54 protein-coding genes and 4 tRNA genes (1 of these 58 cut by a window edge) are annotated in these 55870 nt (G+C 64.7%); 40 read left to right on the top strand and 18 right to left on the bottom strand.

Annotated elements, in window-relative coordinates:
• The 3 genes in view from FG95_RS03105 to FG95_RS03095 are tightly spaced (at most 31 nt apart) and all read left to right on the top strand, a layout consistent with a single transcriptional unit that may run on beyond the window.
• Nucleotides 1-344: the end of a cytochrome b gene (locus FG95_RS03105; RefSeq protein WP_037553911.1), read on the top strand. It extends 943 nt beyond the left edge of the window; 344 of the gene's 1287 nt are visible here — the last part of the coding sequence; the start codon falls outside the window, past its left edge; it ends in the stop codon at nucleotides 342-344.
• 31 nt (nucleotides 345-375) lie between these two features.
• Complete coding sequence (locus FG95_RS03100; protein ID WP_037553910.1) at nucleotides 376-1188, top strand: cytochrome c1; 813 nt, start codon at nucleotides 376-378, stop codon at nucleotides 1186-1188.
• Nucleotides 1189-1216: 28 nt separating this feature from the next.
• Nucleotides 1217-1771 carry an adenine phosphoribosyltransferase gene (locus tag FG95_RS03095; RefSeq protein WP_037553909.1) on the top strand — a complete coding sequence of 185 codons (555 nt, stop codon included), beginning with the start codon at nucleotides 1217-1219 and terminating at the stop codon, nucleotides 1769-1771.
• Nucleotides 1772-1826: 55 nt separating this feature from the next.
• On the opposite strand, the gene FG95_RS03090 is transcribed toward FG95_RS03095, so the two are convergent.
• Nucleotides 1827-2954, bottom strand: coding sequence for a GGDEF domain-containing protein (locus FG95_RS03090; RefSeq protein WP_235211438.1), 1128 nt, complete (start codon nucleotides 2952-2954; stop codon nucleotides 1827-1829).
• Nucleotides 2955-3182: 228 nt separating this feature from the next.
• The gene (locus FG95_RS03085; protein WP_037553961.1) at nucleotides 3183-3962 is read right to left on the bottom strand and encodes a DUF1134 domain-containing protein; all 780 of its coding nucleotides are present in this window, start codon (nucleotides 3960-3962) and stop codon (nucleotides 3183-3185) included.
• A gap of 243 nt (nucleotides 3963-4205) precedes the next feature.
• Between FG95_RS03085 and FG95_RS03080 the strand changes: the two genes are divergently transcribed.
• A tRNA-Ser gene (locus FG95_RS03080) sits at nucleotides 4206-4298 on the top strand.
• Between the two features lie 70 nt (nucleotides 4299-4368).
• On the opposite strand, the gene FG95_RS03075 is transcribed toward FG95_RS03080, so the two are convergent.
• Nucleotides 4369-5058, bottom strand: coding sequence for an energy transducer TonB (locus FG95_RS03075; protein ID WP_235211441.1), 690 nt, complete (start codon nucleotides 5056-5058; stop codon nucleotides 4369-4371).
• 82 nt (nucleotides 5059-5140) lie between these two features.
• On the bottom strand, nucleotides 5141-6010 hold the full coding sequence (locus FG95_RS03070; protein WP_037553907.1) for an alpha/beta hydrolase: 870 nt from the start codon (nucleotides 6008-6010) through the stop codon (nucleotides 5141-5143).
• A gap of 106 nt (nucleotides 6011-6116) precedes the next feature.
• Here FG95_RS03070 and FG95_RS03065 point away from each other — a divergent pair, with 106 nt between their 5' ends.
• A complete protein-coding gene (locus FG95_RS03065) occupies nucleotides 6117-6908 on the top strand; it encodes an SDR family oxidoreductase (RefSeq protein ID WP_037553960.1) in 792 nt (263 codons plus the stop codon).
• A 43-nt stretch (nucleotides 6909-6951) separates the two neighbouring features.
• On the opposite strand, the gene FG95_RS03060 is transcribed toward FG95_RS03065, so the two are convergent.
• Both FG95_RS03060 and cpdR read right to left on the bottom strand, forming a co-directional pair.
• A tRNA-Val gene (locus FG95_RS03060) sits at nucleotides 6952-7026 on the bottom strand.
• Nucleotides 7027-7234: 208 nt separating this feature from the next.
• Nucleotides 7235-7612: a cell cycle two-component system response regulator CpdR gene (gene cpdR / locus FG95_RS03055; protein WP_037553906.1), complete on the bottom strand. Its 378-nt coding sequence runs from the start codon at nucleotides 7610-7612 to the stop codon at nucleotides 7235-7237.
• 192 nt (nucleotides 7613-7804) lie between these two features.
• Here cpdR and FG95_RS03050 point away from each other — a divergent pair, with 192 nt between their 5' ends.
• Nucleotides 7805-8629, top strand: a complete 825-nt coding sequence (locus FG95_RS03050) for an N-formylglutamate amidohydrolase (RefSeq protein ID WP_235211437.1) — start codon at nucleotides 7805-7807, stop codon at nucleotides 8627-8629.
• A 185-nt stretch (nucleotides 8630-8814) separates the two neighbouring features.
• Here the strand turns inward: FG95_RS03050 and FG95_RS03045 are convergent.
• Both FG95_RS03045 and FG95_RS03040 read right to left on the bottom strand, forming a co-directional pair.
• A tRNA-Pro gene (locus FG95_RS03045) sits at nucleotides 8815-8891 on the bottom strand.
• Between the two features lie 107 nt (nucleotides 8892-8998).
• Nucleotides 8999-9427 (bottom strand): JAB domain-containing protein, encoded by a 429-nt coding sequence (locus FG95_RS03040; protein WP_037553958.1) that lies wholly within the window; start codon nucleotides 9425-9427, stop codon nucleotides 8999-9001.
• 154 nt (nucleotides 9428-9581) lie between these two features.
• On the opposite strand from FG95_RS03040, the gene thyA reads away from it, so the two are divergent.
• The 4 genes from thyA to FG95_RS03020 all read left to right on the top strand — a co-directional run bounded on the left by thyA (nucleotide 9582) and on the right by FG95_RS03020 (nucleotide 14249).
• A complete protein-coding gene (gene thyA / locus FG95_RS03035) occupies nucleotides 9582-10517 on the top strand; it encodes a thymidylate synthase (RefSeq protein ID WP_037553904.1) in 936 nt (311 codons plus the stop codon).
• Between the two features lie 93 nt (nucleotides 10518-10610).
• A complete protein-coding gene (locus FG95_RS03030) occupies nucleotides 10611-11921 on the top strand; it encodes a 3-methyl-2-oxobutanoate dehydrogenase (2-methylpropanoyl-transferring) subunit alpha (RefSeq protein WP_037553903.1) in 1311 nt (436 codons plus the stop codon).
• A 17-nt stretch (nucleotides 11922-11938) separates the two neighbouring features.
• A complete protein-coding gene (locus tag FG95_RS03025) occupies nucleotides 11939-12943 on the top strand; it encodes an alpha-ketoacid dehydrogenase subunit beta (RefSeq protein WP_037553956.1) in 1005 nt (334 codons plus the stop codon).
• 4 nt (nucleotides 12944-12947) lie between these two features.
• Nucleotides 12948-14249 carry a dihydrolipoamide acetyltransferase family protein gene (locus FG95_RS03020; protein WP_037553902.1) on the top strand — a complete coding sequence of 434 codons (1302 nt, stop codon included), beginning with the start codon at nucleotides 12948-12950 and terminating at the stop codon, nucleotides 14247-14249.
• Between the two features lie 143 nt (nucleotides 14250-14392).
• Here FG95_RS03020 and FG95_RS03015 read toward each other — a convergent pair whose 3' ends face one another.
• From FG95_RS03015 to FG95_RS03000, 4 genes are all read right to left on the bottom strand, one after another.
• On the bottom strand, nucleotides 14393-19498 hold the full coding sequence (locus FG95_RS03015) for a DUF11 domain-containing protein (RefSeq protein WP_037553901.1): 5106 nt from the start codon (nucleotides 19496-19498) through the stop codon (nucleotides 14393-14395).
• 67 nt (nucleotides 19499-19565) lie between these two features.
• Nucleotides 19566-20633, bottom strand: coding sequence for a DUF11 domain-containing protein (locus tag FG95_RS03010; protein ID WP_052182028.1), 1068 nt, complete (start codon nucleotides 20631-20633; stop codon nucleotides 19566-19568).
• Nucleotides 20634-20706: 73 nt separating this feature from the next.
• Nucleotides 20707-21171, bottom strand: coding sequence for a DUF11 domain-containing protein (locus tag FG95_RS03005; protein WP_081932978.1), 465 nt, complete (start codon nucleotides 21169-21171; stop codon nucleotides 20707-20709).
• Between the two features lie 11 nt (nucleotides 21172-21182).
• Complete coding sequence (locus tag FG95_RS03000; protein ID WP_235211436.1) at nucleotides 21183-22187, bottom strand: DUF11 domain-containing protein; 1005 nt, start codon at nucleotides 22185-22187, stop codon at nucleotides 21183-21185.
• Nucleotides 22188-22380: 193 nt separating this feature from the next.
• On the opposite strand from FG95_RS03000, the gene FG95_RS02995 reads away from it, so the two are divergent.
• Both FG95_RS02995 and FG95_RS02990 read left to right on the top strand, forming a co-directional pair.
• Nucleotides 22381-23580 carry an AI-2E family transporter gene (locus tag FG95_RS02995; RefSeq protein ID WP_235211435.1) on the top strand — a complete coding sequence of 400 codons (1200 nt, stop codon included), beginning with the start codon at nucleotides 22381-22383 and terminating at the stop codon, nucleotides 23578-23580.
• A gap of 43 nt (nucleotides 23581-23623) precedes the next feature.
• Nucleotides 23624-23700 (top strand) — tRNA-Asp (locus FG95_RS02990).
• 77 nt (nucleotides 23701-23777) lie between these two features.
• Here the strand turns inward: FG95_RS02990 and FG95_RS02985 are convergent.
• The 4 genes from FG95_RS02985 to FG95_RS02970 form a co-directional block, all read right to left on the bottom strand.
• Nucleotides 23778-24023: a DUF2842 domain-containing protein gene (locus FG95_RS02985; protein ID WP_268746855.1), complete on the bottom strand. Its 246-nt coding sequence runs from the start codon at nucleotides 24021-24023 to the stop codon at nucleotides 23778-23780.
• A complete protein-coding gene (locus FG95_RS02980) occupies nucleotides 24020-24613 on the bottom strand; it encodes a 5-formyltetrahydrofolate cyclo-ligase (RefSeq protein WP_037553898.1) in 594 nt (197 codons plus the stop codon). The genes FG95_RS02985 and FG95_RS02980 overlap by 4 nt, the downstream gene beginning before the upstream one ends.
• A gap of 219 nt (nucleotides 24614-24832) precedes the next feature.
• A complete protein-coding gene (locus tag FG95_RS02975) occupies nucleotides 24833-25279 on the bottom strand; it encodes a cell division protein ZapA (RefSeq protein WP_037553896.1) in 447 nt (148 codons plus the stop codon).
• A complete protein-coding gene (locus FG95_RS02970; protein ID WP_037553893.1) occupies nucleotides 25272-25478 on the bottom strand; it encodes a hypothetical protein in 207 nt (68 codons plus the stop codon). The genes FG95_RS02975 and FG95_RS02970 overlap by 8 nt, the downstream gene beginning before the upstream one ends.
• A 156-nt stretch (nucleotides 25479-25634) precedes the next feature.
• Here FG95_RS02970 and tkt point away from each other — a divergent pair, with 156 nt between their 5' ends.
• The 5 genes from tkt to FG95_RS02945 all read left to right on the top strand — a co-directional run bounded on the left by tkt (nucleotide 25635) and on the right by FG95_RS02945 (nucleotide 31619).
• A complete protein-coding gene (tkt, locus tag FG95_RS02965) occupies nucleotides 25635-27617 on the top strand; it encodes a transketolase (protein ID WP_037553890.1) in 1983 nt (660 codons plus the stop codon).
• A gap of 36 nt (nucleotides 27618-27653) precedes the next feature.
• On the top strand, nucleotides 27654-28661 hold the full coding sequence (gene gap / locus FG95_RS02960) for a type I glyceraldehyde-3-phosphate dehydrogenase (RefSeq protein WP_037553889.1): 1008 nt from the start codon (nucleotides 27654-27656) through the stop codon (nucleotides 28659-28661).
• A gap of 131 nt (nucleotides 28662-28792) precedes the next feature.
• Nucleotides 28793-29989 carry a phosphoglycerate kinase gene (locus tag FG95_RS02955; protein ID WP_037553887.1) on the top strand — a complete coding sequence of 399 codons (1197 nt, stop codon included), beginning with the start codon at nucleotides 28793-28795 and terminating at the stop codon, nucleotides 29987-29989.
• Nucleotides 29990-30089: 100 nt separating this feature from the next.
• Nucleotides 30090-30959, top strand: a complete 870-nt coding sequence (locus FG95_RS02950) for a fructose bisphosphate aldolase (RefSeq protein WP_200880138.1) — start codon at nucleotides 30090-30092, stop codon at nucleotides 30957-30959.
• 3 nt (nucleotides 30960-30962) lie between these two features.
• Complete coding sequence (locus FG95_RS02945) at nucleotides 30963-31619, top strand: O-methyltransferase (RefSeq protein ID WP_037553883.1); 657 nt, start codon at nucleotides 30963-30965, stop codon at nucleotides 31617-31619.
• A gap of 103 nt (nucleotides 31620-31722) precedes the next feature.
• Here FG95_RS02945 and FG95_RS02940 read toward each other — a convergent pair whose 3' ends face one another.
• Nucleotides 31723-32121: a hypothetical protein gene (locus tag FG95_RS02940; RefSeq protein ID WP_037553881.1), complete on the bottom strand. Its 399-nt coding sequence runs from the start codon at nucleotides 32119-32121 to the stop codon at nucleotides 31723-31725.
• 35 nt (nucleotides 32122-32156) lie between these two features.
• Between FG95_RS02940 and thiE the strand changes: the two genes are divergently transcribed.
• The 4 genes from thiE to FG95_RS02920 all read left to right on the top strand — a co-directional run bounded on the left by thiE (nucleotide 32157) and on the right by FG95_RS02920 (nucleotide 36651).
• Nucleotides 32157-32795 carry a thiamine phosphate synthase gene (thiE, locus tag FG95_RS02935; RefSeq protein WP_037553880.1) on the top strand — a complete coding sequence of 213 codons (639 nt, stop codon included), beginning with the start codon at nucleotides 32157-32159 and terminating at the stop codon, nucleotides 32793-32795.
• 283 nt (nucleotides 32796-33078) lie between these two features.
• Complete coding sequence (locus tag FG95_RS02930; protein ID WP_037553879.1) at nucleotides 33079-35040, top strand: OPT family oligopeptide transporter; 1962 nt, start codon at nucleotides 33079-33081, stop codon at nucleotides 35038-35040.
• Nucleotides 35041-35147: 107 nt separating this feature from the next.
• Nucleotides 35148-35711, top strand: a complete 564-nt coding sequence (gene efp, locus FG95_RS02925) for an elongation factor P (RefSeq protein ID WP_037553878.1) — start codon at nucleotides 35148-35150, stop codon at nucleotides 35709-35711.
• 121 nt (nucleotides 35712-35832) lie between these two features.
• Nucleotides 35833-36651, top strand: coding sequence for an inositol monophosphatase family protein (locus tag FG95_RS02920; protein ID WP_037553877.1), 819 nt, complete (start codon nucleotides 35833-35835; stop codon nucleotides 36649-36651).
• A 120-nt stretch (nucleotides 36652-36771) separates the two neighbouring features.
• On the opposite strand, the gene FG95_RS02915 is transcribed toward FG95_RS02920, so the two are convergent.
• A complete protein-coding gene (locus tag FG95_RS02915) occupies nucleotides 36772-37254 on the bottom strand; it encodes a YbjN domain-containing protein (RefSeq protein ID WP_037553876.1) in 483 nt (160 codons plus the stop codon).
• A 222-nt stretch (nucleotides 37255-37476) separates the two neighbouring features.
• On the opposite strand from FG95_RS02915, the gene FG95_RS02910 reads away from it, so the two are divergent.
• The 19 genes from FG95_RS02910 to FG95_RS02825 all read left to right on the top strand — a co-directional run bounded on the left by FG95_RS02910 (nucleotide 37477) and on the right by FG95_RS02825 (nucleotide 55681).
• Nucleotides 37477-37851, top strand: coding sequence for an NADH-quinone oxidoreductase subunit A (locus tag FG95_RS02910; RefSeq protein WP_037553875.1), 375 nt, complete (start codon nucleotides 37477-37479; stop codon nucleotides 37849-37851).
• Nucleotides 37848-38402 carry a NuoB/complex I 20 kDa subunit family protein gene (locus FG95_RS02905; RefSeq protein ID WP_037553873.1) on the top strand — a complete coding sequence of 185 codons (555 nt, stop codon included), beginning with the start codon at nucleotides 37848-37850 and terminating at the stop codon, nucleotides 38400-38402. Before FG95_RS02910 ends, FG95_RS02905 begins: the two co-directional genes overlap by 4 nt.
• Entirely contained in the window at nucleotides 38402-39301 is a 900-nt protein-coding gene (locus tag FG95_RS02900; protein WP_037553871.1) for an NADH-quinone oxidoreductase subunit C, read from the top strand. Before FG95_RS02905 ends, FG95_RS02900 begins: the two co-directional genes overlap by 1 nt.
• Before the next feature lie 50 nt (nucleotides 39302-39351).
• The gene (locus FG95_RS02895) at nucleotides 39352-40569 is read left to right on the top strand and encodes an NADH-quinone oxidoreductase subunit D (protein ID WP_052182032.1); all 1218 of its coding nucleotides are present in this window, start codon (nucleotides 39352-39354) and stop codon (nucleotides 40567-40569) included.
• Nucleotides 40569-41237 carry a complex I 24 kDa subunit family protein gene (locus FG95_RS02890; RefSeq protein ID WP_037553869.1) on the top strand — a complete coding sequence of 223 codons (669 nt, stop codon included), beginning with the start codon at nucleotides 40569-40571 and terminating at the stop codon, nucleotides 41235-41237. Before FG95_RS02895 ends, FG95_RS02890 begins: the two co-directional genes overlap by 1 nt.
• 103 nt (nucleotides 41238-41340) lie before the next feature.
• Nucleotides 41341-42630: an NADH-quinone oxidoreductase subunit NuoF gene (gene nuoF, locus FG95_RS02885; protein WP_037553867.1), complete on the top strand. Its 1290-nt coding sequence runs from the start codon at nucleotides 41341-41343 to the stop codon at nucleotides 42628-42630.
• The gene (gene nuoG / locus FG95_RS02880) at nucleotides 42630-44642 is read left to right on the top strand and encodes an NADH-quinone oxidoreductase subunit NuoG (protein ID WP_037553866.1); all 2013 of its coding nucleotides are present in this window, start codon (nucleotides 42630-42632) and stop codon (nucleotides 44640-44642) included. Before nuoF ends, nuoG begins: the two co-directional genes overlap by 1 nt.
• Nucleotides 44639-44779, top strand: a complete 141-nt coding sequence (locus FG95_RS20710) for a hypothetical protein (RefSeq protein ID WP_161786525.1) — start codon at nucleotides 44639-44641, stop codon at nucleotides 44777-44779. Before nuoG ends, FG95_RS20710 begins: the two co-directional genes overlap by 4 nt.
• Nucleotides 44776-45819, top strand: coding sequence for an NADH-quinone oxidoreductase subunit NuoH (nuoH, locus tag FG95_RS02875; protein WP_037553864.1), 1044 nt, complete (start codon nucleotides 44776-44778; stop codon nucleotides 45817-45819). Before FG95_RS20710 ends, nuoH begins: the two co-directional genes overlap by 4 nt.
• Entirely contained in the window at nucleotides 45816-46304 is a 489-nt protein-coding gene (gene nuoI, locus FG95_RS02870) for an NADH-quinone oxidoreductase subunit NuoI (protein WP_037553863.1), read from the top strand. Before nuoH ends, nuoI begins: the two co-directional genes overlap by 4 nt.
• A gap of 12 nt (nucleotides 46305-46316) precedes the next feature.
• Nucleotides 46317-46928, top strand: a complete 612-nt coding sequence (locus FG95_RS02865) for an NADH-quinone oxidoreductase subunit J (RefSeq protein ID WP_037553862.1) — start codon at nucleotides 46317-46319, stop codon at nucleotides 46926-46928.
• Nucleotides 46925-47230: an NADH-quinone oxidoreductase subunit NuoK gene (gene nuoK / locus FG95_RS02860; protein WP_003051614.1), complete on the top strand. Its 306-nt coding sequence runs from the start codon at nucleotides 46925-46927 to the stop codon at nucleotides 47228-47230. Before FG95_RS02865 ends, nuoK begins: the two co-directional genes overlap by 4 nt.
• A 4-nt stretch (nucleotides 47231-47234) precedes the next feature.
• On the top strand, nucleotides 47235-49286 hold the full coding sequence (gene nuoL, locus FG95_RS02855; RefSeq protein ID WP_037553861.1) for an NADH-quinone oxidoreductase subunit L: 2052 nt from the start codon (nucleotides 47235-47237) through the stop codon (nucleotides 49284-49286).
• On the top strand, nucleotides 49283-50836 hold the full coding sequence (locus tag FG95_RS02850; RefSeq protein WP_037553860.1) for an NADH-quinone oxidoreductase subunit M: 1554 nt from the start codon (nucleotides 49283-49285) through the stop codon (nucleotides 50834-50836). Before nuoL ends, FG95_RS02850 begins: the two co-directional genes overlap by 4 nt.
• Nucleotides 50833-52266, top strand: coding sequence for an NADH-quinone oxidoreductase subunit NuoN (gene nuoN, locus FG95_RS02845; RefSeq protein WP_037553859.1), 1434 nt, complete (start codon nucleotides 50833-50835; stop codon nucleotides 52264-52266). The genes FG95_RS02850 and nuoN overlap by 4 nt, the downstream gene beginning before the upstream one ends.
• Entirely contained in the window at nucleotides 52188-52991 is an 804-nt protein-coding gene (locus FG95_RS02840) for a biotin--[acetyl-CoA-carboxylase] ligase (RefSeq protein ID WP_081932975.1), read from the top strand. The genes nuoN and FG95_RS02840 overlap by 79 nt, the downstream gene beginning before the upstream one ends.
• On the top strand, nucleotides 52992-53777 hold the full coding sequence (locus FG95_RS02835) for a type III pantothenate kinase (RefSeq protein WP_037553856.1): 786 nt from the start codon (nucleotides 52992-52994) through the stop codon (nucleotides 53775-53777).
• Nucleotides 53774-55408 (top strand): ribonuclease J, encoded by a 1635-nt coding sequence (locus FG95_RS02830; protein ID WP_037553854.1) that lies wholly within the window; start codon nucleotides 53774-53776, stop codon nucleotides 55406-55408. Before FG95_RS02835 ends, FG95_RS02830 begins: the two co-directional genes overlap by 4 nt.
• A gap of 12 nt (nucleotides 55409-55420) precedes the next feature.
• Nucleotides 55421-55681, top strand: a complete 261-nt coding sequence (locus FG95_RS02825) for a DUF1467 family protein (protein WP_037553853.1) — start codon at nucleotides 55421-55423, stop codon at nucleotides 55679-55681.
• Nucleotides 55682-55870: the final 189 nt, after the last annotated feature.

Genomic DNA, 55870 nt, shown 5'->3' with positions numbered 1-55870 from the left:
TATGGGGCGTCATCGCGATGTTCGCATCGATCGCGCTGCTGTTCTTCCTGCCCTGGCTCGACAGCTCGCCGATCAAATCGTCGAACTATCGTCCGCTGTACCGCATCTTCTTCTGGATCCTCGTCGCCGACGTGCTGCTCCTCGGCTGGTGCGGCATGCAGCCCGCCGAACAGCCGTGGGTGATCCTCAGCCAGCTGGGTGCGATCTATTATTTCGCTCACTTCCTGGTGATCCTGCCGATCGTGTCGCGGATCGAACGCCCGCTGCCGATGCCGAATTCGATCACCGAAGCGGTCCTCGCCAAACACGCCACCGACGCGACGTCGGCTTCGGCAACGGCCTGAGCGCCGGACTTTAATAGGAGCTGATACAGCCATGGTTCGTCCGCTCGGTTTTCTCGTCGGTCTCGGTTTCATTACCGCGCTGGTGCTCGCGATCCTCACGACGCCGCTCAAGAATGAGCCCAATGTCGCGCACGAGTTTCACAAGCATCCCAAGCATCTGAAGCTCGCCAGCGACGGCATCCTGCTGCCGCATTGGGACAAGGCCCAGCTGCAACGCGGGATGCAGGTTTACAAGGAAGTCTGCTCGGCCTGCCACAGCCTGCACCTCGTCGCCTTCCGCGACATTGCGGACCTCGGATACACCGAAGGGCAGATCAAGACTTTCGCCAAGGGCTTCCAGGTCCCGTCGATCAACCCCGACACGGGTGAGCCGGCGACCCGCGACGGCCTGCCGTCGGATTATTTTCCGTCGCCCTATGCGAATGAAGTCGCCGCGCGCGCCGCGAACAACAATGCGCTGCCGCCCGATCTTTCGCTGATCACCAAGGCGCGCGAAGGTGGCAAGGACTATGTCTATTCGCTGCTGACCGGCTTCCAGAACCCACCGGCGAACCTGCCGGCAGAGCTGAAGCCGGGCACGGGGCTGCACTACAACCCCTATTTCGCGAACCTCAACCTCGCGATGGCGCCGCCGCTGACCGAAGGCCAGGTCACCTATGCCGACGGCACCAAGGCGACGGTCGACCAGATGTCGAAGGACGTGACCGCGTTCCTGGTCTGGACTGCCGAACCGAAGCTGATCAAGCGCATCCAGGTCGGTTATGCCGTCTTCTTCTTCCTGCTCATCTTCACGGTGCTGACCTACCTGTCGTACCGGAACATCTGGGCCGACAAGAAGCATTGAGGGAAAAGGGAAGGGCGATTGTGACCACATGATCGCCCTTCCGCCCCAGCCGGATCTCGACCTCACGTCGCTGGTCCGCACCATCCCGGACTTTCCAAAGCCGGGCATCCAGTTTCGCGACATCACGACGCTGATCGGCGACGCCGCCGGTTTCAGTGAGAGCGTGCGCCGGCTGAGCGCACGCGCGGCGGCCTATCGCCCCGATTTCGTCGTCGCGGTCGAAGCGCGCGGCTTCCTGTTCGGCGCCGCGATGGCGACCGCGATGGGCCTCGGCGTCGTCCCCGTGCGCAAGGCGGGCAAGCTGCCCGGCGTGACGATCGGCGTCGATTACGAACTCGAATATGGCGTCGACCGCCTCGAACTGCACGAAGGCGCCGTGCTGCCCGGGCACCGCGTTATCCTCGTCGACGATCTGCTCGCGACCGGCGGCACGATCCTCGCCGCCGCGGCGCTGATGCGGAGCGTCGGCGCCGAAGTCGCCGCGGCGCTGTTCGTCATCGACCTGCCCGACCTCGGAGGATCGCAGCGGCTGACGGCGGCGGGGCTGGCGTGCGAAACGCTGATCGCCTTCGACGGCGACTGACAGCGGCGAAGGAAACGATGAGCCGCCTTTCGGACAATTGTGCGGACGGGAGGCGTCAGGCCGCCATGTCGGCCATCGCAGCGTCGGCTTCGATACAGAAGAGCGCGCGCGCCTTTCCATCCGCCTTCGCGCGATAGAGAGCGGCATCGGCACACGCCAAAAGGCGTTCCAGCTCGACTCCCAGCTTGGGCGCGGTGGCGATGCCGACGCTGACCGACACCGACATCGATATGCCATCGACGACATAGGGCTTGCTGATCTCGCGGATGATCCGGCGCGCGAGCAACTCGGCTTCGGAATCATCGCGCAAGCCGATCTGAAGCACGACGAATTCGTCTCCGCCCAGCCGCGACACGACGTCGTCGGCGCGAACCATCCCCTCAAGGCGCCGCGCGACCTGTTCGAGCAACGCGTCGCCCGCCGGATGGCCGTAGCGATCGTTGATCGCCTTGAAGCCGTCGAGGTCGAGAAAATGCAGTGCGACCATGTTTTTGGCGCGGATCGCCGTCTCGGTATGAAGCTGGAACAGTTCGCGGAGCAGCAGGCGATTCGAGAGACCGGTCAATGCGTCGGTTCTTGCAAGCTTCGCCATGTCGTGCCGTGCCGTATGGTGCTCGACCGCCGAGCGGTAGAGGTGGGCAACGGTCTGGAGGCTGAGCGCCGTGATCATCGCGACAACCAGCGCCTCGACCAGAAACAGTTCGGCATGCAACGGCATGCCATGGCGTTCGAGCGCATGGAGCGTCAGCGCGGCAACAGTCGGCAGCGTTGCGAGAAGCAGGCTGATTACGCAGATATTCGGGCGGATCGAGGTGCGCGAGACGATACCCGCGCCAAAGCTGAATACCAGACTGATCGTGATGAGATGCAGCAGCGGATAATGGGCGGAGATTGCGACCATGTTGAGAAGTGCCAACAGGATCGCGAAGGCATAGTTTCCGATCGCGTAACGCCGTTCCCAGCGTCTGAGGTCGTCGAAACTGCCCACCGGGGCGGCGCGGGAATAGGCACGGATGGTGGCGAGGCGCAGAAGGGTGGTGAGAGCGCCCATTGCGGCCAGAAAGAGCAGGAAGGGGCTTTCGAGCTCGCGGCCGACAAGCAGGCAGATGCCGACGAACACGATTCCGAGCCCGGATATGGGAAGCCACATGCTGTACAGCATCGCCACAAAATCGCGATACACCGGTAACGGCAGGGCCGCCGGGCTGGGAAAAATCCGAAAGCGAAAGCGGCGCGGCTCGATCGGTGTGGAGGAATCCGACCGTCTCATGCTGCCCACTGTGCACCAATCATATTAACGTCCGGTAACGATGGATCGCCCGACGCCAGAAAAGGGCGGATCGAGCCGCCGCGCAAAGAAAAAGCCCGCGCCGAAGCGCGGGCTATCGCCCCCGTGGCAAACGGGTTGTTATCAGAATGGCAGCCAATTCTGTTTCTTGCGGAACTTCATATAGCCGACGTTCGCGCCGAGCCGTGCGCCGACGCCGACGCGGATCGGGATGAGCACGACGTCGCCGCGGCGCAGATAGCTCGCGTTGAAGCCGCCGACCAGATAGGCGGCGCCTTCGCCCGCCGGATAACGCTTGTAGAGGTCCTCGCTGTCGAAGAGGTTATAGACGAGGACGAAGGTGTTGCCGGCATTGGCGCCGGCGTCGAAACCGATCGACGGGCCGGTCCAATAGGCGGGAAGCTCGCCCTCGATCTTGTGGTGGAGCGTCCCCGACCCGTAGCGCAGCCCGACCACCAGCGCGCCGCCCGCCTCGCGCCCGACGATATAGGCATTGGGTTCGCCCTGTTCCTTGAGGATATCCTCGATCAAGCCGGCAAGCCCCTGCGCGCCCTTGCCGAAGATGCCTTCGGCGGCGCCAATCAGATCATCCTTCTTATAGGTCGAACTGGCGTCGGCGGAAACGTCGGTGGCCGTCACGTCGGCGGGAGCGGCGCTAGCCGCCGTGCTGCCGTCGATGGGCACTTCGCTCGTCTGCTGATCGCCGGTCGCAAGGTCGCTGTCGTAAGACGGGTCCGTCGTCGAGCTCGTCACCGGCGGCGGGGCGGGATTATCGAGGTCGGAATCGATTTCCATGTTGCTGGGGTCGATCTCGCGCATCTGCGCCGCCGCGGGCAGCGGCGTCAGCGCGAGGCCGAGCGATGCCATCGCCGCAAAAGCAAGGCTGGTGAACGTCTTCCGCATAGTGGACCCCCAAAAATCGAACCGCGCCTTCACGGCGAAACCTGCGTTAATCATGACTCGCTTTGGCGCCCGGGCAATGAACGGGCGATGACCCGAGTCGAATTTGCGCCGGATCGAATCGTTCGCGCGACGAAATGGCCGCGGCGACGTCAAAAAAGCACAATCTTTGGCGTTGCGGGGCGCGAAGCGCATAGCTATAGCGACCCGCCTAGGCCAGACTGCCGTTAGCGCGGCAGACCATGCGGAGACGTGGGTGAGTGGCTGAAACCAACGGTTTGCTAAACCGTCGTACTGGTAAATCCGGTACCGAGGGTTCGAATCCCTCCGTCTCCGCCACCTCATTTCCCGATCGATCGAAGCGAGCCGACCGTCCTACCGGGTGGTCCCTCCGGCCGCTGTCCGGCCCCTAGCGCCGCCGCTCCAGCCACCATGTCTGCCGCCAGCCATAGGGGCTTGCGATTGCCTCGCCCGCCGCGTTGGTCGCGGGCTTGAAGCGAAACCGCTCCTCGATTAGCCGGCACGTCGTTTCGTCGAGCGAAGCGTCGCCGCTCGACCGGGTGACGCGGCACCCGCTGACCCGGCCGCTGGCCTCGATGGTGAAGCGCACCTCGACCTCGCCCCCGGTTTTCGCCCGGCTCGCTTCGCGCGGATAATCGCGGTCGCGGATCGTCCCGCTCCGCCACGCAGCTTTGGTGCCCCCGCCGGTGCCGCTCCCCGCGCCGCCTGCGCCCGTCCCGTCGCCGCGCCCGCCTGCACCTGATCCCGGTCCGGTTTGGGGGGCGGCGCCCGCCGAGATATCGTTGCCGGCCCCGGGTTTCGGCGCAGCCGCGACGGGCGGGATGACCGGCGGCAGCTTCGGTGGCGGCGCGGCAACCGCCGTGGCCCTTGCCTCCTTGTTGGCGGGCGAGGCCTTGCCGCTGGCCTTTTCGCTTGGTGTCTCCGCAGGCCGAGCCTCCGAGCGGGGCGGGGGAGGGGCCGGGATCGCGATAGCCGTGATGGCTTCACTCGCCTTGCGAACGACGTCGAGGTCGAGGCCGCTCGCAAGACCGAAACCGACCGCGACGACGATCATCAGGGCGCTGCCGCCGGCCAACACACGCTGTCTTGTCGATATGTGCCCCGTATAGGCCATCGCGCCGCCTCTCATCGCGCGCCGCGGCGCGCAATCGACGTCCGGCTTAGAGGAATTCGTCTAGCGTGGACATGAACCGGTCGAACTGATCGTGGTGCAGCCAGTGGCCGGCATTTTCGAACTCGATGACCTTTGCTGTGTTGAAATGCTCGAGCCGGCCGTCCTTCTCGGGATTCGAGGCCCAACTGTTCGCGCCATAGAGGAGCAGGGTGGGGCAGGCGATCGCGCCCCATAGCGACGCGATGTCGTCCTGCCGCATGTCGAAGGCGGGCCAGACGTTCAGATAATTGTCGAACTTCCAGCTCCACGTCCCGTCCTCGTTACGGCTGATGCCGTGGATCGTCAGGTGGCGCGCCTGCGCTTCGGTCAGATAGGCGTTCTCGCCCATCATGCGCGCCAGTGCATCTTCGAGCGTAGCGTAGCGGCGCGGGGTGCGTCCCGCCGCCTGCCTCTTGTCGTCGATCCATTTGCGGAAACGCTCTGCATAGCTGGTCTTCGCGCGCTCGGCGATCACCTTGGGGGAGGGCCCGAGCCCTTCGATCGCGACGAGCTTGCGGACATTGTCCGGATAAAGGCCGGTATAGCGCAGCGCGATATTCCCCCCCATCGAATGCGCGACGATCGACAGCGGTCCGAGGTCGAGCTGATGGATCAGCTGCGCGAGGTCGTAGACGAAGCCGTCCATGTCGTAATTGCCGTCGGGCGACCAGGCGCTGTCGCCATGACCGCGAAGGTCGGGGGCGATGATATGGTAGCGATCGCGGAGCTTTTCGGCGACCCAGTCCCAGTTGCGGCAATGGTCGCGGCCGCCGTGGACGAGGAGAAGCGGCGGCGCGCCGCGATTGCCCCAGTCGACATAATGAAGTTTCAGCCGCTGCGAGATGAAGCTGTTCGAGGTGGGGCCGGCACTTGCCATCGGATCATCCTTGCTGTCTGTTCCAGTTTCAAAAGGCGACTGGTTTCGATCCGTCAACCCCGCATCGTCCAGGTCGTCGCCAACCGTGGAGAAGAGGATGAATGCGATGTCGACATTTCGGGATAACCTGCTGGCAGGAAAGACCGCCTTTGTCGCAGGCGGCACAAGCGGCATCAACCTTGGCATCGCGAAACGCTTTGCCGAACTCGGCGCGAAGGTCGCCGTCGCCGGGCGCGATCCCGATAAGGCGGCGCGCGCGGCAGCGGAGATCGGCAAGGGGGCGCTCGGCCTTACGGGCGACGTGCGCGATTTTTCTGCGATCCGCGGCGTGATGGAACAGGTCGCGGGCGAACTGGGGCCGATGGATATCGTGATTTCGGGCGCGGCGGGGAATTTCCTCGCACCCGTGCTCGGCATGTCGGCGAACGCCTTTCGCACGGTCGTCGACATCGACCTCAACGGCACCTTCAACGTGTTTCGTGGCTGTCATGATCTGCTCAACCGGCCGGGCGCCTCGTTGATCGCGATTACCGCGGGGCAAGCGATCAACGCCTCGGCTTTGCAGGCGCATGCCTGTGCGGCGAAGGCGGGGATCAACCAGCTGATTCGCGTGCTCGCGCTCGAGTGGGGGCCGGAGGTGCGGGTGAACGGCATCTCGCCGGGACCGATCGCCGATACCGAAGGGATCAAGCGCCTCGCGCCCGACGCCGAAACACGGGCTGCGCATTACGACCGGATCGCGATGAAACGGTGGGGCCGGATCGAAGAGGTCGCCGAATCGGCGGTGTTCCTCTGCTCGCCGGCCGCGGGCTATATCACCGGCACGATTCTCGACTGCGACGGCGGCAGCCAGATCGGCGACGCGTCGCGCGGCGACCTGACGAAGGGAATGGCCTGACAGCAAAAACGCCGCCAACCCGATGGGGCGGCGGCGTTTTTAATGGTGGGCGTGGCAAGGATTGAACTTGCGACCCCTGCGATGTCAACACAGTGCTCTACCACTGAGCTACACGCCCATCCCTTGGGGTGACGCGGCCCCTAAAGGCCTCTGCGCGGCTTGGCAAGCCCTTCCTTCGAGTCTGTTCCAACAGTTCGGCACCGGCCCGCTCCCCCACCCGGCCTCCCATAGGCTACTATCGTCAGGGAGGCCCTTCGACGCCACGCGTCGTCTTGGGGCGCTGGGGGACCGGGCCGGTGCCGCCTCCGCGCGAGCGGAAAAGAAGGCTATTGCTGGTTCGACCGGTCCGCACGGCCGAACAGATTGTCGACCTCGCGCACCAGATCCTTGAGGTGGAAGGGTTTCGACAAGAGCTTGGCCTGCGGCACATTTTCCTCGGCGCGCAACGACACCGCGGCGAATCCGGTGATGAACATCACCTGCGTCTGCGGCGCCGCCTTCGCGGTGTGCTGCGCAAGTTCGATCCCGTCCATTTCGGGCATGACGATATCGGAGAGGAGCAGGTCGAAGGTTCCCGAATCGATATAGGGCACGGCGGCGGTGCCGCGGTCGACCGCAGTGACGTGATAGCCGGCGGTTGTCAGCGCTCGCGCCAGATACTCGCGCATCACATCATCGTCTTCGGCGAGCAAAATGCGAGTCATGCTGAAATCTGTTCCCTGGTCTTTCGGCGCCGCCCATTCGTTCGGAATGCGCCTTCAAAATCCCGTCCGGCATAGCGTCAGAGATTTAACAAATTGACGCGGACACTGGATTTGTCCGGCTTTTTTTGCCACCCATCGTTCATGCCCTCCCGCACCATTCCGCCCACGGCCATCGCTGTCAACCGGCCTGAGGTGAGCAGCCCGGTCGTGGTGTCGGTGCCGCACGCCGGGCGCATCTATCCGCCCGAGATCCTCGCCGCCGCCCGCGTTGGCCGGCCCGAGCTCGAACGGCTCGAGGATAGCTGGTGCGACCTGATCGCCGCGGGTGCCGCCGATGCGGGTGCCACCGTCGTGCAGGCCCTGTGGGCACGCGCGGTAGCCGACCTCAATCGCGGCGAAGGGCAGATGGCGCCGGGCGAGGTCGCGATGCCGCTTCGGATGCAATTTTCGGCGCCGGGGCGAAAGGAGCGTGCGGGGCTCGGCGTGATTCCGACGCGGCTTGCCGACTGCGGGCCGCTGTGGAGGCGGCCGATCGATCATGCAGCACTGCATTGGCGGCTCGAATCGTTCCACCGGCCCTATCATGCTGCGCTGGCCCGCACGCTGGAGGAGGCGCGGCGCCGGTTCGGACATGCGATCCTGATCGACCTGCATTCGATGCCCCCGATTCCTGCCGGCCAGATGGGGCATGGTGCGCGAATCGTCGTTGGCGACCATTTCGGAGCGACGGCGGGCGCATGGCTGGTCGATCGGGTCATGGCATCGGCGGAGTGTCTGGGCGCGCCGCTGTCGCGAAATCAGCCCTATGCCGGCGGGCATATCGTTCGAACACATGGGAAGCCGGGACATGCGATCCATGCCGTGCAGATCGAGATCGACCGAAGCCTGTATCTCGCGCCCGGCCGAACGCCGGATTCGGAACGGGTCATGCGTCTTGCGAACTGGTTTTCGAACCTTGTTGCCGAGGTCGGTCGAGCGACCCCCGACTCGGAAATTTATCCCGAGGCAGCCGAATAATAAAAAACCACCTCGTACCGAAGTACGAGGTGGCCAGGGTCCAGGGAGGACGCGTCCGCGCCAAAGCTGACGGGACACTGGCCGCGATGGAAAGGGGGAAAACCATGGCGGCGTAGTTTGAATTTAGGGATTTGTTCGCCGACTTACAAGAAGCGACAGTATAGAATCTGCAATTTGCAGGAAATTGGTCGGGGAGAGAGGATTCGAACCTCCGGCCCCTGCCTCCCGAAGACAGTGCTCTACCAGGCTGAGCTACTCCCCGACCGATCTGCGCGCCGACCGGGGTCGCCGCGAAGGCAGGGCGGTCCTCTAGACGCGCAATCTGTGAACTTCAAGCGCCAATCGGCACATTCAATGCAATTGCCGTAGCTACAGCATTTCGGCAGTTCGAAAGCTGAAATGACCGCCCGCAACGAAAATCAGATGATCGGCCAGATCGATGTCCATGGTCCGCAGGAAAAGCGCGGCAGCGTGCGTCGCGCGGATGTCGGCATCGCTCGGCCAGGGCGTGTCGGAGGGGTGGTTGTGCGCCATGACGACCGTCGTAATGCCGCCATCGACGAGCGTGCGCCAAGCGCTCGGCGGGATAACGCAGCGGCCCGATCTATCGCCATCGACGCGTTCGAGCCGCACGAGGCGTTCGAAGGCGTCGAATGCGGCGAGGAACAGGGTTTCGCGCTCGTCGTTGAACATCGGGCGCAGCAAAAGGCGCGCGAAATCATCCTCAAGCTGGCACGGCACGAAGCCAGCCAGCGCCGCCGGATCCGGCGCTTTGCCGAGGGGTTCGAACAGGGTCATCGCCGTCCCCATGCGCTCACGCAGCGCGATTCCCAACGTCCGACTGCCCCGCATCGGAGGCTTTGTGACGCAAGCCATGCCGCTTCCCATGTTGTTCCCTTGTCCCGTCGCGGCGCGAAGCCTAGCACCAAGGGACAAAGCCGGGAGCCGAGTCTTGTCTGATTCCATCCATTATGAACTGCAATATCTCGACCTGATGCGCAGGATCTGGGTCGAAGGCGACGAGCGCGTCGATCGCACCGGCGTCGGCACGCGCTCGCTGTTCGGCGAGACGATGCGATTCTCGCTGAAGGACGATGCGATTCCGCTGCTGACCACCAAGCGCGTCTATTGGAAGACCGCGCTGCGCGAGATGCTGTGGTTCCTGACCGGCGACACCAATATCCGGTCGCTCGTTGCGCAAGGCGTGCGGATTTGGACCGACTGGCCGCTCGACAAATATCGCCGCGCGACGGGTGAGGCGATCAGCGCCGAGGATTTCGAGGCGCGGATCATCGCCGACGTGGATTTCGCCGCCAAGTGGGGCGATCTCGGGCCGGTCTATGGGCACCAATGGGTGAACTGGCCCCGCTACGAGCCGGCGGGCGACGGACTCTTCCGCCGCTCCGAGCGGGGCCACAACCAGATCGCGGCGCTGATCGATTCGCTTCGCAACAATCCGGGGTCGCGCCGGCATATCTTCACCGGCTGGAACGTCGCCGATCTCGACCGGATGGCGCTGCCACCCTGCCACATGACCTATCAGTTCCACATCCGCAGCGACGGCGGACTGTCGTGCCTGCTCTTCCAGCGGTCGTGCGACCTCGGTCTCGGCTTTGCGTTCAACATCTTCGAGGCGGCGCTCCTGACGCGGATGATCGCCGAGATGTGCGATCTCACTGCGCATGAAGTCGTCTGGACCGGCGGTGACGTCCATCTCTATCTCAATCACGCCGAACTGGTCGAACGGCAGTTGCAGCGCATTCCCGAAGGCGCGCCGAAGCTGCGCATCATTCGCCGGCCTTCGAGCATATTCGACTATAGATTCGAGGATTTCGCGGTCGAGGATTATGCGCCGCAAGCGCATATTTCCGCGCCGGTAGCGGTCTGACCGCCGGCATTGCATTCGTATGACGACAGTAATAATATGTCGCCACGTTGAAATATAACTAGGTGCGCGATTCGCGCCCGAAGGGAAGAAGATATGCCTGAGACGACCCCCCAAAAGGAGGTTGGGCGTCCGGCGAGCAATTTGCCGCCGCTGTCGCTTCATATCCCGGAACCGCGCTATCGTCCGGGCGACACGCCCGACTTCGGCGATATCGAGGTCCCCGCCGTCGAAGCGACCCCGCGCCCCGGCGAAGCGACCAAGCCCGATGCGATGCGCGAGCTTTGCTATGGTCTTGTCCGTGTGCTCGATTTCGATGGGCAGGCGAAGGGGCAGTGGGATCCCCGGCTCTCGCCCGAGCGGCTCCGTTCGATGCTGCGCAACATGATGCTGACGCGGGCGTTCGACGACCGGATGTTCCGCGCGCAGCGGCAGGGCAAGACGAGCTTCTATATGAAGTGTACCGGCGAGGAAGCGACCTCGGTCGCCTCGACGATGGCGATCGACCGGACCGACATGGTTTTCCCGAGCTATCGCCAGCAGGGCATATTGATCACGCGCGATTATCCGCTGATCCAGATGATGAACCAGATCTATTCGAATCGCGGCGATCATCTGCTCGGTCGCCAGTTGCCGATCATGTATTCGGCGCCCGAGCATGGCTTCTTCAGCGTGTCGGGCAATCTCGCGACGCAATATCCGCAGGCGGTGGGCTGGGCGATGGCTTCGGCGTCGAAGGGCGACAGCCGTATCGCGACCGTATGGTGCGGCGAAGGCTCGTCGGCGGAGGGCGACTTCCATTCGGCGCTGACCTTTGCGACCGTCTACAACGCACCGGTCATCTTCAACGTCGTGAACAACCAGTGGGCGATCTCGAGCTTCTCGGGCTTTGCCGGCGGCGAGCGGACAACCTTTGCGGCGCGCGCGGTCGGATATGGCATCGCCGGGCTGCGCGTCGACGGCAACGACCCGCTCGCGGTTTACGCCGCGACGCAATGGGCGGCGGACCGGGCGCGGACGAACAACGGCCCGACTTTGATCGAGCATTTCACCTATCGCAGCGAGGGGCACAGCACCTCGGACGACCCGAGCGCCTATCGCGCCGCCGACGAAGCGACCGCCTGGCCGTTCGGCGACCCGATCGCGCGGCTCAAGCAGCACCTGATCACGCTCGGCGAATGGGACGAGGAGCGCCACGCGGCGCAGGCGAAGGAGCTCGACGAGCTGGTCAAGACGACGCAGAAACAATCTGAAAAGCTCGGCATATTGGGGCACGGGATGCACCAGCCGTTTGAGACGATGTTCGAGGATGTGTTCGAGGAGATGCCTTGGCATCTCAAGGAGCAATGCGATCAGATGCTCGCCGAGCAAGAGGCCAAGTTCGGCCCGGATTGGAAGCCCGAATGATGGCCGAAACCAAAACGATGAACATGATCGAGGCGATCAACAGCGCCATGGACGTCATGCTCGAACGCGATCCGGCGACCGTCGTGATGGGCGAGGATGTCGGCTTTTTCGGCGGCGTGTTCCGCGCCACCGCGGGCCTCCAGAGAAAGCATGGCAAGACCCGGGTGTTCGACACGCCGATCAACGAGTGCGGGATCATCGGGGTCGCGGTCGGCATGGGCGCCTATGGCCTTCGCCCGGTTCCCGAGATCCAGTTCGCCGACTATATCTATCCCGGGCTCGACCAGCTGGTCAGCGAGGCGGCGCGCCTGCGCTATCGTTCGGCGAACGATTTCATCTGTCCGATGACCGTGCGCACCCCGTTCGGCGGCGGTATTTTCGGCGGCCAGACGCACAGCCAGTCGCCCGAAAGCATCATGACGCACATCTGCGGCGTGAAGACGGTGATTCCGTCGAATCCCTATGATGCAAAGGGTCTGCTGATCGCGGCGATCGAGGATAATGATCCCGTCGTCTTCCTCGAACCCAAGCGCATTTATAACGGCCCGTTCAGCGGCTATTACGACCGCCCGGTCGAACCCTGGTCGAAGCATGACGCGAGCGCGGTGCCCGAGGGCTATTACCGCATCGATCTCGGCAAGGCGGCGACGGTTCGCGCCGGCGAGGCGCTGACGATCCTCGCCTATGGCACGATGGTGCATGTGACCAAGACGATCGTCGAGGAAATGGGCATCGACGCCGAGATTCTCGACCTGCGTACGCTGCTGCCGCTCGATATCGAAGCGATCGAGGCGTCGGTGAAAAAGACCGGCCGCTGCCTGATCATCCACGAAGCGACGCGCACCTCGGGCTTCGGCGCCGAACTCGCCGCGCTGGTGCAGGAACGCTGCTTCTATCATCTCGAGGCGCCGGTCGAGCGCGTCACCGGCTTCGACACGCCTTATCCGCATAGCCTCGAATGGGCCTATTTCCCCGGCCCGGTGCGTATCGCGACCGCGCTGACCAAGATTTTGAAGGACTGACGCCATGGCCCGCTATTCATTCCGTCTGCCCGACATCGGCGAAGGCATCGCCGAGGCCGAAATTGTCGCTTGGCACGTGCGTGTAGGCGAACGCGTCGAGGAAGATGCGCAGCTTGCCGACATGATGACCGACAAGGCGACCGTCGAAATGGAATCGCCCGTGTCGGGGATCGTCGTTGAACTGGCGGGCGAGGTCGGCGACCTGATCCCGATCGGCTCGACGCTCGCGGTGATCGAGACCGATGGCGATGGGGAGGGCGAGGTTGAAGCGCCCCCTGCCGATACGCCGATCGAAGAAGAGATTGTCTCGGAGACGCCGGGGGCCGAAGAGGTTTCGGATGCTGAGGCGGTTTCGCTCCCGGTTGCGGAAGGGCCTGTTGAGCCCACTCCGGCCGTTTCTGAAACAACCCCTCCCCCGACCCCTCCCGCAAGCGGGAGGGGAGATAAGGCTGTCCTGGCATCGCCCGCTGTCCGCGCGCGCGCCAAGGATCTGGGCATCGATCTGTCACAGGTGCAATCCGATGGCGACCGGGTCCGTCACGCCGATCTCGATGCCTTCCTGCGTTACAGCGCGGGGCAGGGCTATCACGCCCCCGGCGCCAGCCGTGCGCGCGCCGACGAGCCGATCAAGGTCATCGGCATGCGCCGCAAGATTGCCGAGAATATGGCGGCGTCGAAACGCGCGATCCCGCACTTCACCTATGTCGAGGAAATGGACGTTACCGCGCTCGAAGAGATGCGCGCCGACCTCAACGCCAACCGTGGTGGCCGTCCCAAGCTGACGATGCTGCCCTTCCTGATCGTCGCGATCTGCCGCACGATTCCCGAATTTCCGATGATCAACGCGCGCTACGACGACGAAGGCGGCGTGGTCACGCGCCACGGCGCGGTGCATCTCGGCATGGCGACGCAGACCGACGCGGGGCTGATGGTTCCGGTGATCCGTGATGCGCAGGACAAGAATGTCTGGCAGCTTGCGAGCGAGATCGCGCGCCTTGCCGAAGCCGCGCGCACGGGCAAGGCGAAGGTCGAGGAATTAACCGGCGGCACTTTGACCGTGACCTCGCTCGGCCCGCTCGGCGGCATCGCGACGACCCCGGTGATCAACCGGCCCGAGGTCGCGATCATCGGCCCGAACAAGATCGTCGAACGCCCGGTGTTCGACGGCGACGATATCCGCCGCGCGAAGCTGATGAACCTGTCGATAAGCTGCGACCACCGCGTCGTCGATGGCTGGGACGCCGCGAGCTATGTGCAGGCGCTCAAGAAATTGATCGAGACGCCGGTCCTGCTGTTCGCGGATTGAGATTAATCCTCCCTGCCGCGAAGCGGTGGGGAGGGGGACCGCCCGAAGGGTGGTGGAGGGGCGAGCAACGTTGCTTCCTTGCCCCTCCGTCAGCGCTTCGCGCTGTCACCTCTCCATGGCTTCGCCACAGGGAGGATTAGCCATTACAAGCCCAACCCCTGAAAACTCGACTGGTCGAACTTCAGCTTGAAGGTCACATAGGCGCCCGAGCGCGAATAACGCGCATCCTCGAAATCGCGGTCGTGAAACCCCGCGAAATTATAGCCGAACGTCACATTCGCATTCTTCATCGGCGCCAGCGTGACCGTCGGGCCTCCCGCCCAGCTCGCGGTGTCGCCGCCGGTGCCGACGCGCACGGTGCCCGATGCCCCGACGTCGATATGCTCACCGAGGTTGAAGCGGAAATCGGCGCCGAGCAGGTTCGACCAGCCCTTGACGTCGTCGGCGCCGAATTTGTCGAAATTATAGCGCGTGCCCCAGAAGAAGCCGAATTCGCCGCGTTCATACCACATCCGGTCGCCGCCGCGGCGGCCGCCCACCTCGCGGTTGCCCATCGGCGTCCAGTTGACCGACAGGCTGTTGAGCGCGCGGCGGCTCGTCGCGTCGCCATCGATGGTCAGCGCGCCGCCGCCGATCGGGCTGGCCTCGCCCGCGACGGCGTCGCGCACCTTGTCCGAACGGAATTCGCTCTTGCCCAGCCATGACACGCGCGAATCAGCGGGGCGGTGGGCCCAGCTCAATTCGAAGTTGATGACCTCGGTCGTTGGCGTCGCGCCGCTGCCGCTCGCCTTGGCGTAGGTGAAAAGGGCGCCAAGCGCGCGGCCTTCGCCGAGCTGGCGGAGACCGCCGAGCGTCAGGCCGTACCGGTTGGCGAGTTCGCCGTCGCGATATTCGGCGCGGCCGGTCAGCGTCCAGCGGCCGGCGCGATAGGTCGCGCCGGTGCTGATCGCGACGAAATCTTCGGTCAGCGCGCCGTTACCGCCGAGGAAGCCTCCCGACGCGACCGGATGATCGACATTGAGCACGTCCTTCGCGCGGACGCCGTCGAGCGTCCGGTTGCTGTCGACCGATACATCGACCGACACGCGCTCGCTGAGCTTCAGCGATTGCGACAGGCCATAGGCGGCGAAGCTGCGCGGGCCATATTCGCCAATCTCCTGCCGGTTCGCTGTCGCGAGCAATCGCGCGCCCGACCATGGCGCCAGGTCGAAGCCGAGCCGCGCGGTGCGCGCCTTGATCGTATCGCCGTCGGCGATCTCGTAGCTGCCGACGAAATTGACGTCACGGGTCACCGCAAAACGCGCGCCGAGGCGATGGCGGGTCGGGAAATCAACACTCGCATCTTTCCCGCCCAGCGCGAATTCGGTCTGCGCATCGAGTTCGAGCCGTTTGGCGAAGAGCCGCTGCGTCGCGCCGAGCTGGATGATGTCCGACCGGTTACGCGTGCCATCGGCCAAGCGGTCCTCGGCATGGGTCAGTCCGGCACGCATGACGCTGTTGCCATTGTCATATTCGGCGCGCGCGCGCGCCGCGCGGCGTCGCGCGCTGGTTTCGAGATAATCTTCCTGCCACGCGCTGCCCATCACCGACAGGTTGCGGCTGGCTTTCACGCGCGCGTCGAAACCGAACTTGCGCGTCCCGTTCTCGCCGCTGTTGAGCTGGCCGGTGCCGAAACCAGCCTCGCGCTCGCGGACATAGGTGAGAAAGTCGGCGTTGCTGCTATGATGCTCGGCTTCGATCAGCCATGCCTTCGCGGTGCCGGCGGCGGCCGTGCCGCCGTTGACCGCCTTGGCTTCGCTTACCGCGAGTTCGGCGCGCACCTCGGTCTCGATCGTCGGGCGATAGCGCGCGTCGATCCCGCCGAGGTCGGTGCGGGCGTTGCCGTCCTCGTCGTGGATGAAAGTCGCGCCGACGCGCAATGTCTCGTCGCTCGACTGGTAGCTGACGCGGCCGCCCGCATTGAGCACACGCTGGCCGACGCCGTCGACCTCATATTCGGCGACGATGAATTGTGGATCGAGCGCGGAAGAACGGCTGAGCACCGGTTCGCGCAACCGGATCGTGCCCGCCAGATAATCGATGTCGTAATCGACATGGCGCGATAGGCTGATGCTCTCGACGATGCGCTCACTGTGCAGCCGATCGCGCGTTTCGAGGACAATCCGCTCGCTGTTCGGCAAGATGTCCTTGGCGCCGAGCTGGTACGGGCCCGTCAGGCCGTTACCCTGAATTTCGTCTCGGCGGAAGCGATAGGGGGTGTCGGCGACGAAGGCGGTCGCGGCGAGGTTGCGGCCGCGATACTCCGCCTTGCCGCCGTTGAGCGCGCGCTGGTAGCGGGCGAGTTCGGGTTCGGAAATGCGGGTCTCGATATCGCCGAACATCGCATAGAATTGCGCACGTTCGAGCCGCAGGTAGAGCTTGCGGACCGAGGCGGCGTCGTAGCGCGTCTCGTTGCGGTCGGCGTAGATGGTGTAATAGGCGCGCGGGTCGATCACGCCGCCGAAGCGCGCGTCGTCCTTGTCCTTGTCGCTGTCGTATGCGAGCGTCATCAGCCATTTTCCGAGCACGCGGCCCTTGGCGTACAAGGCGAGACGCGCATCGGCGTTGAGATCGTCGAGCGTCTCGGCCACCGGCTCCATCCGGTCGTCCAGCCTGTTGTATCCGAGCGTGCCGGCGGCGAAGCCGACCACAGTCCACGGACGATTGCCAGGATCGAGCCAGGCCTCGATCGTCTGCTTGCGCGTCACCTTGTCGTCGCGGAAGATGAAATCGATCGCGAGCGTGCCCGATGCCGTCGTCGGTTCGAGTTCGATATAGGCAATGCCGTCGTCGCCGTCGATTTTCCACACCGGCTGCGCGCGTTCGAGACCCGCGAGCTGGCGCGCCTGCTGCGCGTCGGCCTCGACCGCCGGGTAATAGGGAGCGGGAACGCTGAAATCCCCCGTCAGCCCGTCGCGGATCGGCTTGCCGTCGCGATCGGTCAGGCGCACCGCGATCACCGGCCGCGTCACGCCATCGGCGACGAGCGCCGACTTTTCGCGGATCAGCGATGCGCGCATCGGGGTGATCGAATAATGGACGGTGCGTTCGAGCGTTTCGACGGTGGCGCCGTTCGCGTCCTTCACCTCGGCGACAAGACGGTTTTCGCCTTCGCGGATTTCGAGGCCGCGCCACAGGCTGACCGCGACGCTGCCGTCGGCCGACTTGCTCACGCCCTCGAAGGTCAGTGGATCGGCGGGCTTGCCGTTGACGTGAAGCGACACCGTCTGCCCGGGCGCGTGCTTGATCGCGGCGCGGATCGCCTTCGCGCGCGGATTGTGGTCGCTTTCGGGAAAGAGCCAGCCGATGCCCGGTGCCTGGCCGGCAAGCCAGTCGCGGCCCCCACCGGCGGCTTCGGGATCGCTCAGAACCTTGGGCGCCTTGATGGTCGCCTTGTCGGGCGCGGCGCGGGGCGTAGCGGCGAACGCGCGGAAATCGGCGCGCTTCAGCGACCCGCCGCGCCCTTTGACGAAGCGCGAGATGGCGCTGCCGGCGCTCTGCGTCGAACGGGCGCAATCGACCGCTTCGCGATCGAGCGGCAACGTCGACGGGTCGATCTGGACGACATGGATGCCGGGGCGCACGCCCTCGAAATGATAGCGGCCGTCCTCGTCGGTGACGGTGTAGCTACCGTCCTGCAGCATCACGCGAACGCCGCCGATGCCGTCGGCCTTGCCCGGATCGACGCTGCAGCCGCCGTCGGTAATGCGGCCGATGATCGTCATGCGGTCGCCGAGCTGGTCGCGTTTGATCGCGATCGTCGCTTCGGCGATATTGCTTTGTGTTCCACGGTTGTCGGTCGCGCTCGCACGGTTGAGCGCATTGCCGGGCTGCGCCGACACAATGACCTCGGCGAGATAGGTGAGAAGCAGCGATCGCGACGCGGCAATACCGGGCAGGGTGACCGCGAACTCGCGGCCATTCGCTTGGACGAGAGCGTCGGTGCGGACGCCGTCGATGCGCACCGTATTGGCGCGGAGGCGCATGCCGGTGGGCAGCAGATCCCGCACCGTGACGGCGCCGGTGCTGCGGCGGGCATCGCGGTTCGCAACCTCGATGCGATACTGGATCACGTCGCCGGGCACCGCGACCTGTGTCGAGGTCGTTTTACGCAGAACCAGCGGCACCCCCGGCTGATCGACGGGAATATCGACGCGCACGGGGGCGGGGCTGCTCAGCGTGAATATATCGCCGTAGCTTGCGCGCGTGATCTCGAACGGCTGGCCGTCGTCGGGGCGTCGCAAGCTCGCCAGATCGGCGGCGTTTGACTTCGAAGGCGCGGTGAACGGCGCTGGCGGTTCGACGATGAGGCGGTAGCTGCCGGGTGTGACAAAAGGAAAGCGATAGTCGCCCGGCGGAAAGTCGTAGACGGTGCCGCCCGCGTCGGTGACGCTCTGGCCCGTGACCACGCTCGACGGATAGGCCGAGACGCCGTCGTCGCCGAACACCGGTGCCGGCTGGCCGGTCGCTGCGTCGACGATCGTCACGCGGCTGCCGGCAACGGGCGCGCCGTCGCCGCTGTCGAAGACGATGCCGAACGGGTCGACGAGGAAATTGATCGTCGCGAGCCCAACGAGGCTGGCGTTTGCCGAACCGGTGAAGCGTAGCGCCACCGGGGCGCCGGGATTGACCGACAGGCGGCAATCGCCCTGCACGACGGCGGGAGGGACGCCGATCGTGTTGATGAAGCCGACGAATTCGCCGCTGTTGGCCGCGGTCTCGGTCAAGCCGATTTGCTCGCGATCGCCGTTTTCGAGTTCGAGAGCGACGGAGAGAATGTCGCGCGCCTGTGGATCGCTATTCGCTGATGCGAGCGTGATTCCCACCACCAGCACTTCGCCGGCACGGAAATTGTCGGTGCTTTGCAGCGACGCCGGAGCGGTCGATATGCCCGCATAGGCGCCGCCGAGGCTGATCGTGCTCGTCGCGCTACGCGCGGCGGCGCGGCTGCATTGCGTCGGCGCGATCGGTGCCGATTTGGTGCCACCGCCGTTCGTCAGGCGATAGGTGGTAATCGTCGGGCGGTCGGGCGGTTGCGGGCTGACAGTTACATCGACGCGGTTCGACAGCGCTTGACCGGGGCGCCCGTCATGCGTCCACTGCGCCGAAGCGGTGTTGCTGATCATCTGCGCATCGGCCGTGGTTGCGGGCAGCAGCGCTGCCGCGACCAGGGCGGTCACGAGGCCGGAAAAGGTCGTGCGGAGTGCCATACAAGCCCCGAAGGAGGCTGCGGACGCCGGCTTTGCCGGATCGCCCGCAGCCCCCTTCGTTACCCGGTCAGTTGACGGTCGCGCGGAAGACGAGCGTGCTGGCGGTGCCCGCGGCGATCGACGCGATCGTCCCCGATACGTTCGGCGCCGCATAGCTGCCGCCCGTCGCGCCGTTGAAATCGCACGTTCCGCTGGTGACCGTTCCGCCGAGCAGGATCGAGCCCGCATTGAACGTCAACTGGCCCGGAACCGGGTCGGTGATGACCACCGATGTCGCCGCGGCGCTGCCGCTATTGGCGACCGCAATGCAATATTCGATGACCGCGCCGGGTATCAGCTTCGGATTGGACGTAGCATTGACCGGATCCGAGATGATGCGACTGGTCTTCGTGACCGCAAGCGTCGCCGTCTGCACCGTATAATCGTCGTTATCGCTGTGCGATCCATCACGGGCCGCATCGCCGGCGACGCCCGCCGTGATATCGGCGAATACCGTGTCCTTGCCGGCGGTGTTCGCGCCGGCCGTCTCGGTAATAGCCGCCCCCTGGGTTCCGATGCTCCCGCCTTCGCGGGCGGTCGCGCGGAGCGTTACGCCCGCCACCGAATTGTTCGCGAGGGCTGCCGGGATATCGGCGACGACGAACAGGCGGATTGCGGTATCGACGACGAGTTCGTCGACATAGCCGGTGATCAGCGTATCGCCCGCATCCCAGCTGCCGATCGTCCCCGACGAGATATTGTCGCGATAGATGCGGACATTGTTGACGTTGAAGCTGTCGCTGCCGCCGTGCGAGGCGGTGCCGCCGACGATCTGCGTCGCCACTAGCGCGAAATCGAGCGTCTCGTTCGATATGTTGGTCAACTGGAAAGTGGTGACCGCATTGGCCTGCCCGGGCACGACGGTCGTCGTGAGATCCGCGACTTCCTCGACGAGCAGGTTGATCTTGCGGTCGACGGTGAAATTGTTCGAGGCCGATTGCTGGCCCTGCGCGACGCCACCGACCTGATAGTCGACGGTGGCGGTATTGGTGATCGTGGTGCCCGCGGTCGTGCCGGCGGCAAGGGCCGGCGCGGCGGCGACGCTCGAAAGCGCCGTCAGACCGATGGCACCCATATAAGTCAGCTTGCTGGTCATAGCTGAGCTCCTGGGCTTTATGTGGTCGCCGTTTCCCCACCGCTGGCGACCGTTAAGCGGTTATTTCACTTCGCTATTTGACAACTCCCCGAAACATGAGCTTGCCCGTGCCGCCGACCGGGATCGGGGTCTGGAAAGCCCAGCGGATATGCGTCACGTCGGCGGGTTGCGCGGCGCGGCGCGTGCCGTCCGCCATCGGAACGCTGAGGTCGGCAAGCAGTCCCCACTGCTTGCCGCCATCGACCGAGACGAAAGGCCGCGTGTCGCCGGCGTCCGCGAAGCGAACCGCCGCGGGCATCGGATTGGTGACGACGAACTTGTCGGCCGGCTGCGCGCCGGCGTTGCGATAGTTGAGCACGAAGACGAGCCGGTCGCCGGGAACGACGACCTTGGGTTCTTCGAGCAATATGCGTTGCTTGCCCTCGGCGTCGGTCGAAACGCGCTCGACGAACACATGATTGTCGAGCGCGACCTGGTTCGCGGCAAGCGCCGGACCGGGCATCAGTGCGGCGAGCAAAAGGAAAAGGCCGGTGCGCATGGGCATCTCCATCAATCGATCGTGGTGCGGAAGGTGACGGTGCGGGTCTGGCCGCCGGCAACGGTGCCGAGCGCGACGTTGATCCGCGTGCCGTTATAATTGCCGGCGTCGGCATCAGCCGCGTCGGAGAGCACGCTGCCGCCGAGCGTGATCGACCCGGGGACATAGCTGGTGTCCGCCGGAATATCGTCGGTGATCGCGAGGCCGTTCACCGAGCCGCTGCCGGCGACGGTGGCGACGATCGTGTAGGTTATCGTCGCACCCGGGATCGGGTCGGCTGTGCTCAGCGAATTGGTGACGACCGCCGATTTGACGAGCGTCACGGTCGCGGCCGAAACGAGGAATGCACCCGCGTCCTGCCCGTCGGCGCCGGTCGAGCCGACGACAGCATCGCCGCCGCCTTCGCCTTGTCCCGCGAAGCTGTCGCCGGGATCGCCCGTGCCCGTTTTTGCGGCGGCGGCGAGGCTGATGATACCGCGATTGCCGTCGGCGGCCGAACCCGGGGTCGTTGCGAGGACGAAGACCGTCACGCTTTCGTCGGGATCGAACGACGGGTCGTTCGCGCCCGGCGTATAAAGCGCGTCGGTACTCGAATCGAAAAGGCCGTCGCCATTGTCGAGATAGATTTGCGTGACAGCGGGGTCGTAATCGTCGCCGCCCGCATTGGCGATCGTCGTCAGGGCGAAGGCCTCGACGCCGTTGCCGTTGTTGGTGACCGAAAAGGTCAGCACCTGACCCGTCGCGCCGGGCGTCGTCGGGACGTCGGCGGGGTTGCTCGAATCGACGGTGACGTCGAGCAGCTCGTCGACGAGCAGGTCGACGCGGTTCGAATCGATCGTCGTCGCGCCGCCGCCGGCATCGAAGCTCGCGGTCGCGGTGTTGCTGATGGTGGAGCCGGCGCGTGTGCCGGCGGCGTCGGCCTGCATCGGCAGCGCGAGCGCGGCGAGCAGGGCAACGATCGAACAAGAGGGAAGAAGCCGATGCTTCGCGCCCCCCACAGGCGCTATCATCATCATTTTGACTCCGAAACAGGTTGGTCCTTGGAGCCGTCAGTCGCCGATAAAGGGTAATTTCTGGTTAAAATGCAGGTAGAAGAGGATGTTTTGCTCCAATTAGGGACAGGTGCGGTCCTTGCCCGGCGCGAAACAGGGCGGCTGGCGCGGCAAGGAAAGCGCGCGTAAGGTGAGGCGGTTAACGAGGAGAAGCGGGGTGGCGGAGGACCGGGGCAGCAAGGATGTGCGTCCGCCGCGCGTCAATCCGCTGCACCAGATCGAGATCGACGATTTTCGCCGCGACCGGCTGCTTGCCGCGCTCGCGCTGATCCTCGGCGCCGCATTCTGCCTGGGATTGCCCTTTGCCCTGCAAGCCGGCGCGGAATTCTTCCTTCCGCTCACCGCGGCGATCGTCATCGCGATCGCGCTCGTGCCGCTGCTCGAATGGCTCGAACGCCGCGGCCTGCCATCCGCGCTCGCGGCGTTTTTTGCGCTTGCTACCTTCCTCGCGATTATCAACGCGGCGCTCGCAATCATCGTCGTGCCGGCAACGGGCTGGTTCGCGCGCATCCCCGAATCGATTCCGCGCATCCAGAGCAATCTGGCGCCGCTCATCGACTTTTATTCGACGCTGCAACGCTTCGTCGACCGCACGCTGACCTCGGTCGCCAGCGGGACCGAGGCGACCGCGCAGGCGGTCGCTGCTACCGCGCCCACCTCGGTGGTCGATTATTTCATCTCGTCGGCGCCCTCGGCCGCGATCCAGCTGTTCTTCGCGGTGCTCGTCATCTTCTTCTTTCTCGCGGGCTGGACGCGGCTGCGCAAAGGCACGATTCGCCGGCGCGGCAGCTTCGACGGCGCGATGCAGACCGCGCGTGTGATTCAGAATGTCGTCGATGCGACCGCCGACTATCTGGCGACTATCACGATGATCAACGCGATTCTGGGCCTTTCGGTCGCGCTGCTGCTGTGGGCGCTCGGCATGCCGTCGCCCTTCATGTGGGGCGGGATCGTCAGCATCTGCAATTTCGTGCCCTATCTGGGGCCGATCGTCGCCGCGGTGCTGCTGGGGCTCGGCGGGCTAATGACCTTCGACGCCGTCGGGCTCGCGCTTTTGCCTGCACTGATCTTTATCGGCGTCCATCTGGTCGAGGCGAATCTGATCACGCCGCTGGTGCTCGGCAAGCGGCTGACGATCAATCCACTGCTCATTCTCGTGTCGCTGAGCTTCTGGGGGTGGGTGTGGGGGACGCCGGGCGCTTTGCTCGCGGTTCCGCTGCTGCTGATTTTGCAGACGGTGCTCGCGTCGACGGGGACGCCCGATCTCGCGGGTTTCCTGTTCGAACACGGCACGCTCACGACCACCGACGAGGTGCGCGATCGATTAAATCGCACGCATGATGAAAGCGACGGTTGACAGGCCGAAGCGGGGGCCATATTGGCGCGGCTCCCAAGCACACGCGGGTGTAGCTCAGTTGGTTAGAGTGCCGGCCTGTCACGCCGGAGGTCGCGGGTTCGAGCCCCGTCACTCGCGCCATTTCTCGTCTTCAGGGACGGAATGGCCACCGCAGCTTGGGACTTTCCATCACCGGAAAATTGGATTGGCGCCGCTCTTTAGCGGCGCCAAGTCCCCAGTTCCATCCAGCGCAGCAGCGGCTTCAAGGGCGCGATCCAGATGATCCCGGCCACGAGATAGAAGATCGCCTGCACCAGCACCGGCCATGTGCCGACCCATGGTGAAAGGCTGACGACGATCGCGGTCCAGCCGCCGATCAGCGCAAGGATCAGGAACATGCCCGCGGGCTTGCGCCAGCTCGGGCGAGGATTGCCGTCGAACCGATCCTGGCTGTCCTGATTCACAAACGATCTCCGCAAAGGATGAATTCCTGCTCGGTCAATATCGCGTCGAGCGCGATATCGGTCGATTCGCGCGGCGTAGCGTCGATTTCCTGCACCGACCAGCCGATACCGATGCGCAGCGCGCCGGGATGCGCGACAAAATAGCGGTCGTAATGACCGCCGCCCTGACCGATCCGGCCGCCCCTGCGGTCGAATCCGACGAGCGGACAGAAAATGAGGTTCGGCCTCGCTAACGGTGCGTCGTCGGTAGGCTGGCGCGTGCCCCACGGTCCTTTCGCCAGCGATTCGTCGGGCCGCCACAAGCGAAAATCCATTTCCGCGATTCGTCCGGCGTGATGGGGCAGGGCAAGCGCGCCCGCTTGCGCAAGGTCCGCGAACATCGGAAGTATGTCGGGCTCGTCGCCCCACGCGACATAGGCGCCGACGATGGCATGGTCGGCGAGAAGCTCGGAAAGCGGCGCAGGGGGCGCGCGGAACGCGGCCAGTTGCGCCATGCCGTCAAGATTCGCGGCGAAATGCCGTCGCCGGAAGCGCAGCCGCTCGCGCAATTTCTGTTTCTGCTGGGCAAGGTCGGCGGACAGGTCGGTCATCGCCTCCTCGGGAGCTTGGCGGGCAGGTTGGCGGGACCGCCGAGGTCGTTTGCTGGAAAGTCCTCTGACGCCAGTAACGTCAGGTGGGGACCATGTACGTCGGACCAGGGTCCGGGCAGGGACAGCCCCCTAGGATGATGTATCGCCTCAGGGATTTTCGCAAAAGCTCGTGCCGGGCAGTACCCGCCGCCCCCTATGTAAGGGCGCGGACGCGCGTGCTCAAGGGAGTTGCTCGACTTTTCCCGCGAGGGCTTCGATACGGTCGGCGATCTGCAGCAGCGCGCGGTCGTTCGACGGATTGGTGGAAGGCGCCGTGGTCGCCGAATTTTGCCGCGCAGTCTCCAGCGCCTTGATCGCGTCCTGCTCGCGCGCGATGGCCGCCTTCAATTCGTCGCGCGCCTGCGCCTCGCGGCTCTCGGCGAGCGCGACCGCCGCGCGCAGCGAATCGGATTGGGGTTCGGTCTTTTCGACCCTGCCGCGGGCTTCCTGCATCTCGTCGGCGAGCATGAGCGCCGCGAACAGCAATTGCCGCACCTCGGTCCCGCCCGGCATCGTCCGGACCTTTTCATCGATGACCGACGCCAACTGGGTCAACTGCGCTTCCTGCCCGTCGGCGCAGTGGACGTCGTAGGGACGGCCCCCGATGGTCAGTTTGACGTCAGCCACGGTCGGCCTCCGCGATCAGTCGGTCGAGTTCGCCGATGACGGCGGCAACCTCGGCCTTCAGCGGCGATTGATCGGCGGCGGGCGCGGCAACGCTGGGTGCGGGGCGGTTCGCCCGGTCGGTCAGGGCCTTTTCGATGCGGCTCAGTGCGCGTTCGATACGGCCGATGGCCAGACTGGATTCGTCGAGATCGAGTTCCATGGCCAAGGGTTAGCAGCGCGCGGGGAGGGGTGCAATCGCCTCTCCGCGCCGAAATGCGCCACAATTTGTCCACAGGCGGTTGACTCCTGACCCCGCCCCCGCAAAGGGCTGTCCCCACCGAATCCGGTCATCTTCACATCCTTTCCCGGGGGACTCATGACATATCCCGAAGGTCATTTGGCCGAACGTCAACTCGCCAACGCGATCCGCGCGCTTGCGATGGACGCCGTACAGGCCGCAAACAGCGGCCATCCCGGGATGCCGATGGGCATGGCCGACGTCGCCACCGTGCTTTATTCGGACTATTTGAAGTTCGATCCGAGCGATCCGAAATGGGCCGATCGCGACCGATTCGTTCTTTCCGCGGGTCACGGCTCGATGCTCGCCTATGCGACGCTCAATCTCGCGGGCTATGCGCGGCCGACGCTGGGCGACATCCGCAACTTCCGCCAGCTGGGCAGTCCGTGCGCGGGACACCCCGAGAATTTCGAGCTCGAGGGCGTCGAGACGACGACGGGGCCGCTGGGGCAGGGGCTCGCGACCGCGGTCGGGATGGCGATCGCCGAGCGGCATCTGAACGCGGTCTATGGCGACGATCTTGTCGATCATCGCACATATGTCATCGCCGGCGACGGCTGTCTGATGGAAGGCATCAACCACGAAGCCATTGGTTTGGCTGGACATTTGCAGCTCGGGCGACTGATGGTGCTGTGGGACGACAACAAGATCACGATCGACGGGTCGACCGACCTGTCGACGAGCGAGGACATTCAGGCGCGCTATGCGGCGACGGGCTGGCATGTCGAAAGCTGCGACGGTCACGATCCGGCCGACATTCGCCGCGCAATCGACGCCGCGCTTGCCGATCCGCGCCCGTCTTTGATCGCGTGCCGCACGATCATCGGCTTCGGCGCGCCGAACAAGCAGGGGACGTCGGCGACGCATGGCGCCCCGCTCGGCGCCGACGAGATCGCCGCGGCGCGCAAGGAACTCGGCTGGACCGCCGAGCCGTTCGTTATCCCGGCCGACATCGCGTCGGCGTGGGCGGCGTTCGGCGAGAAGGGCAAGAAGCTTCATGCCGAATGGAATGATCGGCTCGCAAGTAGCGAAAAGAAAAAGGATTTCGAAGCGCGGCTGAGTGGCAAGGTCGTTCCGGGCGACGCCTTCAAGGCCTATCTCGACGGCCTCGTCGCCGAGCCGCCGAAGGTCGCGACGCGCAAGGCGTCGGAGAACACGCTGAGCGCGCTCACCGCCGACATCGCGTCGCTGGTCGGCGGCAGCGCCGACCTGACGGGTTCGAACAATACCAAAACCTCGTCGACCAAGCCGCTGACAAGGAATGATTATTCGGGCCGCTATATCTATTATGGCATCCGCGAGTTCGGCATGGCCGCGGCGATGAACGGCATGGCGCTGCATGGCGGTGTCGTGCCCTATGGCGGCACCTTCCTGGTGTTCGCCGATTATTGCCGCGCGGCGATCCGCCTGTCGGCGCTCCAGCAGCAGCGCGTCGTCTATGTGATGACGCACGACAGCATCGGGCTCGGCGAGGACGGCCCGACGCACCAGCCGATCGAGCATCTCCAGTCGCTCCGCGCGATGCCGAACCTGCTCGTTATGCGTCCCGCCGACGCGGTCGAGACCGCCGAATGCTGGGCGCTCGCGCTGGCGCAGGAGGATCGCCCGTCGCTGCTCGCACTGACCCGCCAGAATCTCCCGCCGCTGCGTCATGACGTCACCGAAAATCTATGCGCGAAAGGCGGTTACCGCCTGCGTGGAGCTTCGGCCGCGCGCAAGGTCGTGCTCGTCGCAACGGGCTCGGAAGTGTCGCTCGCGATCGAAGTCGCCGACAAGCTCGAAGCCGCAGGTCGGGGTGCCGACGTCGTTTCGATGGTCTCAACCGAGCTGTTCGACGAGCAGACCGCAGCTTATCAGGCCGATATCCTGCCCCAGGACGCGCTGATCGTGTCGATCGAGGCGGGCACCACCTTCGGCTGGGAACGCTATACCGGCCGCCACGGCCTGCGCTTCGGCATCGACAGCTTCGGCGCCTCGGCCCCGATTGAAGAACTATTCAAGCATTTCGGCCTGACCGCCGATGCTATCGCACCCCAGATCCTGGCCCGGCTGAACGATTAAGGACCGGCCGCCCATTCGCAGAAAGGACTCCCCGACATGGCAGTGAAAGTCGCAATCAACGGTTTCGGACGCATCGGCCGCCTCGTGGCGCGCGCGATCCTCGAACGCCCCGACTGCGGGCTCGAGCTCGTTGCGATCAACGACCTCGCCGACGCCAAGGCCAATGCGCTGCTGTTCAAGCGCGACAGCGTTCACGGTCCTTTCCCGGGTGAGGTTTCGGCCGAAGGCGACCAGATGATCGTCAACGGCAAGGCGATCAAGGTGACCGCCGAACGCGATCCCGCGAACCTGCCGCACGGCGCGCTGGGCGTCGACATCGCGCTCGAATGCACGGGCTTTTTCACCGACGCCGACAGCGCGGGCAAGCACCTCGCCGCCGGCGCGAAGCGCGTGCTGATCTCGGCCCCCGCGAAGGGCGTCGACCTGACCGTCGTTTATGGCGTCAACCACGACAAGCTGACCGGCGAGCACAAGATCGTGTCGAACGCGAGCTGCACGACCAACTGCCTCGCGCCGGTCGCCAAGGTGCTCAACGACACGCTCGGCATCGAGCGCGGGCTGATGACCACGGTCCACGCCTATACCAACGACCAGAAGATCCTCGACCAGATTCACAGCGACATGCGCCGCGCGCGTGCCGCGGGCATGTCGATCATCCCGACGACGACGGGCGCCGCGCGCGCGGTCGGCGAAGTGCTTCCCGAGCTCAAGGGCAAGCTCGACGGTTCGGCGATCCGCGTGCCGACCCCGAACGTCAGCCTGGTCGACCTGACCTTCACCCCGAAGCGCGACACGAGCGTCGAGGAAGTGAACAAGATCCTGAAGGATGCGTCGGAAGGCGCGCTGAAGGGCGTGCTCGCTTATTCGGACGAACCGCTGGTTTCGATCGATTACAACCACTGCCCGGCCAGCTCGACGATCGACAGCCTCGAAACCTCGGTGCTCGAAGGCAAGCTGGTTCGCGTCGTCAGCTGGTACGACAATGAATGGGGTTTCTCGAACCGCATGGTCGACACCGCGGGCGTGATCGCCAAGCTGCTGTAATTCGACGGTGCCCCTGCGAAAACAGGGGGCCATCTCCGGTCGGATCGATACAGTGAGGACGCGGAGACGGAAAGCTTAGGAGATGGGCCCCTGCCTTCGCAGGGGCACGCTCCGGGGACGGAGTGAGAGAAATGACCGCGTTCAAGACCCTCGACGATATCGGTGACGTCACCGGCAAGCGCGTGCTCGTGCGCGTCGACCTCAACGTTCCGTTGTTCGAGGGGGCGGTCAGCGACGCGACCCGGATCCAGGCGGCGATGCCGACGATCCGCGAACTGTCGGACAAGGGGGCGATCGTCCTGCTGCTCGCGCATTTCGGGCGGCCGAAGGGCGCGAAGAACCCGACGCAGTCGCTGAGCCTCGTCATGGGCGGGGTCGAGGATGTGCTCGGCCATTCGGTCATGTTCATCCCCGAAGCCATAGGGGACGGCGCGAAGGCGGGCGTCGCGGTGCTCGCGCCCGGCGACGTCGCGGTGCTCGAAAATACGCGCTTCTATCCCGGCGAGGAAAAGAACGACCCCGCCTTCGCCGATGCGCTCGCCAAGATCGGCGACCTGTACGTCAACGACGCCTTTTCGGCGGCGCACCGCGCGCATGGCTCGACCGAGGGTATCGCGCATCGCCTGCCTGCCTATGCCGGCCGCGCGATGGAAGCCGAACTCAAGGCACTCGACGCCGCGCTCGGCAATCCGGCGCATCCCGTCGCGGCGGTCGTCGGCGGCGCGAAGGTGTCGAGCAAGATCGATGTGCTCAGGAACCTGGTTGCGCAGGTCGATCATCTGATCATCGGCGGCGGCATGGCGAACACCTTCCTCGCCGCGCGCGGGGTCGATGTCGGCAAGTCGCTTTGCGAGCATGATCTGGTCGACACCGCCAATGCGATCTTCGACGCCGCCGATGCGGCGGGCTGCACGATCCATCTGCCCTATGACGTCGTGGTGGCGAAGGAATTCGCGCCGAATCCGCCGACGCGCACCGTCAACGTCCACGAGGTCGCCGCCGACGAAATGATCCTCGACGTCGGCCCCGCCGCGGTCGAGGCGCTCGCCGACGTTCTCAAAAATTGCCGCACGCTCGTGTGGAACGGGCCGCTCGGTGCGTTCGAGACGCCGCCGTTCGACACCGCGACCGTCGCGCTCGCCAAGACTGCCGCCGCGCTGACGCGCGAAGGCTCGCTGACCTCGGTCGCGGGCGGCGGCGATACCGTCGCGGCGCTCAACCACGCCGGAGTCGCCGGCGACTTCAGCTTCGTTTCGACCGCCGGCGGTGCCTTCCTGGAATGGATGGAAGGCAAGCCGTTGCCGGGCGTCGACGCGCTGAAGGCGTAGAACTTCCGCCCGCGTTGCATCGGGCCACTGGGGCCGCTATGGGCACCGCCACATACGTATGCAAACAACCGGAGATCCCATGACCACCGCCAATGCCGAAATGCTCGACCAGATCAAATCGGGGCAGGGCTTTATCGCCGCGCTCGACCAGAGCGGCGGTTCGACGCCCAAGGCATTGAAGGGTTATGGCATCGAAGCCGACGCCTTTTCGAACGACGAAGAGATGTTCGGCCTGATCCACGACATGCGCAGCCGCATCGTCACTGCACCCTGCTTCAATGGCGAGAAGGTGATCGGCGCGATCCTGTTCGAACGCACGATGGACGGCGAAGCGGGCGGCAAGCCGGTTCCGGCGCTCTTGTGGGAACGCGGCGTGGTGCCGTTCCTTAAAGTGGACAAGGGGCTTGAGGACGAAGCCGATGGCGTCCAGTTGATGAAGGCGAACCCGGGCCTCGACGATCTGTGCGAACGCGCGGTTGCGAAGGGCGTGTTCGGCACCAAGATGCGCAGCGTCGTCAATCTCGCCAATCCGGCGGGGATCAAGGCGATCGTCGATCAGCAGTTCGCCGAAGCGAAGCGCATCGCGGCGCATGGCCTCGTCCCGATCATCGAACCCGAAGTGAACATCAAGAGCGCCGAGCGCGATGCCGCCGACCGCCTGCTGCTCAAGGAACTGCTCGCGGCGCTCGATGCCTGGACCGGCGCGCCGGTGATGCTGAAGCTCTCCTTGCCGACCGAAGCAGGCCTGTTCCAACCGCTCGTCGATCATCCCAAGGTACTGCGCGTCGTCGCGCTGTCGGGCGGCTTCGCGCGCCCCGAGGCGTGCGTCGAGCTGGCGAAAAACCCGGGCATCATCGCGAGCTTCAGCCGCGCGCTTCTGGAAGACCTTCGTCACCAGATGAATGACGACGAGTTCAACAGCTCGCTCGGCGGCGCGATCGACGAAATTCACGCGGCCTCTGTGGCCTAGGTGATGGGAGAGGGGTGGCAAGCCGTCGACGATTATATCGCCGGCAAATTGCTGGGCACGGACGACGCGCTTGCCACCACGCTCGCCAACAATGAAAAACAGGGACTGCCGCCGATTGACGTGTCGGCGGTGCAGGGCAAGATGCTCTTCCTGCTCGCGCAGATCGCCGGCGCGAAGCGCATCCTCGAAATCGGAACGCTCGGCGGTTATTCGACGATCTGGCTGGCGCGGGCGCTGCCCGACGGCGGCGAACTGGTGACGCTCGAGTTGGAGGCGCATCACGCCCGCGTGGCGCGCGAGAATCTGGAGCGGGCGGGACAGGCGGGAAAGGTCGATATCCGCGTCGGCCCCGCCGCCGACAGCCTTGCCGCGATGACCGGCGAAGCGCCTTTCGACTTCGTCTTCATCGACGCCGACAAGCAGAACAACGCGCATTATGTCGAGGAGGCGATCCGGCTCGGCCGTCCCGGCACGACGATCATCGTCGACAATGTCGTGCGCGAGGGCGGGGTGCTCGACGCGGACAGCGACGACGAGCGCATTGCCGGCACACGCGCGTTGTTCGACATGCTTGCGACCAATCCGCGCCTCGACGCGACCGCGGTGCAGACGGTCGGCGCGAAGAAATGGGACGGTTTCGTGCTGGCGCGGGTGCGTTAGCCGGCCGCCCCATGTCGGGCGTCATCCCGGCGAAGTCCGGAATCTCAACCTCGCGTTCTGATGCACCGGCGAGATCCCGGCCTTCGCCGGGATGACGAGGGATCTACAGCCCGCCCGCGAAACGGAACGAGAAGCGGTAGTCGGAGGATTCCAGCGCCACATCGGTGCGCTTTTCCGGCCGCACCGATTCGAGCGTGAACTGGCCGTCGGCGAGATGGGTCGGCTCGCCGAGCGTGGCCTCGAACGGCTGTTTTTCGCCATTGCCGCGGATCCAGACCATCTTGACCCGCACGCGCCCGGCCCAGACGCAGCGCGCGTTCATCGGGCAGCGGCTGTCCTCGATAACTTCGACCGGCTGGACGATCGGGCCGTCGACATAGGCGCGCTCGCCAAGCGCGACGTCGCTGCCGTCGGGCAGCGGTGCAGCGGCCGTAGTGGCGCAGGCCGAAAGCGCGATGGCGGCGGGGAGGGTGATGGCGGCAAGGCGCACGATGTTCTGCATTTGCCCGTCTCTGGCGGCATCGCTATGAACGCGCCATGACCACGACCCATTGCCAGCTTTACCTCATTTCTCCTCTCGACGTCGGGGGCGATTTTCCGGCCCGGCTGGAGGAAGCGCTGTCCGCCGGACCTGTCGCCGCTTTCCAGTTTCGCGTCAAAGACATCGACCAGCATGAAGCGGCGCGGCTCGCCGAACCGCTGCAGGCGATTTGCGCCGCGCACGAGGTCGCCTTCATCGTCAACGACGACGTCGCGCTCGCGAAACGGCTGAAGGCCGACGGGGTCCATCTGGGGCAGGGCGATGGCGATCCGAAGGAAGCGCGCCGCCTGCTCGGCCCCGACACGCAGATCGGGGTGACGTGCCACGACAGCCGCCATCTCGCGATGGAAGCGGGTGAAGCCGGCGCGGATTATGTCGCGTTCGGCGCCTTCTTCCCGACGACGACCAAGGCCGTCGAGCATCATCCCGAACCCGAAATATTGACCTGGTGGCAGGGCTTGTTCGAACTGCCGTGCGTCGCGATCGGCGGGATCACGACGGATAATGCAAAGATTCTGGTCGAAGCCGGGGCCGATTTTCTTGCGGTGTCCGGCGGCGTGTGGGCGCATCCCGACGGGCCGGCAGCGGCGGTGCGCGCCTTTGCCGATATTCTCGAAAATCAGCCGGCGGGATAGTCGCGCCCCGGCGTTTTCGGCGCCTTTTTGGGAGCAGGCGACGTCGCCGCATCCTTGCGCCAGCCAAAAAGGCCGGCGCAAGGAGCCCCCCGCGACGAAGTTGCTGCGTTGCCGCGAGGGGGCGGCGGGGTAAGGTCAGGACGCTCGATACTCATCATGGCGGCCGATATGGCACCGTTGCCGCGCGCCATATTGGATCGATGCGTCAAATCGGCTTCGGTTCATCGCGTTTTCGCTTGCGCGGCGCGCGCCAGCCCGCAAGACAGCCGCCGGGGAGAAATTTATGGCCGAAACCACCGCAGCGCCGACGTCACGCGGGCGCGAACTTACGATCCGGGCCGTCTTGCTCGGGGGGCTGCTGACTTTGGCGTTCACCGCGGCGAACGTCTATCTGGGGCTGAAGGTCGGGCTGACCTTTGCGACGTCGATTCCCGCGGCGGTGATTTCGATGGCGCTGCTGCGCTATATGGCGGGGTCGACGATCCTCGAGAATAATATCGTCCAGACGATCGCGAGCGCCGCCGGCACGCTGGCGGCGATCATCTTCGTGCTGCCGGGGCTGGTCATGGTCGGTTACTGGCAGGGCTTTCCGCTGCTCGAAACGACCGCGATCACGATGCTCGGCGGCATATTGGGGGTGCTCTTCTCGGTACCGCTGCGCCGCGCGCTCGTCGTCGATTCGGACCTGCCCTATCCCGAAGGCCGCGCCGCCGCCGAAGTGCTGAAGGTCGGTGTGGCCAGCGCCGAGGGCGCCGAGGAGAATCGCGCGGGCCTGTCGGCGCTCGTGTGGAACGCGCTCGTCGCGGCGGGCTTTACCCTGCTCACCCAGATGAAGCTCGCAGGGGCCGAGGTCGCGCGCTGGTTCGCGGTCGGGAGCGGCGCGACCGGCGTCGCGGGCGGGCTCGCCTTCGCGCTGTTCGGGGTCGGCCACCTCGTCGGGCTGTCGGTCGGCATGGCGCAACTCGTCGGGTTGATCACCGGCTGGTGGGTGCTGCTACCGATCCTGACGCAAGGCGGCGCGGGCGATGCCGAGACGCTGGCGAACACGGTGTTTCGCGCCGACGTGCGCTTTTTCGGCGCGGGGGTGATCGCGGTCGCGGCGATCTGGACGCTGATCAAGATCGCAGGCCCGGTGCTCGGCGGCATCCGTTCGGCGATGGCGGCAAGCCGCGCGCGACAGGGCGGGCAGGCGCTGGCGATCGAGGAACAGGATATGTCGATCGGCTGGGTGTTCGGCGGGTCGCTGTTCCTGATGCTGCCGATCGGCGCTTTGCTCTGGACGGAGCTTTCGGGCGGGCCGCTCGCCGGCGCGTCGTTCGCGCTGATCGCGGGCGCGATCCTGTTCATCATCATCGTCGGGCTGATGATCGCCTCGGTCACCGGCTATATGGCGGGCTTGATCGGGGCGTCGAACTCGCCCGTGTCGGGAATCGGCATCCTCGCGATCATCGCTTCGTCGCTGCTCCTTCTCGGCCTGCTCGGGCGCGGTGGGGGCGAGGTCGAAGTGAGCGCGATGGTCGCCTATGCGCTGATCGTCACCGGGCTCGTCTTCGGCATCGCGACGATCTCGAACGACAATCTGCAGGACCTCAAAACCGGCCAGCTCGTCGGCGCGACGCCTTGGAAGCAGCAGGTCGCGCTGATCATCGGCGTGATCTTCGGCTCGCTTGTCGTGCCGCCGGTGCTCAACGTGCTCAACGAGACATTGGGTTTCGTCGGCGCGCCGGGGGCAGGGCCGAACGCGCTCGCGGCGCCGCAGGCGGGGCTGATCTCGTCGCTCGCGCAGGGGGTGCTCGGCGGCGACCTCAACTGGACGATGCTGAGCTATGGCGCGATCGCGGGGGCCGGCTTCATCGTCGTCGATGCGATGCTGGGGCGCGCGGGCAAGCTCCGGCTTCCCCCCTTGGCGATCGGCATCGGTATCTATCTGCCGATGGCGGTGATCCTGCCGGTGGTGATCGGCGCGGTCGGCGGCTGGTTCTACGATCGCTGGGCGGCAAAGCGCCCGAACGCGAGCTTCGCGCACCGCATGGGCGTGCTCACCGCGACGGGCATGATCGTCGGCGAAAGCCTGTTCGGCGTGCTCTATGCAGGCATTGTCGCGGGCAGCGGCAGCGACGCGCCGCTCGCCGTGGTCGGCGACGGTTATGCGCCCTATGCGCCGTGGGTGGGCCTGCTGCTCTTCGTCGGGCTGGTCTGGCTCAGCTACAAGCGCACGCGCGCGATGGTCGTGGCGACGCCCTGACACGCCGCTTGCCCTTCGGCGCGCGCGCGGCTAAAGGCGCGCACCTGATGGCGGTGCCCGGCGGGCGCGGCTTTGCTCTTTCCATTCTTGTCTAGTGAGTGTGCGCGATGAAGATCACCGGCGTTGAAATCCGTCCCGGCAATATTATCGAATATGAAGGCGGCATCTGGAAGGTCACCAAGATCCAGCACACCCAGCCGGGCAAGGGCGGCGCCTATATGCAGGTCGAAGCCAAGAATCTGATCGACGGGCGCAAGCTCAACAACCGTTTCCGCAGCGCGGATACGGTCGAAAAGGTGCGCCTCGACACCAAGGATTTCCAGTTCCTCTATGCCGAGGGCGACGATCTGGTATTCATGGACAAGGACAGCTTCGAACAGATCAACATCTCGAAGGACGTCGTCGGCGAAGCGCACGAGTTCCTGCAGGACGGCATGGACGTCGTGCTCGAGCTTTGGGAAGAACGCCCGATCTCGGTCGAACTCCCTGAAACGATCGAAGCGACGATCGTCGAGGCCGACGCGGTGGTCAAAGGACAAACCGCGTCCTCGTCGTACAAGCCCGCGATCCTCGACAATGGCGTGCGCGTGATGGTGCCGCCGCACATCACCAGCGGGACCCGCATCGTCGTGCATGTGTACGACCGCGAATATGTGCGGCGTGCGGATTGAATGAGTTCCCCTCCCGCGTGCGGGAGGGGCTAGGGGAGGGCCTGTCGAGGGACGGGTTCTTTCCGGTAGGAAACATTCCCTCCCCCGACCCCTCCCGCAAGCGGGAGGGGGGAGATTGATTATGGCCGTATCCGGCATCATCACCGTCATGGAACGCGCCGCGCGCAAGGCCGGCACAAAGCTGCGTCGCGACTTCGGCGAGATCGAGCATCTGCAGGTCTCGCAGAAGGGCCCGGCCGATTTCGTGTCGAAGGCCGATCAGGCGGCCGAGCGCACGCTTTACGACGAGCTGACCCACGCGCGTCCGGGCTGGGGCTTCAAGATGGAAGAGGCAGGCGAGATCGAGGGCGATCCCGGCAAGCCGCGCTTCATCATCGATCCGCTCGACGGAACCTCGAACTTTCTCCACGCGATCCCGCATTTCGCGATCTCGATCGCGGTGCAGGAGCCCAAGCCCGGCGGCGGCTGGGGCGAGGTGACGGCGGCGCTCGTCTATCAGCCCGTCACCGACGAAAGCTATTGGGCCGAGCGCGGCCGCGGCGCGTGGCTGCATGACCGGCGCCTTCGCGTCGCGTCGCGCCGCCACCTCAACGAATGCCTGATCGCGACGGGCATTCCGTATATGGGCCATGGCAATATGGCGCAGTGGAGTCGCATTTTCGGTGCGGTCGCGCCCGAAGTCGCCGGCATCCGCCGCTTCGGCGCCGCGAGCCTGGACCTCGCGTGGGTCGCGGCGGGCCGCTACGACGGTTTCTGGGAAAGCGACCTGCAGGTCTGGGACGTCGCCGCGGGCATGTTGCTCGTGCGCGAAGCCGGCGGCTTCGTCAGCGATTTCCGCGGCGGCGACCGTGCGATCGACCGCAGCGAATTCATTGCGGGCAGCGCCGCGGTGCATTCGAAGCTGCAGAAGCTGGTCGCGGGCGCGCTGCGCAACGCGTGATCTTCCTTTCATCATGCCGGACTTGATCCGGCATCCATTCCAACGGTGCGGTTATGGACCCCGGATCAAGTCCGGGGTGACGAAAAGGGGGAAGTGCTGTGCGTTTTTGCTTGGCCTGTCTCACTTCTCGAAAACATACGCCCGAAAGCTGTCCATCAGCGACGCCCAGGTGTTGAAGGTCTCGCCGACATTCTCGCGCGGGATGCCCTGGAAATCGAGGTCGACGTCCATTTCGAGCACCGGGTCGCCCGCGTCGTCCTTATAGGCGCGCGCGAAGCGTTTTTCCTTGTTCCACTGGTTGAGCCGGTCGAGCGTGACGTCTTTCGCGTCGCTGAAACCCATATAATATTGCAGCGTCTTGCACCGCTCGCCCGCGTCGCAGTTCATAAAAAGCACGAGGAATTTGAGGCCGGCCCGGTTGCTCTCGATATAAGGGTCGTCACCATCCTTGGCGACGATCGTCGCGGGCCAGCCCTGCGACTCGACGATCGCCTTGATCGTTTCCGGATTCGCCGCGTTGACCAGTTCGGCATGCGCCGGGGTCGCCGGAAAAAGCGCCAGCGGGGCGAGGGCGAGGGCGGCGCGAGCGGTGATTGGTCCCATGAAAGCTCCCTTTATCGATTTTGGCCCTGAAACTGCGGTCCAGCGGCCCTTTTTCGATGGCGTATCACAGCGATAGGCCCGCTCGCCAGCATGCAATGGGTTTTTGGTTACGCAAGGAACGAAAATCCTGCCCGCAGCGCTTGCGACACGCGTCGCGCTGGCCTAAAGCGCCCCCCATAAACGGGTGCGCGACACCCCAAAACAACAGAACTGCGAGCTCCCATGGTCGATCTGACGCAATATTTGCCGATTCTGATCTTTCTGGTCATCGCCCTCGGCCTGTCCTGTGCCTTCGTGTTCCTTCCGATGGGGGTCGCCCGGCTGACCGGGGCGCACAAGCCCGATCCGGCGAAGCTGACCGAATATGAATGCGGTTTTCCCGCTTTTGAAGACGCGCGCAGCCAGTTCGACGTGCGTTTCTACCTCGTCGCCATCCTTTTCATCATCTTCGACCTCGAAGCGGCCTTCCTCTTTCCTTGGGCGGTGAGCCTCGAGGAAATCGGCTGGGCCGGTTGGGCGACGATGATGATCTTCCTCGCCGAATTGACCCTCGGCCTTGTGTACGCGTGGAAAAAAGGCGCGTTGGATTGGGAATGAGCACTTCCAGCATCATCATGCCCGGCCAGATGCCGGTTGCCCCCGGCACGAACCCCGATCAGGGCTTCTTCGACGACCTCAATTCAGAGGTCGGCGACAAGGGCTTTCTCGTCACCTCGACCGAGGATCTGTTCAACTGGGCGCGCACCGGCTCGCTCTGGTGGATGACCTTCGGGCTCGCCTGCTGCGCGGTCGAGATGATTCACGTCAACATGCCACGTTACGACATGGAACGCTTCGGCGCCGCGCCGCGCGCGAGCCCGCGCCAGTCGGACGTGATGATCGTCGCGGGAACGCTGTGCAACAAGATGGCCCCCGCGCTGCGCCGGGTTTACGACCAGATGTCGAACCCGAAGTATGTGATCTCGATGGGCAGCTGCGCCAATGGCGGCGGCTATTATCACTATAGCTATTCGGTGGTGCGCGGCTGCGACCGCATCGTGCCCGTCGACATCTATGTTCCCGGTTGCCCGCCGACCGCCGAGGCTCTGCTCTATGGCGTGATGCAGTTGCAGCGGAAGATCCGCCGCGTCGGAACGATCGAACGCTGATGGCCCATCCCGCTCCCCTCGTCGCGCCGCAGCCTTCGCTCGCGGCTTCGCTGAAGACGGTGCTCGGCGCCGACCTCGTCGCGCATGTGTTCACGGTCGATGAAGACAGCATCACGGTGACGCGCGAAGCCGTCGCCGGGGTGATGGTCGCGCTGCGCGACAGCCTTGAATATCAGCAGCTGATGGAAATCGCCGGGGTCGACTATCCCGATCGCGCCGAGCGGTTCGAGGTGGTCTATCACCTGCTCAGCGTGACGAAGAATCACCGCCTGCGCGTCCGCGTGTCGACCGACGAGGCGACGCCGGTTCCGACGATCGTTCCCGTGTGGCCGAACGCCGGCTGGCTCGAGCGCGAAGTGTTCGACATGTACGGCGTGTTGTTCAGCGGCAACCCCGACCTCCGCCGCATCCTGACCGACTATGGTTTTCAGGGACATCCGCAGCGCAAGGACTTCCCGCTGACCGGCTATACGGAGCTGCGCTATTCCGAAGAGGACAAGCGCGTCGTGTACGAGCCCGTGCGGCTGGCGCAGGATTTCCGCAATTTCGACTTCCTGTCCCCGTGGGAAGGCGCCGATTATGTGCTGCCGGGCGATGAAAAGGCCGGCGGGACGGGCGAAGGTCCGGGCAAGGGCGCACCGACGCCGATGACCGCAAAAGAGGTCAAGGCAGCCGACGAAAAGGCGAAGGCTTCGCCGCCGCCGACTCCGAAAACGACCGAAAACACGGCGCAGACCGGCGCGGGCGCGAAGACCAACATCAAGGCCGCGAAGACGAGTCGCGACGGCGCAAAGGCGACCAAGGCCGCCAAGGCCAAGACGCCCGCGACCGAGAAAGCCGAAAAGGCGCCCGCCAAGCCGCGCGCGCCGCGCAAGCCCAAAACAGGAGGTGACGCATGACCGACTCTCCCTCCAATTATTCCGGGGCGGTCAAGCACCACGGCAGCGACATGTTCGAGGGCTATCCGGTCGATACCGCCGATACCGCGGGCGATCAAGTCGTCACCAATTACACGATCAACTTCGGCCCGCAGCACCCCGCGGCGCACGGCGTTCTCCGCATGGTGATGGAGCTCGACGGCGAAATCATCGAGCGCGTCGACCCGCACGTCGGGCTGCTCCACCGCGGCACCGAAAAGCTGATCGAGTATAAGACCTATCTGCAGGCGCTGCCCTATTTCGACCGGCTCGACTATTGCTCGCCGCTCGGGATGGAGCACAGCTATGTCCTCGCGATCGAGAAGCTGCTCGACCTCGAAGTGCCCGACCGCGCGCAATATCTGCGCGTGCTGTTCGCCGAGCTGACGCGCATCTGCAATCACATGCTCAACATCGGCTCGCACGTCATGGACGTCGGCGCGATGACCCCGAACCTCTGGGTGTTCGAGCTGCGCGAGGATTGCCTCAACTTCTTCGAGCGCGCGTCGGGCGCGCGGATGCACAGCGCCTATTTCCGTCCGGGCGGCGTCCATCAGGACGTGCCGGAACGGCTGCTCTACGACATCGGCGAATGGTGCGAAAAGCGGCTGCCGAAGCTGTTCGGCGACGCGATGAGCCTCGTCATCGACAACCGCATCTTCAAGCAGCGCAACGTCGACATCGCGACGGTGTCGAAAGAAGACGCGCTGGCATGGGGCTTTTCGGGCCCGATGATCCGCGGCAGCGGCATCGCTTGGGATCTGCGCAAGTCGCAGCCCTATGACGCCTATGCCAAGATGGATTTCGAGATTCCGGTCGGCACGCGCGGCGACTGCTACGACCGCTTCATGGTCCGCGTGCAGGAAGTCTATCAGTCGGCGCGCATCATTCTCCAATGCCTGCGCGACATGCCCACCGGCCCGGTCGCGAGCCTCGACCGCAAGGTCGTCCCGCCAAAGCGCGGCGAGATGAAGCAGTCGATGGAATCGCTGATCCACCACTTCAAGCTTTATACCGAGGGATTCCACGTCCCGGCGGGCGAGGTTTACGTGGCGACCGAAAGCCCCAAGGGCGAATTCGGCGTCTATCTGGTCAGCGACGGCACCAACAAGCCGTACCGCTGCAAGATCCGCCCGACGGCATTTTCGCACCTGCAGGCGATGGACATGATGTCGAAGGGCCACATGCTCGCCGACACCACTGCAATTATCGGCGCCATTGACGTCGTTTTCGGAGAGTGTGACCGCTAATGGCCGACGCACCGCAAATTCCAGATGAAGCCGAAGTCCGCGCGCGCTGGGGCGCTTTTGCGTGGACCGCCGAAAATGCCGAGAAGGCGAAGGCGGTCATCGCGCGCTATCCTGCGGGGCGGCAGCGTTCGGCGGTGATGCCTTTGCTCGACCTTGCGCAACGCCAGGTCGGTGCCGAGACGCAGACGCAGGGCTGGCTGCCCGTACCGGTGATCGAATATGTCGCCGCCGCGCTCGATATGCCGTTCATCCGCGCCTATGAGGTCGCGACCTTCTATACGATGTACAATCTCGTCCCCGTCGGCCGCTATCATGTGCAGGTCTGCGGCACGACGCCGTGCCTGCTGCGCGGGTCGGACGATGTGATGGCGGCGTGCAAGAACCGCGGGATGACCAAGGGCAAGACGACGCCCGACGGGCTGTTCACGCTGACCGAGGTCGAGTGCATGGGCACCTGCACCAACGCACCGATGGTTCAGATCAACGACGATAATTACGAAGACCTCGACTACGACAGCATGACGCGCATCCTCGACGACCTTGCCGCGGGCAAGACGCCGAAGACGGGGACGCAGGTTCCGGGACGCCATACGAGCGAGCCCGAGGGCGGACCAACGACGCTGAAGGAAATGGTCAAGGCCAACCACGACTATCGGAAGGATTGGTGATGGCGGTCTGGATCGCATTGGGCGCCGCCTTCATGGGGCTCGCCGTCGTGTTTTTTGCCACATATGCCGCGCGTCAGGGCGGCAAAGGGAAGGGTGAGTAACCATGCTCGCCGACAAGGATCGCATTTTCACCAATCTCTACGGTTTCCAGCCGTGGAACCTCAAATCCGCGCAGGCGCGCGGCGATTGGGACAAGACCAAGGATCTGATGAGCCGCGGCCAGGACGCGATTATCGAGGAGATCAAGGCGTCGGGGCTTCGCGGCCGCGGCGGCGCGGGCTTCCCGACCGGGCTCAAATGGAGCTTCATGCCGAAGGAGCCGCGCGCCGATCGCCCGAGCTTCCTCGTCATCAACGCCGACGAATCCGAACCGGGTTCGTGCAAGGACCGCGAGATCATCCGTCACGATCCGCACAAGCTGATCGAAGGCGCGCTGATCGCGGGCTTCGCGATGCGCGCGCGCGCTGCCTATATCTATATTCGCGGCGAGTTCATCCGCGAGGCGGAGACGCTCTTCGCCGCGGTGCAGGAGGCGTATGATGCCGGCCTGCTCGGCAAGAATGCGGCGAAGTCGGGCTATGATTTCGACGTCTTCGTCCACCGCGGCGCCGGCGCGTACATTTGCGGCGAAGAAACCGCGATGATCGAAAGCCTCGAGGGCAAGAAGGGCCAGCCGCGCCTCAAGCCCCCGTTCCCGGCGGGCGCGGGCCTCTACGGCTGCCCGACGACGGTGAACAATGTCGAAAGCATCGCGGTCGTCCCGACAATCCTCCGCCGCGGCGCGCCGTGGTTCGCAAGCTTCGGGCGCGAGAATAACAAGGGCACCAAGCTCTTCCAGATCTCGGGCCATGTCGAGCGCCCGTGCGTCGTCGAGGAAGAGATGGGCATCAGCTTCCGCGAACTGATCGACAAGCATTGCGGCGGCATTCGCGGCGGCTGGGACAATCTGCTCGCGGTGATCCCCGGCGGCTCGTCGGTTCCGCTGGTTCCCGCGGCCGAGATCATGGACGCGCCGATGGATTTCGACGGCCTGAAGGCCGTCGGATCGGGTCTCGGCACCGCCGCCGCGATCGTGATGGACAAGTCGACCGACGTCGTTCAGGCGATCAGCCGCATCAGCTATTTCTACAAGCATGAAAGCTGCGGCCAGTGCACGCCGTGCCGCGAAGGCACCGGCTGGATGTGGCGCGTGATGGAGCGGCTGCGCACCGGCGACGCCGACATCAGCGAGATCGACACTTTGTTCGACGTGACCAAGCAGGTCGAAGGCCACACGATCTGCGCGCTCGGCGACGCGGCGGCGTGGCCGATCCAGGGCCTGATCAAGCATTTCCGCCCCGAAATCGAACGCCGCATCCGCGAGAATGGCGGCGCGCTGGAGGCAGCCGAATAATGCCTAAAGTTACCGTAGATGGCGTAGAACTCGACGTCCCGCAGGGCGCGACCGTTCTGCAGGCGTGCGAGATGGCGGGGAAGGAAATTCCGCGCTTCTGCTACCACGAGCGTCTGTCGATCGCCGGCAATTGCCGTATGTGCCTTGTCGAAGTATCGCCCGGCCCGCCGAAGCCGCAGGCATCGTGCGCGCTGCCGACCGCCGAAGGGCAGGTGATCCGCACCGATAGCCCGATGGTGAAGAAGGCGCGCGAAGGGGTGATGGAGTTCCTGCTCATCAACCACCCGCTCGACTGCCCGATCTGCGATCAGGGCGGCGAATGCGACCTGCAGGACCAGTCGGTCGCCTATGGCCGCGGCGCGACGCGCTATGACGAGAACAAGCGCGCGGTCACCGAAAAATATATGGGCCCCATCGTCAAGACGGTGATGACCCGCTGTATCCAGTGCACGCGCTGCGTCCGCTTTGCGGAGGAAGTCGCGGGCGTTGAGGATATCGGCGCGATCTATCGCGGCGAGAATATGCAGATCACGTCGTATCTGGAGCATGCAATCCAGAGCGAACTCAGCGGCAATGTCGTCGACCTCTGCCCCGTCGGCGCGCTGACCAGCAAGCCCTATGCGTTCGAGGCGCGTCCGTGGGAGCTGACCAAGACGCTCGGCATCGACATGATGGATGCGGTCGGTACCAACGTCCGCATCGACAGCCGCGGGCGGCAGGTGCTGCGCGTGCTGCCGCGCATCAACGACGATGTGAACGAGGAATGGGCGAACGACAAGACGCGCCACCATGTCGACGGTCTGACCCGCCGCCGCCTCGACCAGCCCTATGTCCGCGTGAACGGCGCTCTCCAGCCCGCAAGCTGGGCCGAAGCCTTTGCCGCGATCAAGGCGGTGAATGCGGGCTCGTCGGTCGCCGCGATCGCGGGAGACCTCGCCGATTGCGAGACGATGTTCGCCGCGAAATCGCTGGTGACCGCGCTCGGCGGCAACCTGCTCGAAGGACGCCAGACCGGGCTCGACTATGACGTTACCAGCCTGTCGGCGGTCAATTTCAACACGACGATTGCCGAGGCCGAGAATGCCGACGTGATCCTGCTCGTCGGCACGAACCTTCGCTGGGAAGCGCCGCTCATCAACACGCGTATCCGCAAGGCGGCGTGGAAGAAGGGCGCGAAGGTCTTTGCGATCGGCCCCGAAACCGACCTCACCTACAAGACCGAATGGCTCGGCGACGACGCATCGCTCGTCACGAAGCTGCCCGCGCATGTCCTCGACGCGCTGAAGGGCGCCGAGCGGCCGATGCTGATCTTCGGTGGCGGCGCGCTGTCGGTTCCCGGCGTGCATGGCGCGGGCCTCGCGCTCGCCAAGGCGGTGAATGCGGTCAAGGACGGCTGGAACGGCTTTAACGTCGTCCATTTCTCGGCCGCGCGCATGGGATCGCTGATGCTCGGCTACGGCCTGCCCGGCGGGATCAAGGATGTGATCGCGGCGAAGCCGAAGCTCGCTTTCTTCCTCGGCGCCGACGAGGTCGATTTCGCGGCGCTGCCCGAGACGTTCAAAGTCTATGTCGGCCATCATGGCGACAAGGGCGCGCATGCCGCCGACGTTATCCTGCCCGCCGCCGCGTGGACCGAAAAGGACTTCACCACAGTCAACACCGAAGGCCGCGTTCAGCGCAGCGAGAAGGCGGTGTTCGCACCTGGCGATGCGCGCGAGGACTGGAGCATTTTCCGTGCGCTCGCCGATGCGGTCGGCGTCTCGGTCGGCTTCGATAGCTTCGACCAGTGCCGCGCCGCGATGATCGCTGCCGTGCCTGCGCTGGGCGTCGAAGGCATCGCCGACTATGGCTGGACGGTGCCCAAGCTGCCCGCCAAGCCCGAAGCGCGCGCGATCCCGTCGCCGATCAAGGATTTCTATCTCACCAACGCCATCTGCCGCGCGTCGCCGACGATGCAGCGCTGCTCGGAAGAGCTGATCCATGGCGTCGATTTTGCGGAGGCCGCGGAATGACCCCGGTACATGCAATCGCTGGCGTGCTGTTTGCCGGCATGGGTTATGCCGTCTGGCGCGGCTTCGATCCCAAGGGCAAGTCGGAACGGCCCGGCCCGCATAACGGCTGGCGCAACCAGGACGGGGCCGGCAAATGACCGAGACCTTCATCTCGTGGGGCATGGACCCGAACTGGGCGTGGGGCGTCGCGACGATTTGCGGCATCCTGCTCATCGCTTTGCCGCTGATGCTCGCGGTTGCGATGATCATCTATGCCGACCGCAAGATCTGGGCGGCGATCGCGCTGCGCCGCGGCCCGAACGTCGTCGGCCCCTTCGGCCTGCTGCAAAGCTTCGCCGACGGTTTGAAAGTGTTCCTGCAGGAAACGATCATCCCGAGCTCGGCCAACCGCGGCCTGTTCCTGATCGCGCCGATCATCACCTTCACCGTCGCGCTGCTCGCATGGGCGGTGATCCCGTTCAATTCGGGCGCGGTGCTCGCTGACATCAACGTCGGGCTGCTCTACATTCTCGCGATCTCGTCGCTCGGCGTCTACGGCGTGATCCTGTCGGGCTGGTCGTCGAACTCGAAATATCCCTTCTTCTCGGCGATGCGCGCTTCGGCGCAGATGATCAGCTATGAAGTCTCGATCGGCTTCATCCTGATCGGCGTCGTGCTCTTCGCCGACAGCTTCAACATGAACGAGATCGTGAAAGCGCAGCAGGGCCACGGGCTCGGCTTCGTCAACGCGTTCGGCTTCAACCTGCTGCTCTTCCCGCTCGCGGTGATGTTCCTCATCTCGTCGCTCGCCGAAACCGCGCGCGCGCCGTTCGACTTGACCGAAGCGGAAAGCGAGCTCGTCGCGGGCTATCAGACCGAATATTCGTCGATGAGCTTCGCGCTCTTCTGGCTCGGCGAATATGCCAATGTCCTTCTGATGTGCACGCTCAACGCGGTGCTCTTCTGGGGCGGCTGGCTGCCCCCGATCGACTGGGCGCCGCTCTATGCCGTTCCCGGCATCATCTGGCTGTTCGCGAAGATCCTGTTCTTCTTCTTCGTCTTCAGCTGGGTCAAGGCGACGGTCCCGCGCTACCGCTATGACCAGCTGATGCGGCTGGGCTGGAAGGTCTTCCTGCCGATCTCGCTTCTCTGGATCTTCCTGATCTCCGGCTATCTGATGCTGACGAGGTATTCATGAGTACCATTGCCCACCTCATCAAAAGCTTCACGCTGTGGGAGTTTGTGAAGGCGCACGCCCTCACGCTGAAATATTTCTTCAAGCCGAAGGCGACGATCAACTATCCGTTCGAGAAAAACCCGCTGAGCCCGCGTTTCCGCGGCGAGCATGCGCTGCGCCGCTATCCGAACGGCGAGGAACGCTGCATCGCGTGCAAGCTGTGCGAGGCGGTGTGCCCGGCGCAGGCGATCACGATCGAGGCCGAACCGCGCGAAGACGGTTCGCGCCGCACGACGCGCTACGACATCGACATGACCAAGTGCATCTATTGCGGCTTCTGTCAGGAAGCATGCCCGGTCGATGCGGTGGTCGAGGGGCCGAACTTCGAATTCGCGACCGAAACGCGCGAAGAACTGCTCTATGACAAGGCCAAGCTGCTCGCCAACGGCGACAAATGGGAACGCGCGATCGCGGCGAATCTTGCCGCCGACGCGCCCTGGCGATAAGGGCGCGCGCACATGATCCAGCTCTTCGCCTTCTACCTCTTCGCGACGATCGTCATCGCCTCCGCGGCGATGGTGATCTTCGCGCGCAACCCCGTCCACAGCGTCATGTGGCTGATCCTCGCCTTCTTCAACGCGGCGGGACTGATGCTGCTCGCGGGAGCCGAATTCATCGCGATGCTGCTCGTCATCGTCTATGTCGGCGCGGTCGCGGTGCTGTTCCTGTTCGTCGTAATGATGCTCGACATCGATTTCGCTGAACTGCGTGCCGGTTTCGTGCGTTATCTGCCGCTCGGTGCGCTCGTCGCGATCATCTTGGCGGCCGAGCTGGTGTTCGCGGTCGGCGCCTGGCAGGCGGGCGGGGTCGACCTCGCCGCGCGCGCGGCGCCGGTCGTCAGCGACAAGAGCAATATCCAGCAGATCGGCGAACTGCTCTACACGAAGTATATCTTCCTGTTCGAGGCGGCGGGCATCGTTCTTCTCGTCGCAATGATCGGCGCGATCGTGCTGACACATCGCACGCGCGGTGGCGTTCGCATCCAGAATATTTCGGCGCAGAACCGGCGCCGTCCCGAAGAGGCGACGCGCCTCGTCGATCCGGGCGTCGGGCAGGGGATGGAATTGTGATTTCGGTCGGCCATTATCTCGCCGTTTCTGCGGTGCTGTTCACATTGGGCGTGCTCGGCATCTTCATCAACCGCAAGAATATCATCGTTATCCTGATGGCGATCGAGCTGATCCTGCTCGCGGTGAACATCAACCTCGTCGCGTTCAGCGCGGCGCTCGGCGATCTCGTGGGCCAAGTCTTCTCGATGTTCGTGCTGACCGTCGCCGCGGGTGAAGCCGCGATCGGTCTCGCCATTCTCGTTATCTATTTCCGCGGCCGCGGCACCATTGCCGTCGACGATGCCAACCGGATGAAGGGGTAAGCCGGTGATCCAGGCGATCGTATTCCTGCCGCTCTTGGCGGCGCTTGTTGCAGGGCTCGGCCAGCGCGTGATCGGCAATGTGCCGTCGAAAATCATCACGACGGGCGCGCTGTTCACCAGCTGCGCCTTGAGCTGGCCGATCTTCCTGTCGTTCGTGATGGGCACCGGCGAAGCTGGCGTGACCCCGGTGCTGCACTGGGTGAGCTCGGGCGCGCTCCAGTTCAACTGGGAATTGCGCGTCGATACGCTGACCGCGGTGATGCTCGTCGTGATCACGACGGTGTCGGCGCTCGTCCACCTCTACAGCTGGGGCTATATGGAGGAGGATCCGGACCAGCCGCGCTTCTTCGCCTATCTGTCGCTCTTCACCTTCGCGATGCTGATGCTCGTGACCGCGAACAATCTTGTCCAGATGTTCTTCGGCTGGGAAGGTGTCGGCCTCGCATCCTATCTGCTCATCGGTTTCTGGTACAAGAAGCCGAGCGCCAACGCCGCCGCGATCAAGGCGTTCGTCGTGAACCGCGTCGGCGATCTGGGCTTCATGCTCGGAATCTTCGGCACCTTCCTCGTCTTCGGCACCGTCTCGATCCCCGAGATCCTCGCCGCGGCGCCGGGCATGGCTGGCAGCAGCATCACCTTCATGGGGATGCGTCTCGACACGATGACGATCCTCTGCCTGCTGCTGTTCATCGGCGCGATGGGCAAGTCGGCGCAGCTCGGCCTCCACACTTGGCTTCCCGACGCGATGGAAGGCCCGACCCCGGTGTCGGCGCTGATCCACGCCGCGACGATGGTCACCGCGGGCGTCTTCATGGTGTGCCGCCTGTCGCCGATGTTCGAAACCGCGCCGATTGCGCTCGGCGTCGTTACCTTCGTCGGCGCGGCGACCTGCCTGTTCGCCGCGACCGTCGGCACGACACAGTGGGACATCAAGCGCGTCATCGCCTATTCGACCTGTTCGCAGCTCGGCTATATGTTCTTTGCCGCGGGTGTCGGCGCCTATGGCGCGGCGATGTTCCACCTGTTTACGCACGCCTTCTTCAAGGCGCTGCTGTTCCTCGGTGCCGGTTCGGTGATCCATGCGATGCACCACGAACAGGACATGCGCTATTATGGCGGCCTCAGGAAGCATATCCCGCTCACCTTCTGGGCGATGATGATGGGCACGCTGGCGATCACCGGCGTCGGTATCGCGGGCGTCGCGGGCTTTGCTGGCTTCCACTCGAAGGACGGCATCCTCGAAGCGGCCTTCGCTGCCGGAGGCGGCGGCGTGGTCGCTTTCTGGGTCGGCATCTTTGCCGCGCTGCTCACGAGCTTCTATTCGTGGCGCCTGGTCTTCCTGACCTTCTACGGCAAGCCGCGCTGGGAAGAGAGCGAGCATATCCAGCATGCGGTGCATGGCGAGCATGAGGATCCCTCCGAGGAGCATTCGGCCGACGATCATGCCCATGCGCATCACCATCATGATGCGCACGGCGACGGCACCGCGGGCTATCACCCGCACGAAAGCCCGGTCAGCATGCTCATCCCGCTGGTCGTGCTGTCGATCGGCGCGGTGTTCGCGGGCTTCGTCTTCGCGCACCCCTTCATCTATCCCGAGGAAGGGCTTGCCTTCTGGAAGGGCAGCATCGCTTTCGACGAGCATCTGATGCACGCCGCGCACGAGGTTCCGACCTGGGTGAAGTGGACGCCGTTCGCGGTGATGGCGATCGGCCTGTTCCTCGCTTGGAACAGCTATATCCGCAACACCAGCCTGCCGGCGCGCTTCGTTGCGCAGTTCAAGCTGCTCCACCAGTTCCTGTACAACAAATGGTATTTCGACGAGCTCTACAACATCCTCTTCGTGAAGCCCGCCTTCGCGATCGGCCGCTTCTTCTGGAAGCGAGGGGATGAAGGCACCATCGACCGCTTCGGTCCCGATGGCGCCGCGGCGCTCGTCCAAGGGGGGACCCGTCTCGCGGTCCGGCTGCAATCGGGTTATGTTTATGGATATGCGTTTGTGATGCTGCTCGGTCTTGTCGGCCTCGCCAGCTGGGCCATGGTGAATTTCCTGTGAGCGGGCTTCCCATCCTTTCGCTGATGCTGGCGGTCCCCGCGATCGCCGCCATCGTCTGTCTGTTCGTCGGCGACAAGATGTCGCGCTTCGTCGCTCTCGGCGCGACGCTGGCGACCTTTGTCCTCGGCTGCATCCTCTGGGCGAATTTCGACATCGGCGGCGCGCAGTGGCAGTTCACCGAGCGCGCCGACCTGTTCGGGCGTTTTCAGTGGGCGCTCGGTATCGACGGCATGGCGCTGATGCTGATCATGCTCAGCGTCTTCCTGATGCCGCTCTGCATCCTCGCGAGCTGGGATGCGATCAAGCAACGCGTCGGGCTCTACATGGCGATGTTCCTGATCATGGAAGTCGTCATGATCGGCGTCTTCATGGCGCAGGACCTGCTGCTCTTTTACATCTTCTTCGAAGCCGGACTGATCCCGATGTATTTCATCATCGGCATCTGGGGCGGGGCGAACCGCAAATATGCGGCGTTCAAATTCTTCCTCTACACGCTGCTCGGATCGGTGCTGATGCTGATCGCGATGATCGCGATGATCATGGAAGCGGGAACGACCGACATTCCGACGCTGCTGAACTATGATTTCCCGCCCGCGATGCAGACCTGGCTGTGGCTCGCCTTCTTCGCCAGCCTTGCGGTCAAGATGCCGATGTGGCCCGTCCACACCTGGCTTCCCGACGCGCATGTGCAGGCGCCGACCGCGGGGTCGATGATCCTTGCGGGCGTGCTGCTGAAGCTCGGTGCCTATGGTTTCATCCGCTTCATGATGCCGATGTTCCCCGATGCGTCCGCTCAATTGATGTGGATCGTTTTCGGCCTGTCGATGATCGCGGTGGTCTACACCAGCCTCGTCGCGCTGGCGCAGAACGACATGAAGAAGCTGATCGCTTACTCGTCGGTCGCGCATATGGCGATCGTCACCGCGGGTCTCTTCGCCTTCAACCAGCAGGGGATCGAAGGCGCGCTGATCATCATGCTCAGCCATGGTGTCGTCTCGGCCGCGCTCTTCTTCTGCGTCGGCGTGATCTATGACCGGCTGCACACGCGCGAGATCGACCGCTACGGCGGGCTTGCGGTGAACATGCCGGCCTATGCGCTCTTCTTTATGCTGTTCACCATGGCGTCGATCGGCCTGCCGGGGACCAGCGGCTTCGTCGGCGAATTCCTGAGTCTGCTCGGCATCTATGAAGCGTCGAGCGTCGTCGCCTTCGTTTGCACCACCGGCATCATCCTCGGCGCCGCGTACATGCTCTATCTCTACCGCCGCGTCGTGTTCGGCGAACTCACCAAGGACGATGTGAAGGCGATGCCCGATCTGAACGCACGCGAATGGGCGATCATGGCCCCGCTCGCCGCCGTGGCGCTGTGGATGGGCGTCTATCCCGAAAGCTTCCTCGCGCCGATGCGCGGCGATGTGACGACGGTCGTTGCGCGCCTCGCTCCCGCGAGGCCCGCGGGCGACGCGCATCTTGCCGCCGGCAAGCCCAAGCCGGCTGCCGCGCACGGAGAAGCCGCCCACGGATCGAGCCATGCGGGAGGCGTCCAATGACCGCCGATCTCGCGCTCATCTGGCCCGAGCTGATCCTGACGATCGGCGGGCTCATCACGCTGATGCTCGGCACCTTCGTCGGTGACCGGCAGGTCGGCCTCTACCAGCTCAGCGCGCTGCTGACGCTCGCTGCGGCAGCTGCCGCCGCGGTTGCGCTGTTCGGGGTCGAGGCGACGGTCTTTTCGGGCACGCTCTCGGTAGACAGCTTCGGCGGCTTCGCCAAACTACTGATCTATGCCGCGAGCTTCGTCTGCATCGTCGTCGCGCCGCGCTTCTTCTGCGGCGGAATGCGCGCCGAATATCCGGCTTTGATCCTGTTCGCCGCGCTTGGCATGGGGATCATGGCCTCGTCGCGCGACCTGATGACGCTGTACGTCGGGCTCGAGCTCAACAGTCTTGCCGCCTATGTGCTGGCGAGCTTCATGCGCACCGACGAGCGGTCGAGCGAAGCGGGCCTCAAATATTTCGTCCTCGGCGCGCTGGCGTCGGGCATGCTGCTCTATGGCATTTCTTTGCTCTACGGCTTTTCGGGCACCACGGATTTTGCGGGCATCGCAAAGGCGATGGGAGGCGAGCTCAACATCGGGCTCATCTTCGGCATCGTCTTCGTGCTCGCGGGTCTCGGCTTCAAGATTAGCGCGGTGCCGTTCCACATGTGGACGCCCGACGTCTATGAGGGCGCGCCGACCCCGGTGACGACCTTCTTCGCCACCGCGCCGAAGGTCGCGGCGATGGCGCTGATGACGCGCGTCGTGATCGACGCGATGGGCCCCGCGGCCGGCGCGTGGCAGCAGATCGTCATCTTCCTCGCGCTCGCGTCGATCATCCTCGGCGCGGTCGGGGCGATCGGGCAGAAGAATATCAAGCGCCTGCTCGCCTATTCGTCGATCAACAATGTCGGCTTCATGCTCATCGGCCTTGCGGCGGGGACGCAGCAGGGGGTCGAGGGCGTGCTGACCTATCTGCTCGTCTATATGCTGACGACGCTCGGCGCCTTCCTCGTCGTGCTCCAGTTGCACGATGAGGGCGGCAATCAGGTCGAGAGCATTCCGGCGCTCGCCGGCCTGTCGCAGCGCCGCCCGGGGCTCGCCGCGGCGATGGCGGTGTTTCTGTTCAGCCTTGCAGGCATCCCGCCGCTGTTCGGTTTCTGGCCGAAATATCTGGTGTTCGAGGCCGCGGTGAACGCGAACCTCGTGCCGCTGGCGGTTGCGGGCATCGTCGCTTCGGTGATCGGCGCTTTCTATTATATCGCGATCATCAAGACGATGTATTTCGACGACAAGTCGGACACCGAATTTCCGAAGGGCGGCGGGGCGATCGTCGAGGATGCGGTGATTACCGCGAGCGCTCTCTGGCTCTCGGTCATCGGCTATCTCTTCATCCCTGCACTGGCGGTTCTTTCGGCCGGCGCGGCGGCGGGGCTCTTCTGACCCCGCCGATCGAGCGGACCCAGCAGACAGGCTCGACCAACGCCGACCTGCTGGCGCGGCTGGCAGGCGGCGAGCATGTCGGCGAGGGGCATTGGCTGGTCGCCGACCGCCAGACCGCCGGGCGCGGCCGTTTGGGTCGGGTGTGGGGCGACGGCTTGGGAAATTTCATGGGCTCGACCGTCGTCCGGCTGACCGCGAGCGATCCGTCGCCGGCGACGCTCGCGCTCGTTGTCGCGGTCGCACTGGCGAAGGTCGTAAAGATTTTCGCGCCCTCGGTTCCGCTCGAACTCAAATGGCCGAACGACCTGCTGGTCGATGGCGCGAAATGTTCAGGCATCCTCCTTGAGCGTAGCGGCGATAGCGTGGTGATCGGCATCGGGGTCAATCTGGCGTCGGCGCCCGAACTGCCCGATCGCAAAACCTTCTGCTTCGCCGAGTGCGGCGTTGCGATCGACCGCGATCGCTTCGCCGAGGCGCTGGCCGTCGCGCTGGTCGATGCGCTCTGGACCTGGCGGCACGAGGGCGTCGAAAGCATCGTCCGCGCGTGGCTGCCGCTTGGGCATCCGGTCGGGACGCCGCTCCGCGTATTGGAGCAGGACATCGACGGGACGTTCGACGGGCTCGCCGCCGACGGTGCGCTGCGCTTGCGCCGCGCGGACGGGGAAGTCATGCTGATCCATGCGGGCGACATCGAACTACGCCGTCCGGTCGAGGAGGGGAAATAGATGCTGCTCGCGATCGACGTCGGCAACACCAATGCCAAATTTGCGCTGTTCCGCGGCACCGAACTCCTCGCGCGCTGGCGGATCGCGACCGACGACCGGCGCACCGCCGACGAATATATGGTGTGGCTCGACCAGCTGATGCGGATCGAAGGCCATGAGCGCCGCGAGGTCGACGCGGTGATCATCTCGACCGTCGTCCCGCGAGCGCTCCACAATCTCCAGCTGCTCGCCCACAAATATTTCGGCGTCGACGCGCTCGTCGCGGGACGCGATCCGGTGAGCTGGGGCATCGCGCTCAAGGTCGACGAGCCGCAATCGGTCGGCGCCGACCGCGCGTGCAACGCGATTTCGGCGCAGGCGGTCGAGCCCGGCAAGGACAAGCTCGTAATCAGCTTCGGCACCGCGACGACGCTCGACCATATCGGCCCCGACGGCGCCTATATGGGCGGAATCATCGCGCCCGGGGTCAATCTGTCGTTGGAGGCATTGGTCGCGGCGGCGGCGAAACTGCCGCGCATCGCGATCGAGGCGCCGGCGACCGACAGCGTTATCGGGCGGACCACCGAAAGCCAGATGCTGATCGGCGTCTATTGGGGCTATGTCGCGATGATGGAAGGGCTCATCGCGCGCATGAAAGCCGAGATCGGCAAGCCGCTCACCGTCGTCGCGACGGGCGGTCTCGCGACGCTATTCCAGGAACAGGCGCACCTGTTCGATCGTATCGAACCCGATCTGACGCTGAACGGGCTGATGCACCTCTATCATCAACGAAAGCCAATAATATGACGACTCCGGGCAAGGAGCTGCTTTTTCTCGCGCTGGGCGGATCGGGCGAGATCGGCATGAACGCCAATCTCTATGGCTGCGACGGCAAATGGATCATGGCCGATCTGGGCGTGACCTTTGGCAGCCACGATTATCCGGGCATCGACATCGTTATGCCCGACCTCGAATTCATCGAGGACCGGAAGAAGGACCTGCTCGGCATCATATTGACGCACGGGCATGAGGATCATATCGGCGCCATCCCCTATCTCGCCGCCGAGCTCGGTGTGCCGCTCTATGCGAACCGCTTCACCGCGGGGCTGATCGCGCACAAGCTCGCCGAAGAGGGGCTGGAAAATGAAGTCGAGATCAAGGTGGTCGATATCGACGACAATTTCCGGATTGGCCCGTTCGGCATCCGCCTCGTCCCGCTCGCGCACTCGATTCTCGAAATGAGCGCGGTGGTGATCGACACGCCTTACGGCCGTGTCTTCCACACCGGCGACTGGAAGCTCGACGAGGAACCGATCCTCGGCGTGCCCGCGACCGTCGCGGCGCTGACCGCGATCGGCGACGAGGGCGTCGATGTGCTCGTGTGCGATTCGACCAACGCCTTCAACGCCGAGGCCTCGGGCAGCGAAGGGGCGCTTCGCGAAGGACTGGAACAAGCGGTCGGCGCGGCCAAGGGGCGCGTGGTCGTCACCACCTTCGCATCGAACGCCGCACGGCTCGCGACGCTGGGCGAAGTTGCGAAGGCCACCGGGCGCAGCCTGTGCGTCGCGGGGCGTTCGCTCGACCGCATTCTCGGCGTCGCGCGTTCGGTCGGCTATTTGAAGGATTTCCCGCCGACGGTCGATTTCGACGAGGCGATGCGTCTGCCGCGCGACAAGGTGATGGTGATCGCCACGGGAGGCCAGGGCGAACCGCGCGCCGCGCTCGCGCGCATGGCGGCAGACATCCACCAGATCAAGCTCGAGGCGGGCGACACTGTCGTCTTCTCGTCGAAGCAGATCCCGGGCAACGAGGTCGCGATCGGGCGGATCATGAACCAGCTTGCGGCAAAAGATGTGCTGACGGTGACCGAGAAGCAGGCGCATATCCATGTCAGCGGCCATCCGGGGCAACCTGAGCTTGCCGCGCTTTATGGCTGGCTGCGGCCGAAGCTCGTCGTGCCCGTGCATGGCGAGATTCGTCATATGCACGAACAGGCGCGCTTCGCGCTCGAAAAGGGCGTGCCCGACGCGCTGGTGCAGGAAAATGGCGATCTGGTGAAACTGGCGCCGGGCAAGGCGAAGATCGTCGAACGCGTGCGCGCGGGGCGGTTGATCCTCGACGGCGACGTCATCCTTCCCGCCGACGGCGAGACGATCAACGAGCGGCGCAAGCTGTCGCTCAACGGCCATATAACCGTTGCGGCGATCTTCTCCGGCAAGGCCTTCGTCGAAAGCGCGATCAGTTATCGCGGTGTGCCGGTCGAGGATGAGCGCGAAGCCTTTATCGACGAAATGCGCGAGGCGGCCGAGCAGGCCGCCACCGGCCCCGCACGCGAAGAAGACAAGCTGCGCGAGGCGATCCGGCTGGGCGTGCGCCGCGTCGCGACCGACTGGACGGGGAAAAAGCCCGTCGTCGATGTCATGCTCGTCGATGTCTGAGGAGCGATCGCGATGAAATGGACCTCGGCGCTCGCGATCTTCACGCTATTCTGGGTGTTCAGCGCTTTTTTCGTTCTGCCCTTTCACGGGCGACGCGTGAGCGACGACGATGAGCCGTTCGTGCCGGGGCAGGATCGCGGTGCACCCGCGCGTTTTCGTCCGGGGCGTATCATGCTGCAGATGACTATCGCCGCAGCGGTTGCCTTTGTGCTCTATTATACCGCCTATGTGAACGGCTGGGCCGACCCGGACGTGCTGACCGGGCGGGCCTGAGTTCCCCGGCAGGCACGATTGTCGCTCTGGCATCGTCGGCTTTGGGGTGATGAGCGGACGTTGCGGTAATTTAGCCCCTCCCCTTCAGGGGAGGGGCAACGCAGACTTGGCAGCTTGCTGCCTGGTCGTAGTGGGGTGGGGTCTATCGGCCTTGCGCAAGGCCGATAGACCCCACCCCCAACCCCCGCC

This window comes from Sphingopyxis sp. LC363 (genome assembly GCF_000756385.1).
Classification (GTDB): domain Bacteria; phylum Pseudomonadota; class Alphaproteobacteria; order Sphingomonadales; family Sphingomonadaceae; genus Sphingopyxis.
The sequence above is the reverse complement of the archived record's forward strand: the minus strand, read 5'-3'. Positions and strand labels throughout refer to the sequence as shown.

Bases quoted from the DNA above. Each gene is read 5' to 3' on its own strand.
- nuoH (WP_037553864.1), top strand. From the start codon at position 44,776: ATGACCGAGACCTTCATCTCGTGGGGCATGGACCCGAACTGGGCGTGG.
- FG95_RS02940 (WP_037553881.1), bottom strand. From the start codon at position 32,121: ATGCAGAACATCGTGCGCCTTGCCGCCATCACCCTCCCCGCCGCCATC.
- FG95_RS02920 (WP_037553877.1), top strand. From the start codon at position 35,833: ATGGCCGTATCCGGCATCATCACCGTCATGGAACGCGCCGCGCGCAAG.
- FG95_RS02830 (WP_037553854.1), top strand. From the start codon at position 53,774: ATGACGACTCCGGGCAAGGAGCTGCTTTTTCTCGCGCTGGGCGGATCG.
- FG95_RS02890 (WP_037553869.1), top strand. From the start codon at position 40,569: ATGGCCGACGCACCGCAAATTCCAGATGAAGCCGAAGTCCGCGCGCGC.
- FG95_RS02945 (WP_037553883.1), top strand. From the start codon at position 30,963: ATGGGAGAGGGGTGGCAAGCCGTCGACGATTATATCGCCGGCAAATTG.
- FG95_RS03000 (WP_235211436.1), bottom strand. From the start codon at position 22,187: ATGATGATGATAGCGCCTGTGGGGGGCGCGAAGCATCGGCTTCTTCCC.
- tkt (WP_037553890.1), top strand. From the start codon at position 25,635: ATGACATATCCCGAAGGTCATTTGGCCGAACGTCAACTCGCCAACGCG.
- gap (WP_037553889.1), top strand. From the start codon at position 27,654: ATGGCAGTGAAAGTCGCAATCAACGGTTTCGGACGCATCGGCCGCCTC.
- cpdR (WP_037553906.1), bottom strand. From the start codon at position 7,612: ATGACTCGCATTTTGCTCGCCGAAGACGATGATGTGATGCGCGAGTAT.
- FG95_RS03005 (WP_081932978.1), bottom strand. From the start codon at position 21,171: ATGCGCACCGGCCTTTTCCTTTTGCTCGCCGCACTGATGCCCGGTCCG.
- FG95_RS02950 (WP_200880138.1), top strand. From the start codon at position 30,090: ATGCTCGACCAGATCAAATCGGGGCAGGGCTTTATCGCCGCGCTCGAC.
- thiE (WP_037553880.1), top strand. From the start codon at position 32,157: ATGACCACGACCCATTGCCAGCTTTACCTCATTTCTCCTCTCGACGTC.
- FG95_RS02930 (WP_037553879.1), top strand. From the start codon at position 33,079: ATGGCCGAAACCACCGCAGCGCCGACGTCACGCGGGCGCGAACTTACG.
- FG95_RS03015 (WP_037553901.1), bottom strand. From the start codon at position 19,498: ATGGCACTCCGCACGACCTTTTCCGGCCTCGTGACCGCCCTGGTCGCG.
- FG95_RS03020 (WP_037553902.1), top strand. From the start codon at position 12,948: ATGGCCCGCTATTCATTCCGTCTGCCCGACATCGGCGAAGGCATCGCC.
- FG95_RS02910 (WP_037553875.1), top strand. From the start codon at position 37,477: ATGGTCGATCTGACGCAATATTTGCCGATTCTGATCTTTCTGGTCATC.
- FG95_RS02835 (WP_037553856.1), top strand. From the start codon at position 52,992: ATGCTGCTCGCGATCGACGTCGGCAACACCAATGCCAAATTTGCGCTG.
- FG95_RS02970 (WP_037553893.1), bottom strand. From the start codon at position 25,478: ATGGAACTCGATCTCGACGAATCCAGTCTGGCCATCGGCCGTATCGAA.
- FG95_RS02915 (WP_037553876.1), bottom strand. From the start codon at position 37,254: ATGGGACCAATCACCGCTCGCGCCGCCCTCGCCCTCGCCCCGCTGGCG.
- nuoI (WP_037553863.1), top strand. From the start codon at position 45,816: ATGAGTACCATTGCCCACCTCATCAAAAGCTTCACGCTGTGGGAGTTT.
- nuoG (WP_037553866.1), top strand. From the start codon at position 42,630: ATGCCTAAAGTTACCGTAGATGGCGTAGAACTCGACGTCCCGCAGGGC.
- FG95_RS03010 (WP_052182028.1), bottom strand. From the start codon at position 20,633: ATGACCAGCAAGCTGACTTATATGGGTGCCATCGGTCTGACGGCGCTT.
- FG95_RS03070 (WP_037553907.1), bottom strand. From the start codon at position 6,010: ATGGCAAGTGCCGGCCCCACCTCGAACAGCTTCATCTCGCAGCGGCTG.
- FG95_RS20710 (WP_161786525.1), top strand. From the start codon at position 44,639: ATGACCCCGGTACATGCAATCGCTGGCGTGCTGTTTGCCGGCATGGGT.
- FG95_RS03065 (WP_037553960.1), top strand. From the start codon at position 6,117: ATGTCGACATTTCGGGATAACCTGCTGGCAGGAAAGACCGCCTTTGTC.
- FG95_RS03030 (WP_037553903.1), top strand. From the start codon at position 10,611: ATGCCTGAGACGACCCCCCAAAAGGAGGTTGGGCGTCCGGCGAGCAAT.
- FG95_RS03025 (WP_037553956.1), top strand. From the start codon at position 11,939: ATGAACATGATCGAGGCGATCAACAGCGCCATGGACGTCATGCTCGAA.
- FG95_RS02900 (WP_037553871.1), top strand. From the start codon at position 38,402: ATGGCCCATCCCGCTCCCCTCGTCGCGCCGCAGCCTTCGCTCGCGGCT.
- nuoN (WP_037553859.1), top strand. From the start codon at position 50,833: ATGACCGCCGATCTCGCGCTCATCTGGCCCGAGCTGATCCTGACGATC.
- FG95_RS03100 (WP_037553910.1), top strand. From the start codon at position 376: ATGGTTCGTCCGCTCGGTTTTCTCGTCGGTCTCGGTTTCATTACCGCG.
- FG95_RS02825 (WP_037553853.1), top strand. From the start codon at position 55,421: ATGAAATGGACCTCGGCGCTCGCGATCTTCACGCTATTCTGGGTGTTC.
- FG95_RS03040 (WP_037553958.1), bottom strand. From the start codon at position 9,427: ATGACCCTGTTCGAACCCCTCGGCAAAGCGCCGGATCCGGCGGCGCTG.
- nuoF (WP_037553867.1), top strand. From the start codon at position 41,341: ATGCTCGCCGACAAGGATCGCATTTTCACCAATCTCTACGGTTTCCAG.
- FG95_RS02905 (WP_037553873.1), top strand. From the start codon at position 37,848: ATGAGCACTTCCAGCATCATCATGCCCGGCCAGATGCCGGTTGCCCCC.
- FG95_RS03085 (WP_037553961.1), bottom strand. From the start codon at position 3,962: ATGCGGAAGACGTTCACCAGCCTTGCTTTTGCGGCGATGGCATCGCTC.
- FG95_RS02980 (WP_037553898.1), bottom strand. From the start codon at position 24,613: ATGACCGACCTGTCCGCCGACCTTGCCCAGCAGAAACAGAAATTGCGC.
- FG95_RS02895 (WP_052182032.1), top strand. From the start codon at position 39,352: ATGTTCGAGGGCTATCCGGTCGATACCGCCGATACCGCGGGCGATCAA.
- efp (WP_037553878.1), top strand. From the start codon at position 35,148: ATGAAGATCACCGGCGTTGAAATCCGTCCCGGCAATATTATCGAATAT.
- FG95_RS03095 (WP_037553909.1), top strand. From the start codon at position 1,217: ATGATCGCCCTTCCGCCCCAGCCGGATCTCGACCTCACGTCGCTGGTC.
- FG95_RS02865 (WP_037553862.1), top strand. From the start codon at position 46,317: ATGATCCAGCTCTTCGCCTTCTACCTCTTCGCGACGATCGTCATCGCC.
- FG95_RS02955 (WP_037553887.1), top strand. From the start codon at position 28,793: ATGACCGCGTTCAAGACCCTCGACGATATCGGTGACGTCACCGGCAAG.